This is a genomic window from Amycolatopsis sp. NPDC003861 (genome assembly GCF_053605405.1).
On sequence record NZ_JBSGJD010000044.1, the window covers coordinates 1 to 46074 of the forward strand.

General features: G+C 69.4%; 34 protein-coding genes and 4 pseudogenes. 21 read left to right on the forward strand and 17 right to left on the reverse strand.

Going from position 1 to position 46074, the window contains the following annotated elements; all coding sequences use genetic code 11:
- Positions 1–88 precede the first annotated feature (88 nt).
- From ACWEVN_RS14125 to ACWEVN_RS14135, 3 genes are read right to left on the reverse strand one after another with little or no spacing between them, the layout of a single operon-like run.
- A complete protein-coding gene (locus tag ACWEVN_RS14125) occupies positions 89–721 on the reverse strand; it encodes a dTDP-4-dehydrorhamnose 3,5-epimerase family protein (protein WP_449684752.1) in 633 nt (210 codons plus the stop codon).
- A 28-nt stretch (positions 722–749) separates the two neighbouring features.
- Complete coding sequence (locus ACWEVN_RS14130; protein ID WP_449684753.1) at positions 750–1859, reverse strand: DegT/DnrJ/EryC1/StrS family aminotransferase; 1110 nt, start codon at positions 1857–1859, stop codon at positions 750–752.
- 36 nt (positions 1860–1895) lie between these two features.
- Entirely contained in the window at positions 1896–3044 is a 1149-nt protein-coding gene (locus ACWEVN_RS14135; protein ID WP_449684754.1) for a DegT/DnrJ/EryC1/StrS family aminotransferase, read from the reverse strand.
- Between the two features lie 281 nt (positions 3045–3325).
- On the opposite strand from ACWEVN_RS14135, the gene ACWEVN_RS14140 reads away from it, so the two are divergent.
- From ACWEVN_RS14140 to ACWEVN_RS14180, 9 genes and pseudogenes are all read left to right on the forward strand, one after another.
- Positions 3326–4981, forward strand: coding sequence for an MFS transporter (locus tag ACWEVN_RS14140; protein WP_452051483.1), 1656 nt, complete (start codon positions 3326–3328; stop codon positions 4979–4981).
- Positions 4978–5724, forward strand: coding sequence for a class I SAM-dependent methyltransferase (locus ACWEVN_RS14145; protein WP_452051484.1), 747 nt, complete (start codon positions 4978–4980; stop codon positions 5722–5724). The genes ACWEVN_RS14140 and ACWEVN_RS14145 overlap by 4 nt, the downstream gene beginning before the upstream one ends.
- Positions 5721–6563: an alpha/beta fold hydrolase gene (locus ACWEVN_RS14150; protein ID WP_452051485.1), complete on the forward strand. Its 843-nt coding sequence runs from the start codon at positions 5721–5723 to the stop codon at positions 6561–6563. Before ACWEVN_RS14145 ends, ACWEVN_RS14150 begins: the two co-directional genes overlap by 4 nt.
- Before the next feature lie 11 nt (positions 6564–6574).
- A complete protein-coding gene (locus ACWEVN_RS14155; RefSeq protein ID WP_452051486.1) occupies positions 6575–7939 on the forward strand; it encodes a nucleotide disphospho-sugar-binding domain-containing protein in 1365 nt (454 codons plus the stop codon).
- A gap of 469 nt (positions 7940–8408) precedes the next feature.
- Positions 8409–10163 (forward strand): amino acid adenylation domain-containing protein, encoded by a 1755-nt coding sequence (locus ACWEVN_RS14160; protein ID WP_449684758.1) that lies wholly within the window; start codon positions 8409–8411, stop codon positions 10161–10163.
- 22 nt (positions 10164–10185) lie between these two features.
- Positions 10186–10398 (forward strand): MbtH family protein, encoded by a 213-nt coding sequence (locus ACWEVN_RS14165; protein ID WP_449684759.1) that lies wholly within the window; start codon positions 10186–10188, stop codon positions 10396–10398.
- Positions 10398–11453 carry a 4-hydroxyphenylpyruvate dioxygenase gene (gene hppD, locus ACWEVN_RS14170; RefSeq protein WP_452051487.1) on the forward strand — a complete coding sequence of 352 codons (1056 nt, stop codon included), beginning with the start codon at positions 10398–10400 and terminating at the stop codon, positions 11451–11453. Before ACWEVN_RS14165 ends, hppD begins: the two co-directional genes overlap by 1 nt.
- A gap of 202 nt (positions 11454–11655) precedes the next feature.
- Positions 11656–13047 (forward strand): condensation domain-containing protein, encoded by a 1392-nt coding sequence (locus tag ACWEVN_RS14175; RefSeq protein ID WP_452051488.1) that lies wholly within the window; start codon positions 11656–11658, stop codon positions 13045–13047.
- Positions 13048–13119: 72 nt separating this feature from the next.
- Positions 13120–13484: pseudogene (locus ACWEVN_RS14180) on the forward strand (IS5/IS1182 family transposase); the annotation flags it as partial.
- Between the two features lie 384 nt (positions 13485–13868).
- On the opposite strand, the gene ACWEVN_RS14185 reads toward ACWEVN_RS14180, so the two are convergent.
- From ACWEVN_RS14185 to ACWEVN_RS14220, 8 genes and pseudogenes are all read right to left on the reverse strand, one after another.
- Complete coding sequence (locus ACWEVN_RS14185; RefSeq protein WP_452051489.1) at positions 13869–14555, reverse strand: O-methyltransferase; 687 nt, start codon at positions 14553–14555, stop codon at positions 13869–13871.
- Between the two features lie 38 nt (positions 14556–14593).
- Positions 14594–15286 (reverse strand): acyl-CoA dehydrogenase family protein, encoded by a 693-nt coding sequence (locus tag ACWEVN_RS14190; protein ID WP_452051504.1) that lies wholly within the window; start codon positions 15284–15286, stop codon positions 14594–14596.
- 198 nt (positions 15287–15484) lie between these two features.
- Positions 15485–15859, reverse strand: a pseudogene (locus ACWEVN_RS14195) (acyl-CoA dehydrogenase family protein); the annotation flags it as partial.
- A gap of 7 nt (positions 15860–15866) precedes the next feature.
- A complete protein-coding gene (locus tag ACWEVN_RS14200) occupies positions 15867–17411 on the reverse strand; it encodes a 4-hydroxyphenylacetate 3-hydroxylase family protein (protein WP_449684764.1) in 1545 nt (514 codons plus the stop codon).
- 17 nt (positions 17412–17428) lie between these two features.
- Positions 17429–17551: a hypothetical protein gene (locus ACWEVN_RS14205; protein ID WP_449684765.1), complete on the reverse strand. Its 123-nt coding sequence runs from the start codon at positions 17549–17551 to the stop codon at positions 17429–17431.
- Positions 17552–17735: 184 nt separating this feature from the next.
- Positions 17736–18191, reverse strand: coding sequence for an SgcJ/EcaC family oxidoreductase (locus tag ACWEVN_RS14210; RefSeq protein WP_449684766.1), 456 nt, complete (start codon positions 18189–18191; stop codon positions 17736–17738).
- A gap of 51 nt (positions 18192–18242) precedes the next feature.
- Positions 18243–18716 (reverse strand): SgcJ/EcaC family oxidoreductase, encoded by a 474-nt coding sequence (locus ACWEVN_RS14215; RefSeq protein ID WP_410610134.1) that lies wholly within the window; start codon positions 18714–18716, stop codon positions 18243–18245.
- Positions 18700–19257 carry a thiamine pyrophosphate-binding protein gene (locus tag ACWEVN_RS14220; protein WP_452051490.1) on the reverse strand — a complete coding sequence of 186 codons (558 nt, stop codon included), beginning with the start codon at positions 19255–19257 and terminating at the stop codon, positions 18700–18702. The genes ACWEVN_RS14215 and ACWEVN_RS14220 overlap by 17 nt, the downstream gene beginning before the upstream one ends.
- Positions 19258–19807: 550 nt before the next feature.
- On the opposite strand from ACWEVN_RS14220, the pseudogene ACWEVN_RS14225 reads away from it, so the two are divergent.
- From ACWEVN_RS14225 to ACWEVN_RS14260, 8 genes and pseudogenes are all read left to right on the forward strand, one after another.
- Positions 19808–19952, forward strand: a pseudogene (locus ACWEVN_RS14225) (beta-ketoacyl synthase N-terminal-like domain-containing protein); the annotation flags it as partial.
- Between the two features lie 230 nt (positions 19953–20182).
- The gene (locus tag ACWEVN_RS14230) at positions 20183–20380 is read left to right on the forward strand and encodes a DUF6222 family protein (RefSeq protein ID WP_452051491.1); all 198 of its coding nucleotides are present in this window, start codon (positions 20183–20185) and stop codon (positions 20378–20380) included.
- Between the two features lie 276 nt (positions 20381–20656).
- Entirely contained in the window at positions 20657–22525 is a 1869-nt protein-coding gene (locus ACWEVN_RS14235; RefSeq protein ID WP_452051492.1) for an amino acid adenylation domain-containing protein, read from the forward strand.
- Positions 22526–22554: 29 nt separating this feature from the next.
- Positions 22555–29988: an amino acid adenylation domain-containing protein gene (locus ACWEVN_RS14240; protein ID WP_452051493.1), complete on the forward strand. Its 7434-nt coding sequence runs from the start codon at positions 22555–22557 to the stop codon at positions 29986–29988.
- A complete protein-coding gene (locus ACWEVN_RS14245; RefSeq protein WP_452051494.1) occupies positions 29972–31228 on the forward strand; it encodes an MFS transporter in 1257 nt (418 codons plus the stop codon). The genes ACWEVN_RS14240 and ACWEVN_RS14245 overlap by 17 nt, the downstream gene beginning before the upstream one ends.
- Complete coding sequence (locus ACWEVN_RS14250) at positions 31225–32181, forward strand: threonine ammonia-lyase (RefSeq protein ID WP_452051495.1); 957 nt, start codon at positions 31225–31227, stop codon at positions 32179–32181. The genes ACWEVN_RS14245 and ACWEVN_RS14250 overlap by 4 nt, the downstream gene beginning before the upstream one ends.
- A gap of 1 nt (position 32182) precedes the next feature.
- Complete coding sequence (locus ACWEVN_RS14255; protein WP_452051496.1) at positions 32183–38323, forward strand: amino acid adenylation domain-containing protein; 6141 nt, start codon at positions 32183–32185, stop codon at positions 38321–38323.
- A complete protein-coding gene (locus tag ACWEVN_RS14260) occupies positions 38320–38547 on the forward strand; it encodes an MbtH family protein (RefSeq protein ID WP_449684773.1) in 228 nt (75 codons plus the stop codon). The genes ACWEVN_RS14255 and ACWEVN_RS14260 overlap by 4 nt, the downstream gene beginning before the upstream one ends.
- 30 nt (positions 38548–38577) lie before the next feature.
- On the opposite strand, the gene ACWEVN_RS14265 is transcribed toward ACWEVN_RS14260, so the two are convergent.
- Together ACWEVN_RS14265 and ACWEVN_RS14270 are read right to left on the reverse strand one after the other, a co-directional pair.
- Positions 38578–39018 carry a transposase gene (locus ACWEVN_RS14265; RefSeq protein ID WP_452051497.1) on the reverse strand — a complete coding sequence of 147 codons (441 nt, stop codon included), beginning with the start codon at positions 39016–39018 and terminating at the stop codon, positions 38578–38580.
- On the reverse strand, positions 39008–39142 hold the full coding sequence (locus ACWEVN_RS14270) for a hypothetical protein (protein ID WP_452051498.1): 135 nt from the start codon (positions 39140–39142) through the stop codon (positions 39008–39010). Before ACWEVN_RS14270 ends, ACWEVN_RS14265 begins: the two co-directional genes overlap by 11 nt.
- Before the next feature lie 269 nt (positions 39143–39411).
- Between ACWEVN_RS14270 and ACWEVN_RS14275 the strand changes: the two genes are divergently transcribed.
- The 3 genes from ACWEVN_RS14275 to vanX are packed head-to-tail and all read left to right on the forward strand — an operon-like array spanning position 39412 to position 42000.
- Positions 39412–40392, forward strand: a complete 981-nt coding sequence (locus ACWEVN_RS14275; protein ID WP_452051499.1) for a D-isomer specific 2-hydroxyacid dehydrogenase family protein — start codon at positions 39412–39414, stop codon at positions 40390–40392.
- On the forward strand, positions 40379–41395 hold the full coding sequence (vanA, locus tag ACWEVN_RS14280) for a D-alanine--(R)-lactate ligase (RefSeq protein ID WP_452051500.1): 1017 nt from the start codon (positions 40379–40381) through the stop codon (positions 41393–41395). The genes ACWEVN_RS14275 and vanA overlap by 14 nt, the downstream gene beginning before the upstream one ends.
- A complete protein-coding gene (gene vanX, locus ACWEVN_RS14285; RefSeq protein WP_452051501.1) occupies positions 41392–42000 on the forward strand; it encodes a D-Ala-D-Ala dipeptidase VanX in 609 nt (202 codons plus the stop codon). The genes vanA and vanX overlap by 4 nt, the downstream gene beginning before the upstream one ends.
- On the opposite strand, the gene ACWEVN_RS14290 is transcribed toward vanX, so the two are convergent.
- Entirely contained in the window at positions 41976–43052 is a 1077-nt protein-coding gene (locus ACWEVN_RS14290) for a sensor histidine kinase (RefSeq protein WP_449684779.1), read from the reverse strand. The two genes, vanX and ACWEVN_RS14290, sit on opposite strands and share 25 nt — an antisense overlap.
- A 10-nt stretch (positions 43053–43062) precedes the next feature.
- Positions 43063–43740 carry a response regulator transcription factor gene (locus ACWEVN_RS14295; protein WP_449684780.1) on the reverse strand — a complete coding sequence of 226 codons (678 nt, stop codon included), beginning with the start codon at positions 43738–43740 and terminating at the stop codon, positions 43063–43065.
- 88 nt (positions 43741–43828) lie between these two features.
- Here ACWEVN_RS14295 and ACWEVN_RS14300 point away from each other — a divergent pair, with 88 nt between their 5' ends.
- On the forward strand, positions 43829–44302 hold the full coding sequence (locus tag ACWEVN_RS14300) for a M15 family metallopeptidase (RefSeq protein ID WP_452051502.1): 474 nt from the start codon (positions 43829–43831) through the stop codon (positions 44300–44302).
- Between the two features lie 130 nt (positions 44303–44432).
- Here ACWEVN_RS14300 and ACWEVN_RS14305 read toward each other — a convergent pair whose 3' ends face one another.
- Complete coding sequence (locus ACWEVN_RS14305; protein WP_452051503.1) at positions 44433–45779, reverse strand: restriction system modified-DNA reader domain-containing protein; 1347 nt, start codon at positions 45777–45779, stop codon at positions 44433–44435.
- Positions 45773–46074, reverse strand: a pseudogene (locus ACWEVN_RS14310) (hypothetical protein); the annotation flags it as partial. The gene ACWEVN_RS14305 and the pseudogene ACWEVN_RS14310, both read right to left, overlap by 7 nt.

Here is a 46074-nt window from a genome sequence, read left to right on the forward strand (position 1 = left end):
CGCGTACCGGCGGATCAACGCCAACGCCTCGATCACCGGCCGGTGATCGAGGCGTTGGCGCTGCGGGCGGGCCGTGAGCCGCTGAGGCTCACCGGGATGTGAGAGCCTCGCCTTCGCCCTGTCGCCGCAGCTCGGCGTCGAGCTGGACGCACTGGTCGTACTCGGGCAACAGTCCCTGCCGGGCGGCGTCCTCGAGCGAGATGGCGGCCCGGTCCCGGGGCGAGAGGATCATCTCCAGCCCGTCCGGGATCGGCAGCGCCAATCGAGGGTCCAGCGCCGAGACTGCGAGTTCGTTCTCGGCGACGTAACTGCCATTCAGCATGTAGGACATCACCGTATCGTCCTCGAGGGCGATGAAGGCGTGTCCGACCCCCACCGGGAAGTACACCGACCGGAACGATTCCTGGTTCATCTCGACGCACTCCCACCGTCCGTAGGTCGGTGAGCCCACGCGCAGGTCGACGACGATGTCCAGGGCCCTACCGTGGGCGCAGCTCACATACTTCGCGACTCCGGGCGGCGTTCGGGTGTAGTGGACCCCGCGGAGCGCCCCGCGCCGGGACCGGCTCTGGTTGGCCTGTCGCACGGGAAACGTGCCCTGGCCCCGCGCCTGGGCGAGTGCGGGTCCCTGGAACGGTGCCACGAAGAGCCCCCGCTCGTCGGGGTACGCCGAGGGCGTGAACTCGAGCGCACCCTCGACAGCCAGTTCTCGGATCTCCACGTGTCTACTCCTCTTTCGTCGAGCCGTCTCAGATTCTTCCCAGCACGTCACGAAGAGCTTCGACGGTGTGGTCCTGATCGTCGCGCCGCAGCGAAGCGAACATCGGCAGGGAAAAGATTTCGCCCGCGAGTTTCTCCGTTACCGGTAGCGAGCCCTCTCGGTACCCGAGATAGGCGAACCCCGTCATCAGGTGAACCGGCCATCGGTAGCTGACGTTCAGCTGAACACCATGCTCCTGCATCGCCTCGATGATCGAATCGCGTGCCGGGTGCCTCACCACGTAGACGTAGTAGACGTGCTCGTTTCCCTGCACGGTCGACGGCAGCTTCAGCGCGGTATCGCCGAGATCGCGCCCGTAGCGCGCTGCGACCGCGCGTCGTTGGTCGATGTAGCGATCCAGCCGGGTGAGCTTCTTCCGCAAGATCTCGGCGTGCACTTCGTCGAGCCGACTGTTGTGCGCCGGCGTCGCGACGGTGTGGTAGTCGGACTCCATGCCGTAGAAGCGCAAGCGGCGCAGTGCACGGTCGGTTTCCTCGTTCCGCGTCAGCACCGCACCGCCGTCGCCGTACGCACCGAGGACCTTGGTCGGGTAGAACGAGAAGCTGGAGGCATCCCCCCAAGTACCGGCAAGATGTCCGTGCTGGCGGGCGCCGTGGGCCTGGGCGCAGTCCTCGACCACGGCCAGCCCGTGCTCACGGGCGATCGCGCCCACAGCGGCCATGTCGACGCACTGTCCGTAGAGATGGACCGGGACGATCGCCTTGGTCCGAGCCGTGATCGCAGCACTGATGAGGGTCGTGTCCATCAGGAAGTCGTCCTCGCGGACGTCGACGAAGACCGGTGTCGCACCTGTCGACACGATTGCGACAACGGTGGGAGCCGCGGTATTGGACACGGTGATGACTTCGTCTCCGGGACCGATGCCCAACGCCTCCAGCGCAAGCTTGATGGCGTTCGTGCCGTTGTCGACGCCTACGCAGTGCGCGACGCTATGGTAATCGGCGAACTCCTGCTCGAACATGTGCACGCTCTTGCCGAGGACGAGCTTTCCGGAGCTGAAGACCGTGTCGACACACTCGAGTATCTCCTCGCGCTCCTGCTGGTACTCGTCGAGATAGCCCCATACGTGGACCGTCATCGTCAACTCCATTTCTGCTTTCGGTCGCGGGGCGTCTTATCGCGAGTTCGCGGAGGCCGACGACACCGCATTGCGGAACTCCGCGGCAATGCGTTCCACGTCAGCGTCGGTCAGCGCCTGGTGCAGGGGCAGGCAGAGCGTCTGGTCGACAGCGCGCTCGGCGCGGGGCAGGCTCGCCGACGATCCGTAAGCCCGGACACGGTGCAGTGCCGGGTAGCGGAAGGTGGTGTAGATGCCGCGGTCGAGGAGCATTTTCGCCACCCGGTCGCGCACCTCGGTCTCCATCTGGACCCAATACAAGTAATAGGACGACCGGTGGTCGGCGGGGAGCGGCGGGGGAATGCGAACACCGGCCAGGTCGACGAGTTCGCGGTCGTAGAATTCGGCGACCGCCCTGCGGCGCTTGACGAATGCCTCCACCTTGGGGAGCTGCACCAGCCCCATCGCCGCCTGCATGTCATTCATGACCGTGCGGCCGGAGAACGACGAGACCTCGAACTCCCACCAGCGCGAGTCGACCAGGGGTGCTTGCGACAGCCCGCTGAACTGTTCCAGCCCCAGGTACGCCAGCTTCCTGGCGCGCTCGACCATCTCGGGGTCGCGGGCATACAGCATGCCACCGTCGCCGGTGACCAGAATCTTCATGCTGTCGAAGCTCCACAGCCCGATATCGCCCACGGTTCCACACGCCTGCTCGCCGGCGCGCGACGCGACCGAGCAGGCCGAATCCTCGATGAGCAGGATGCCGCGCTCCCGGCACAGACGGGCGATCTCGACGACATTGCCCGGGTAGCCTCCGTAATGCAGGAGGACCACTGCCCGGGTCCGCGGGGTCAGTGCGGCCTCGACGTCGTCCACGGTCGGGTTCAGAGTCCGCTCGTCGACATCGCAGAAGACAGGACGCGCACCCGTCGCGGCCACCGCATTGCCCGCGGCGACGTAGCTGACGGTCGGCAGCACTGCCTCACAGTCCGGGCCGAGGTCGGCGAGCTTCGCAGCGATGAACAGGCCTGCCGTGCACGAACTGATCGAGGTCACCTGTTCGGCGTCGACATCGAGGTGCCCAGCGAACGCCTGCTCGAAAGCATCCGCCCGAGGACCCTTGCCCAACCAGGCCGAGTCGAAGACCTCTGCGAGCGCGGCAAGTTCGTCCTCGCCCACTGTCGGCTGGAAGATTCTGATCACCGAGGCCTCCTGTACTCCGACGTCTCCAGCCGGTGGCTGGTTCTTTTCGTCTGTGATAATGAGTATGCAGATCACCGTTGCCGGTGACCAGGCTGCCGTGCACTCGCCGACTATGAGAATCTCACGAAACCGGTGGGATAGGTCCAGGTTCGGTTCATGGAATTCTCCGTTTCGCCGTCCGATGGACCGTGATACTCTTTTTGATAAATATTTGAGGGAACGGCCTTTCGGCGTGGCGCGATGCGAATCGACCAATGTCCGACACTATCGGAGGAGTACTCGTGGCCGAAGTAACCCCAAGCGAGCACGGGAAACGAGCGACAATCGGGCTCGTCATCCTGGCGCTGCCGACGCTGATGATGGCCATGGATCTCAGCATTCTGTACGTGGCGGTGCCGGCTCTGTCGGTAGATCTCGGTGCAAACTCGACGGAGCAGTTGTGGGCTCTGGACATCTACGGTTTCGTGGTCGCCGCACTCCTGATCACCATGGGGAATCTCGGTGATCGCATCGGACGCCGGCGCCTGCTTCTGATCGGGGCGGGCGCGTTCGCCGTGGTGTCGGCGGTGGCCGCGTACTCGCCGAGCATCGAGGTGCTGATCGCGGCGCGTGGTGTCCTCGGCATCGCCGGAGCGACTCTCATGCCTTCGACGCTGGCGCTCCTCAACAGCCTGTTCACCGACAAGCGGCGCCATGCCATGGCCATCGGCGCCTACATGAGCTGCTTCATGGGCGGTATCGCGCTCGGCCCGGTCGTCGGCGGCGTGCTGCTCGAGCACTTCTGGTGGGGCTCGACGCTCCTCCTCCCAGTACCTGTGATGGTCCTCCTGGTGGTGGCCGCTCCTTTCCTGCTGCCCGAGGCGCGGGGCGGCGAGATCCGCGGCCGCATTGACCTGCTCAGCGTCGTACTCTCGCTCGTCGCGATCCTCCCGTTCGTCTACGGCGTGAAGGAGATCGCCAAGAACGGCCTCACGGGCGTCGCCGTCGTTGCCCTCGTCGTCGGGGTACTCGCGGGCGTGATATTCGTGCGGCGGCAGAGTCGTCTCGCCGAGCCGCTCCTCGACGTCTCGCTGTTCCGCAACCGGGTCTTCGCCTCGGCAGCGACCCTCATGTTGCTGATGGGGATCATGTCCGGGTACGCCTTCCTCGTCGCGCTGTACCTCCAATCGGTGGCCGGTTACTCCCCGCTCTCGACGGGCTTGTGGCTGATCGCCCCCACGTTCGCGGGCATGGTCGGGTCCATGCTGGCCCCGGCGTTCACGCGCCGCATCCCGCCGGGCAAAGTGATCGTTGCGGGCATGATCATCTCGGTGCTCGGGCTCGTCGCGGTGACCCAGGTCGGCCCGGAGAGCGGCGTGGCCCTGCTCATGTCCGGGTTCGTGGTGGCGTCGCTGGGGTCCGGTCCGGCGGGCGCACTGGGAGCCGGGCTCATCATGACTTCGGCTCCGCCGGAGAAGGCGGGCTCGGCGGCCGCTGTCTCGGAGACCAGTGGTGACTTCGGTGTCTCCCTCGGCATTGCCTTGACAGGCAGCATCGCCGCGGCCATTTATCGCAGCGCCTTCAGTGACCCGGTTCCGGGCGTCGACGCCGCGACCGCACGGGAGAGCGTCGCCGGCGCGATGTCGGTGGCCCAGGGTACTCCAGGGCCGGCCGGCGAGGAGCTGGCGCGCAAGGCGGCCGAAGCATTCACCGATGGGCTCAACGTGGCCGCCGCCTTCGGGGTTGTAGTCGCGCTCGTTCTCGCAGTCTTCGCGGGCATCTCGCTGCGCCACGTCCCAGCCCACGGGGACGGCAAGGACGGGGCCGAGGACGCCGGCACCGCCTCGCCCACGGACACGGATGCGTCGACCGACGACCGCGGCACTGTTCGCGACCTCGTGGACGAGCAGGGCATCGACGGCGCCGAAGACACCGAGCACTCGCGGACGAGCCGATGACGTACGGAGCCGATTTCGTCGACATCTACGAGACGGTCTACAAGGCCCGTGGCAAGGACTGGGTGCGTGAGGCCGAGGCGGTCGTCGCGCTCGTGCGCGAGCGGTATCCGCACGCCGGATCGTTGCTCGACGTGGCCTGCGGGACAGGAGCCCACCTGGAGACGTTCGCAGAGCTGGTGGGCGACGTCGAGGGGGTCGAGCTCTCGGAGCCGATGTTGCGGCGCGCATGGGACCGCTTCCCGTCCCAGGTGCACCGCGGCGACATGCGCAACTTCCGGCTGCCGCGCCGATTCGACGCCGTCACCTGCCTGTTCCATGCCATTGGGTACGTCGAGAGCCGCGAGGAACTCCATGCGGCGATCCAGGCGATGGCCGAACACTTGGTTCCCGGCGGCGTGCTCGTCGTCGAGCCCTGGTGGTTCCCCGAAAATTTCCTTGACGGGTACCTCGCCGCCGACTCGGCGCATGTCGAGGGGAGTGCCATCGCTCGGGTATCGCACACCTCGAGTCAAGGTCGTCACTCGCGGCTCGAGACCCGGTACCTCATCGCCCGCGCCGAAGGGATCCGGGAGGTCACCCAGGTCCACGAACTCATGCTCTTCACCCAGGATGAGTACCTGCAGGCCTTCGAGGAAGCCGGCTGCCCTGCAACGTACTCCGCCGAAGGCATCAACGGGCGGGGCATCTTCGTCGCAGTCAAGGGTTCCAGCACCGAAACCCGAGGCGAGGGGGAGCCGTCATGAGCACCTTCGGTACAGTGCGCTCCCCGGACGGGACGCGGATCGCGTACGAGCGCTTCGGCAGTGGTCCCGCCGTGGTCCTCGTGTGTGGGGCGATGGACGACGGCACCGAGAACGCTCCGCTCGGTCTCGAACTCGCGTCGCGGTTCACCGTCTACAACTACGCGCGGCGCGGCCGGGGCGACAGCGGGGACGTCGCACCGTACGCCGTTCGCCGCGAGATCGAGGACTTGGCCGCGGTGATCGACGAAGCCGGCGGGTCGCCCCATGTCTTCGGGGCGTGCTCGGGTGGGGCGCTGGCGTTGGAGGCAGCGGCGGCTGGTGTCGCGATGAACAGGCTGGTCGTCTACGACTTGCCCTACGACATGGGTGCGGACGCGGAGGTTCAGCACCGTAAGTACATACAGCGCGTACGCGCCCTGCTCGACGAGGGCCGGCGGTCCGAGGCGTTCGAGCTCTCGATGCGCGCTTGGGGCTCGCCGGAGGAGTCGGTGCGGCGAGCAAGGAAGCATCCGAAGTGGTCACACCTGATCAGTCTGGCTCATACGCTGCCTTACGACGCCGCCTGCATGGGGACCACCAATCAGCCACCGGCCGAGCGGTTCTCGCGGATCCGCGTGCCCACGCTCGTGCTCAACGGCAGTGCGTCGCAGGACCACCCGACAATGAGCGAGCTCCGACCGAACTTCTTCGGTGAGGCGGCCGACGCCGTCGTCGCCTGTGTCCCCTCGGCACAGCGCGGCGTCGTCGCCGAAGGACCGCACGTCATCGACGCCGAGAGGCTGAAGGGCCCGGTCGGCGACTTCCTGCTCGACGAGTCCCCTGCCCGCACAACTGTGTGAATGGAGAAGCCATGCGTGTCATGATCACGTGCTTTCCGGCGCCCGCTCACTTCTGGCCGCTCGTACCCTACGCGTGGGCGTTGCAGAGCGCGGGTCACGACGTGCGGGTGGTGGCGCCGTCCGGGTTCCCCTCCCCCTCCGGCATCATATCCACGGACTTCGCGCAGCGCGTCACCGAGTCCGGCATCGTCGCCGTACCCTGTGGGCCGCAGACACCGCTGGCGGTACACGATTGCGACGACCCGGGCTGGGCCGACGTGCTCCCGAACCCGGACGAGACCGAGCGATACGTGCGGGCGTTGTCCGTGCACGAGCGCGTCGAGCGTGACATGTGGGACGTCTTCTACCACTACGCGATCCTCGCCATCCGGAACTACCAACCGCCGCGGCCGCGCGAGGACATCGACGACATCGTCGCTTTCGCGAAAAACTGGCGCCCGGATCTCGTGCTGTGGGAGCCGTGGTTCCCCTGCGGCGCGGTCGCGGCCAAGGCGAGCGGAGCGGCCCATGTCCGTACCCTCATCTCTCCCGACTACACAGCGTGGGCCCACGAGCGGTTCGTGAGCAGGGGACTGCCGAGCATGCTGACGGAGGCGATGCAACCGCTGGCCGACCACCACGGCGTGACGGTCGACGACGAGCTGTTGATGGGGCAGGCGACGCTCGATCCGATCCCCGCGGGCATGCGGCTACCCACCCGGACTCCCACCGTTCCCGTCCGGTACCTGCCCTACAGCGGCGGGAGCGTGTCCGAGCGCTGGTTGCGGGACGAACCGACGCGACCGCGAGTGGCGATCAGTCTCGGGGTCTCCGCCCGGGCCGTCGACAAGGGCGACAGCACGGGCCGGATCCCGGCGCTGCTCGAGGCGGTGGACGGGCTGGACGTCGAGGTGATCGCAACCCTCAACAAGGACCAGCTCGCCGACCAGGTCGGGACGCTGCCGGACAACGTTCGCGCCATGGACTACGTCCCCTTGTCACAACTGCTGCCGACCTGCTCCGCGCTGGTCAACCACGGGAGCTTCGGGACCGTCATCGCTGGTCTCGCCAATGCCGTACCGCAGATAGTGTGCGACACCGACGAGCCGACGAGGCACTTCGGCCGCGCGACCCCGGACGGCATCGAGTGGGATCGAACGTCGCCCAAACAGGGCTACTCGACCCTCACATCGAACTACCTGGCCGACCGGGGTGCGGGGGGCCGGCTCGACCACCAGAAGCAGTCGATCTCCGAGATCCGCTCGATGCTGCGTCGCGTCGTCGAGGACCCCAAAGTGCGCGACGCCGCGCTCCGGCTTCGGGAGGAGGAGTGGGCGTCGACACCGACTCCCGCACAACTCGTGCCGTGGCTCGAGAAACTCGCCCAAGAACGCTGATGGTGGATCTCGACTCCCGGGAGTGATGCGCCCCGGGTTCTGTGCAGGCTCTGCTCTCAACGAGGATGCAGAGCATGCCGGCGCCGAAGAAGTACGGCGACGAGCTCGCGGTGGTCGTCGACTACGTCGACGGCCACCGCGAGCGGGTTGTCGGGGGAAGCTCGGGGCGGCCAGGAATCGCGCGCCAGAACCCGAACCGACAAGCCCTCGATCCTCGAGTCCCGCCGGATCGCCGCGAACAAATCGACCTTGCTCCGTTGCACGTTGCGCCTCCACGGTCAACCGCGACGGCATCCTCCTCCGATGACCTTTCAAACCACGCTGGGCGTGCTGGTCTGGTCGCAATATCGAAGACGCAGCCTTCGTTGGCGGCTGGAAGACTCAGAGGGTAGGGCAGGCCGGAGCGGCATGGACTTGTGCAGACCGGCAGTCCTGCCGCGCCGGGGAATATTCCGATGGGAGCTTCGAGATGGCCTCTACACTGCCAGAGACCTTTCTGAATCAGGTTCGCCGGCGGCCCGAAGCGGTTGCCGTGCGGTCAGCCGACGGGTTTCTGACCTTCGATGAACTGAACCGCCGGGCCAATCGCTTGGCGAACCTTCTGATCGAGCGTGGAGTGGAAGCGGAGCAGCCCGTAGCGGTATGTTCCGGCCGGTCGTTCGACCTGGTCGTTGCGACACTCGCGGTGATCAAGGCGGGCGCCACGTATGTGCCCCTGGCCACGACGATGCCGCCGGAGCGACTGCGGTCGATCAGCGACCAGCTCAAGGTGCGGATGGTCATCACCGACGGTTCGACGCCCGCGGCCACGCTGTCCAGCTTCGGCGAGGTGATCCCGGTCAGTGACGCTGAACAAACGCAAGAGTCCGAGCCGGTGGTTTCGGTAGCTGAGGACCAGCTTGCCTACGTTCTCTTCACTTCAGGATCGGGTGGCGCGCCCAAAGGTGTCGGAGTTTCTCACCGCAGTGTGATCGGGCTCATCGAAGACCAGACCTGGAACGATCCAGTGTTCAGTCGGATTCTCATGATCGCGCCGTATGCATTCGGAATGTCCACGTTTGAATTGTGGGCACCGTTATTGCGCGGTGGAGAAATTGTGCTGGCGCACCCGGGCGAATTCGACATCGATGCGCTGCGCGATGATCTCAGGCGGGGCGGCGCGACCGCAGTTCACTTGACATCGGGGCTCTTCAGGCTCGTTGCCGAGGAGGATCCTACCTGCCTTTCATCCGTGCGTGAAGTCATGACCGGTGGTGACGTCGTCTCGCCGGAGGCGGTGCGTCGGATCCTTTCCGCAAATCCGGATATCCGGGTCAGGGTGATGTACGGACAGACTGAGACCACTCTGTTCGCCACCCAGCTGCCGTTGACGCAGCACGCGCAGGTCGGTGCTTTCGTCCCGCTCGGTCAGGCTCTCGATGACAAGCGACTTCACGTGCTCGACGAGAGCTTGAACCGAGTAGCCGAAGGTGGGGTCGGCGAACTGTACGTTGCGGGCGGCTGCCTGGCGCGGGGGTATGTCGAGCGCCCGGATCTCACTGCGGAGCGGTTTGTCGCGGACCCGTTCGGCGCTCCAGGCGAGCGGATGTTTCGTACCGGTGATCTGGTCCGGCAGACCGCCGGCGGCTCGCTCGAGTTTCTCGGGCGGGCTGACCAGCAGATCAAGATCCGTGGCTTCCGGGTGGAGCTGGGAGAGGTCGAGGCCGCACTTCGAACGCATCCGGCCGTGGCGGATGCGGTGGTCGTCGGCACCGCGAGCGACGAGGATCAGCGGTTGGCCGCCTACGTCGTCCCCGGTGCGGGCGGCGTCGACTTCGGCGAGCTGCGCACCCACCTGGCCAGAGCTCTGCCCGATTACATGGTGCCCGCCGCGTTCGCCGCCATCGACGCGATACCGGTCACCGTCAACGGGAAGGTGGCTCGAGATGCTCTCCCCGAGCCGGAGTTCGACCGGGCCCAGCAACATCGTGCGCCGCTCAGCCCACGTCAGGAAACGCTGTGCGCCATCTTCGGCAAGACCTTGAATGTCGACCAAGTCGGCCTCGACGACAGTTTCTTCGATCTGGGCGGTCAATCGCTCCAGGCGGCGCGACTCGTGTTGCGCATCGAGGCTGAGCTGGGCGTGAAGCTCAGCGTAGTGGAGATCTTCGATGTCCCCACCGTCGCGCTCATTGACCAGCACATCACCGCGCTTCACGGCGACCAGGTCGCCAGGGCGAGCTAACAGGACAGGAAGGATTCCGAATATGTCGAATCCGTTCGACCGCGAGGACGGCCAGTTCGTCGTGCTGGTCAACGAAGCCGGTCAACACTCCCTCTGGCCCGAGTTCGTGGCGGCGCCCGCGGGCTGGCGGGTGGCCCTCGCTGCGACAGATCGCACGTCCTGTCTGCGTTACGTCGCGACGAACTGGACCGACCTCCGCCCACGTGGTGCCGGCCGCAACCAGGGTGTGGCGTGATGGCGGTCGAGCAGAACTCCGTCTACGCGGGCATGAGGGTCGACCACGTTCGGTTCTTCGTCGAGGATTCCGCATCAGCGGCGGACCTGTGGACCCGAGGCTATGCCTTGCCGGAGTTCCAGCGGATCGAAGACGGCCGAAGCCGCACCGTCGGAGTTGGGCGCGATGACATCCGGTTGCTGCTCACCGAGCCGCGTGTCCCTGACCATCAGGCCGCCATCTACCTCTCCCGACACGGAGACGGAGTCGCCGACATCGGGCTCGGCGTGGCCGACGCTCGGACTGCGTTCCACGAAGCGGTAAGTCGCGGCGCTGTACCGCTACACGGGCCGACCGAAGATGACGGGGTAGTGACGGCGAGCATCTTGGCCTTTGCGGATGTCGCCCATACCTTCGTGCAGCGCGCCGCGAGCGGACCGCTTCCCCCGGCCGGTTCGCCTTCCGCGCGTGACATCGGCGCTGCTGCTATCGACCACTTCGCTGTCTGCCTGCCGGGCGGGCAGCTCGATTCCACCGTGGCGTTCTACGAAGAGGTACTCGACTTCCGCGTCGTGTACGAGGAAAAGATATTCGTCGGTAGGCAATCCATGAATTCCAAGGTTGTGCAAAGTACCTCCGGCGCCGTCACCTTCACTCTGATCGAGCCGGACTTGGCCAAGTCGCCAGGCCAGATAGACGCCTTCCTGCGTGACCACGCCGGTGCGGGGATCCAGCATGTGGCGCTCCGGGTGCCGGACATCGTGCGGGCGGTCGACCAGGTCCAGGCGGCTGGTGTTCAGTTCCTTTCGACGCCCGGACGGTACTACGACCGTTTGGATGAACGGATCGAGCTGGAAAGGCATTCGGTAGAAGATCTGCGCGTACGTGGCATTCTGGCTGATGAGGACCATGACGGGCAGCTGTTCCAGATCTTCGCCAAGTCGGTCACCCCGCGCAATACCTTCTTCGTCGAGCTGATCGAACGCCTTGGCGCGACAACCTTCGGGAGCGGAAACATCAAGGCGCTCTATGAGGCGGTCGAGCAAAGCCAAGGTGCAGTCGAGGACGCAGCATGACCGATGACACGTTTCCGCCAGCGCCGCGCCATCGGCGTTGAGGTCCTCGCACCTCCCCATCAGCGGTCAAGTCTTCGGGGGGCGCCGGGCGGCCAATCCTCCTGGGCCATCAGCGGCAGAGGCAGGAAAGTCATACCCGGCACCCCTGGGTGCCGCGAACCCCACGACCGGCCTGAAACACCTGGCAAGAAGGTAAGAAACCATGACGACCATGGACACTTCGACCGGCGCCGGCGAGCGGTGGCCGCTGTCAGCGAATCAAGAGTTCCTGTGTGCCCTCGATCAGGGCGACGCCGAGGGGCCGTTCGGTCCTCGTCACCATATCGTCCACGGGTGGCGCATCCATGGACAGGTCGACGTGCAGGCGTTGCAGCGCGCGCTCGATGACATCGTCGCGCGCCACGATGCGTTGCGCTCTGTGATCATCCGCGATCCGGAAGCGCGGTGCCAGGTCGTCCATCAGCCGACTCCCGCGGAACTGACCGTTCGGGATCTTCCAGGGATCGAGCCGGAAGAGCGGGGACGCCGAATCGACGCCTTGCTTGTCGAGGAGGAGACGGCCGACTTCGACGCATCCTCGATACCGAAAATTCGCGCGGTCCTCAACCGGTTCGACGACCACGACGCCCTGCTCGTGCTCGTCGTGCACCACGCGGCCGCGGACGGGTGGTCCGTGCAGGTCATCTTCCGCGATCTCGCGGCCCGATATGCGACCCGGACCGGACACGAGGGCCATGAGCTCGCAGAGCCGCAGCAGTATCGCGACTTCACGACGTGGCAGCTTGCGAGATTGGGCGGTGCCGCCGAGAATTCGTCGCGTCGTTACTGGCAGGACAAGCTGCGCGGTGGGGAAACCCTGACCATGCCTGCGGACCGGCCGCGATCGATGGGCTTGCCGCAGACAACAGCCATGTACCGGTTCGAAGTGGACGCTGAGCTGATGGCCGGCGTGTCCGCGCTGGCCAGGGAAGTGCGTGGGTCCTCCTTCATGGTGCTCCTCGCCGCCTTCACGATCGCGGTCAACCGGCTGTCCGGAGCCACGGACATCTCCACCCCGACATTGACGCCTGGCCGTGGTTATGGCCTTTACGACGAGGCAGTCGGTCTATTCTTCAACTTTGTACCGATCCGCGTGGATGTCACGGAATGCGCCAAGTATCGGGACGTGCTGCAGCTCACTCGAAACACCTGTCTGGAGGCATACGTCCACGACATTCCGGCGATCCCGGGCGAAGCGCCCGAGTTCATGCGACCGATGTCGGTGGACAATGAGGTTCCGATCATCTTCCAGGTCTTTCCCTTTCCCTTCCCTGTCGACGGCACCCGGGTGGGAGACCTGGAGTACAGCGAGATCCGGCGGCGGTTCGGCTCACAATCACGCACATCGGATATCCCGGACGGCGTATTGTGGACACTCACCATCGACACGACGGGCGAGCTTATCGGTAACATCGCGTACAAGGACGGGCTCGTTGACCGAAGCAGTATCGCACAGTGGGTGAGCCGATTCCGTGCTGAACTGAAGAACTTGGTGACCGGGCCCGACGACGTGGTGCTGCTTCTGCGAAGTGCGTCGCGTAATTTGGTTGAGTGATTGGTGTAGCGGTGACGAGCCATGCCAGCAGGATCTAGCCCCCAGCCTCTCTAAGAGCGTGTCTTAGAGAGGCTGGGGGTGCTGGTGGAGCCGTTGGTTCCGGAGTTCCGGGCTCGCCGGCGGGGTGGCGGGACGGCGCCGTTGCCGGCTCGTGCGGTGTTCACCGCGATCGTGTACGTGTTGACCCAGTGGGTTGATGCGGCATCGGTGCGTGCGAAGAGGGGAATCGCCGACCGGGCCGAGTCCGGTCGACCGCGGCAAGCCCGGTTCGAAGGCGATCCCCGCGATCCGATCCCGCCGTGGCCCACGTCGCCGCAAGTCGGGCAAGCTCCACGCGGACAAGGCCTACGACCATGCTGAGCTACGCGCCTGGGTCCGCCGGCGCGGCATCCGAGGTCCGGATCGCCCGCAAGGGCATCGAGACCAGCGAGAAAGTCATGGCTGAGCTCGGGATCGAGGGCATCAGCCCCGCGCACGTTCGAAGGTCCGCACCACGGTGACCGACCCGGCGGCGTCGTTCCCGCCGGACCTGGTGGCCCGTCGTTTCGACCAAGGGCGGCTGGACGCATTCCCGCCGCGTGCCCGGGCAGCTCGCTGCCCGGGCGGACTCGAGAGGAACTCCGGCATCGGCCGTGGCCTTGCCGGGGCAGACCCTGGCGAGACAGACCAAGGACCCCGCACGTCACCAGCTCACGGACGAGCGGGAAGACTATTTTCCCGGCAGGCTACCCTGCGCCAGAACCCACAGCCCGCGCCGGGCTTGTCGCCGACGGAACCCGGCCCGGACTGTGTGCCTGACCGAATTCAACTACTACTGTCGACTACGCTGCGGCGCGCGAGTAGTTGTCTCGCTTATACGCCAGGGTCACGCCATCGAAGACCGGCAGCATGCTCAGGTCGACCCGGTCGTCGTCGCATAGTGCGGCGTTCAGCGCGCGGAGTGAGTCCGTCTCCTGGTCACTGATGTCGGGGTGCGCCACCTTGCCTGACCAGAGCACGTTGTCCAGCACAAGCAGTCCGCCCGGCCGGAGTAGTTCAAGGCATCGTTCGAAGTAGTCGGCGTAGCTTTCCTTGTTGCAGTCGATGAACGCGAAGTCCACAGTGCCGGCGGCACCGTCGGCCAGCAGTGCGTCCAAGGTCTCGACGGCGGGACGGATTTCCACCTGGATACGGTCGGCGACCCCGGCCCGTTCCCAGAAAGGGCGGCCGATCTCGGGCCACTCCGCGTTGACGTCGCACGTGATGACGCGCCCATGTGCAGGGACGGCGCGGGCCATGGCCAGCGTGCCGTACCCGGTGAACGTCCCGACCTCGACGACGGTGGTGGCCCCCGTCAGCCGGACGAGGAAGCCGAGCAACTGCGCCTCCTCTGGTGGAGTCAACATGCCGTGCTCGAACGAGAGCCGCACGGTGGCCGCCCGCAGCTCGCGCGCGATGTCGTCTTCGCGAAGGGAAACATCCCGCACGTACTTCTGGATTTTATAGTCCAGTACCAAATTGCGGAGCACCCGGTTCCTCCTGATCTCGGCGATGGCGTGTGGTGAGTTCAGCTCGCGATGCCCAGTTCCAGTTGAGCGAGTTCACGGGGGGCGATGGTGGCCAGATAGATGTGCACTCCGGCATGCGTATGCAGGGTCGACATATCCCGCCAGATCCGCTCGAGCCGTTCGCCCGCACGTACGGCGCTGGTCCCGGCGGTGGGATACAGAATGTCGGATACCGTGGTCCAGGCCATCCGTACGACCTCGCGGCTGATGATCGACATCCGGAGCTCCACCTCACGGGTGACATTCCCCTGCTCGGCCGTCTCATGCCATTGCCGCAGCACGTCCGTCATCGCCGCCCGTGCCGCCGCGATGCGTCCAGCCGCTTCGCCGTAACGGAGCTGAAAATCCGGGTCCTCGGCACGCGGTCCGAACGGCGGATACGTGACCGGACGTTCCCGCGTCAGCTCGGCGTAGACATCCAGCGCCGCGGTGGCCATGCCCACGGCCAGCGCGCCGAGCTGAAAGGTGAACGGGGCCACCACGCTGCCGCCGTACAAGGTGTTGCGATGCAACCGAAGCCCCGGCGTTCCCCCGACGACGGAGATCATTCCCATATGCGTACCAGGCAGCGCGTAGTACGCCGGGATATGCGCCTTCTCGACTTTGACGCTGTGCGAGCCACTGCCTTTCAGGCCAAGCTGGGAACCCCAGTCGTCCAGCCGCCGCCACTGGTCCCTCGGCACGATGAACATCAGCTGCTCGGGCGGTTCTCCGTCCGCTCCCGCGACGAAGGTCTGGCCGACGAAATGAGTGGCGTAGGGCGAGCCGGAGGCATAGCGGAACACGCCGTCCACGATCCAGCCGCCGTCTTCGGCAGGCTCGGCGAACCCGGCCGGCCCGATGACTCCCGGGCAGATGAAGTCACCGCCCGCGAACAGCTCATTCTGCGCTTCTTCGCCATAAACAGCAGCAATCAGATGGGCGTGGGACGCCCCAAAGGTGTACATCCACGCCGTCGACGCGCACCCCCGCGCGAGCCTTTCAACCACCTGCATGTGAGTGTCGATACCGAATTCGTAACCGCCGTATCGCCGCGGCACCATTAGCCGGTAGAAGCCGGATTTAAGCAGCAGTTCATGCGTGTCGAGCGCATAGAATCCGCGGGCCTCCGTCTCCTCCTGTCGGTCGACGAGCGTCTCGGCGATCCGTTCGGCGCGGGCCAAGACTTCGTGCTCGGTCAGGCCCGGCTCTGGCGGAAGCGGATAGTCCTTCGCCGAGGTATCCATGGCGGCAGTCATGTGCTGACCCTCCTTCCATCGAAACATGATCACGTCAGCCAAGCAGGGCGCGGCTTGCCGCGCCGATGTCGGGGAACGAGGCGAGGTCCGGCACCTGCCAGCCGTTCAGGTCATATTCGGCAAGGCAGCGGTCGACGAACGCACGATAGCCGTCGAGCTTGCCGTCGCCGAGTTGTCCGCGAAGTAGTTCGGTCCTGGTGTTTTCGTGGTTACCGGTATAGTTGCGCTCGTAGAGTTCGTGCCTGCCGCCGAATTCGGTGCCGACCGTGTCCCAGAGCAGTTTCATCACCTTTACCCGCTCGACGGCATCGACCCCGTTCGATCCGCGCAGGTACTTGTCAAGGTACGGCCGGATGTCATCGTTGTGGAAGTCCTGCGCGCTGGAGTTGAGGTAGATCAGTCCGCTCGCGACATCTTGCAACACGATCTCCCTGATCCTCGCGTAGCCGATCTGGGAGAACCAGCGGTAAGCCATGGCGTAGTCCGGGTTGGGCAGGACAGCGCCACCCCGCCACGGCACCGGGTTCCGCGCTGCGGCGTCGGACAGCCCCCAGAACAGATTGCGCCAAGCGAGCACTTCCCCTAGTCGCGTCTGTACCCCGCGGAACTCGGAGACCCCGGTGATGTCCAGCGCCTTGGCCAGCAGGCCGGCGATGAACTCCAGTTTGACCGCGAGCCGCGTACAACCGTGGAACATGGCGCGCTCGTTGAACCCGGAATACCCGGTGAACATGCCGACCTTGGCCGTATCCCCATAGATGAACACGTTTTCCCACGGGATCAGCACCTTGTCCAGCACCAGCACGCTGTCGTTCTCGTCCAGCCGCGAGGACAGCGGGTAGTCGAACGGGCTGCCGGTCAGCGCGGCCGAGGCGGCGTACGACTGGCGACAGATCAGTTTTTGGCCAGGGGCGTTCATCGGCACGGTGGCGACAATGGCGAACTTGCGGTCTTTGATGGGCAACCCGGTGTGGGCGATGAAGTTGTAATGCGTGAGCGCGGAGTTCGTCGCGACGACCTTCGCTCCGCTCACCACCAGACCGCTGTCGGTCTCCCGCTCGACGTGCACGAACACATCGGCGACCTCGTCCGGCGGCCGGTTCCGGTCCACCGGCGGATGTACGAAGGCGTGGTTCCAGTACAGGACCTTCTGCTGTGACTCCCGGTACCAGCGCTTCGCATTGTCGGTGAACGGCTTGTAGAAGTCGGCGTTCGCGCCGAGCGTGCCGAGGAACGACGCCTTGTAGTCCGGACCACGGCCCATCCAGCCGTAGCTCAGCCGTGACCACGCGGCGATGGCCTGTTGGTCGGCGATCAGATCGTCCGCGCTGTGCGGCGTGGTGAAAAACCGGTGCGTGTAGCCGCCGGGGCCGCCGGCGTCGGTTTCGGTGGTCAGCACGTCCCGATGCTCCGGGTCGTGCAGTGCGTCGTAGAGCCGGGCCGTCATGCGCGCCGAGTTGCGGAACGCGGGATGTTCGGTGACGTCCTTGACCCGGTCGCCATAGAGGTAGATCTCGCGGCCGTCGCGGAGACTTTCAAGATATTCGGCGCCGTTCAGCGGCCGGGTCTGTTCGGTCATCGCGTTCTCTTTACCTCTCAGGCCGCGGTGCTCTGCGTGGCGTCGATAGGTGCCGAGGGACCGGCCATCCGCTCGTCCGACCCGGCGCACGTCCGCTCGACCTGAGCGGAGAACAGGTCCCGAATGGAATCGGCTGACATCGCATCTCCTGTGCCTGATGGGTTCTGACGTGCGGCCTCGGTTCCGGCCGGACATGGCGGCGCGGTCCTGGCCGACACCACGGCTGGGCCGCTTTGCTCGCGGTGACGCCACGTGACGCCACCGACCGCCACTTTCGTGGGAATGTCTCCTCAATCTCGATCGAGGTCGAGGAGACACCCGCTCCTAGCTGTTGACAGGGCTCGTCTGCCTCGACATGACCCGCCAGTCGCCGTCCTTCTTGACGAGCACCCACAGCGAGCGAGCCAGGTCTTCCGGTTCGATGTCGTCTTGGCCCTTCTTGACGACACCTCCCTCGGTGACCGCGATCGCCACCGAGTCGGTCAGCAGGCGGACCTCCTTCGGCTCGTCGGTCAGCCGGGTTCCCTGGAAACCACCGGCGAAGGCGTCGGCCAGGTACGCGCGGATGTCCTCACGGCTGCTCAGCTGGGCATCGCCCACGAGCATGCTGCCGTTGTCGACGAACAGGTCGGCGATGGCGTCGGCGTCGTTCGCGTCCCACCCGGCCCGTACGCGCAGCTGCGCGGTCACCACGGCACCCTCGACCCCATTGGGGTAGGGGCCGTAGTGCGACGCCCACTTCTTCGCACCCTCGACGAGGGCTTCGGCGTTGCTGCTCATTGGTTCGTCCTCCAAGCGAGTCTTGTCAGGTGTTTTGCTGGTCGCGGCGGATTACCAGCGCAGAGTCGCGCCGCCGCCACGCGGGCTGTTCTGGTAGGCGGCGAGCTGCCACTGGCCGTCCCGCTTCACGACGACCCAGCTCGACAGCACCGCCAGTTCCGGCGCGATCTCGGTCTCCCCGGGCGCGAGAATCCCGCCGTGCGTCCGGAACACGGCGACGTCGTCGGTGACGAACCGGAAATCGACCGGTCGTCCCGTCACGCCCGTTCCCTTGAACGGACCGGAATAAGCGGCCGCCATGAAAGCCTGGATCTCTTCGCGGCCGCGCTTGTAGACGTCGCCGGGAAGCAGCATCACACCCTCTTCGGTGAACACCTTCGCGACGTCGGTCGCGTCGTTGCGCGACCACGCCTCGATCAGCCGCAGCGGCACGCCAAGGGCTTCCTTCTGCTTCTCGCCGGTGAACTCGCCGTAGTAGGCGTCCAGGGCGTCGCTGGTCGCCTCGGCCTCATGAATCGCGGTCATTGAACGTCCTCTCGAAATCAGGACACGCACTTCCAGTAATGGCCTGTCGATTATGGTTGCCGGTCACGGGCCCGGCCGTCTCCTCGCTTGCCGATCCGCGTCCGCCCGCAGCTCCGCCAGGTCGCCGACGGTACGTACCGTGGCGACCTGGCCCCGAACGCGGCGGCCACCCCGGCGAAATCCGTGCCGGGGGACTCGATCGTCCGGGGATCGGCCCCGGCGCCCCGTCGCGGGCACCGATCGCGTCGGCGGATCCGGCCGTGTTCATGTCGAACGGGCGTGGGCCGCCGGTCGGCGCATCGCCGCAGATGACGATCACGGAGCTGCGATGTTTCACCGCCTCGCTCAACGTCGTGGCGGTGTTGGGAAGACCGGCTCCATGCGTGGTGGCGCAGACCGCGGTCTCGCCGGTGGCCCGGTAGCAGGCGTCGGCCATCGCCCCGCCTTCGTGCCGGGCGGCCACGTAGTCGACGCCGTGCCGGATCAGGCCGGCGCCGCCACGGGCGAGCTCCCTCACCAGAACGGACACCAGGTCCGCCATGTCCCGCGTCCCATCGTCGATGAATGGTCTATGTGGGACCACGTTCGCAGCACCCGCGGAACCGGTGCATCTCCCTGGCTGCTTCCCGCAGGGCGATCGGCACGAGAAGCGCACGGTCGGAGACGCTCTGGCGAGAACCGTGCTGTGACGCTTGACCACGTGAATGGGCCACTGACCGGGCGACGAGTACGTCGAGAGCTGCCGTGACGGCAGGAGAGCCACCTCTACGGCGACCGGTGAGGGACGTGACGACCCATCCTGGTGCTGGACGAGGTGTGCCCAATCCGGACTACGGGATGGCCTACCGCATGGTTGTACGGCCAGCTCGATTGCTGCCCGCGACAACAGCGATTCTCGCACGATTCCTGCGCAGCCACGGCCGGGGCATTATCAGAGAAATCGTGCGTCGCCAATAGGCCGTGCGTTTCGGACGATATGGAAGGTAGTCCATGACCAGCTTCGACGTTCCGCGCATTCTTGCGAACGCCAGGACGGTGGCCGTATGTCGTGGCGGACGGGATGCGCGAACGGCGGGAATGTGGTGGTCCTGATGGGTGCCGAGCGGGTCGCGATCGTCGGGGGTCGGGCTGTGTTATCCGGACGCCGACTCGCCGGGTGAGCTGTGGGAGAACGTGCTGGCGGGGCGCCGGGCTTTCCGGCGGTTGCCGGACGAACGGATGAACAGCCAGGAGCACCAGGACGGCTGGGCCGTGCTGTCCGCCGGCGGGACGAAGATCGCGACCTGGGCGACGATGGTGCACGACCGGCCCGCCCCGTTCGCGGTTTCCGTGCTCGCCGGGGACCAGCAGGAGGTGGCGCGGCACTTCGCCGACTCGCGGCGGCCGGGCCCAGTTCGACGCCATCGAGTGGGTGCGCGGCCCGCGTGCCGGTACCCCGCTGGTCGCCGGTGCCCTGCCTGGTTGGAATGCGAGCTGGTCAAGGTGTACGGCGGGGCGACCACTCGATCTTCGTCGGCGAGGTGCTCGAAGCCACTCGCGGCGTGGCTGATGGCCGGCTCGGCCGGGGCATCGTGTGGAGCGACCTCGTCGCCGAAATGGAACGCGAGTGGGCGCGGCGAGGCCGCGAGAACCACGACGTCCGGGCGAACCGGAGGGCCGCCTGATGAGTTCCGACCCGGCCGAGCACTCGCGGCCGCTCAGGCAGCGGCACGGCCCGCTGCGCGCGGAGATCGTCGCGGAAAAACGGAAGGCGGTCGAGCGAAAATCGGCATACCACTTCCATTCTATCGACAATCCAGCGACACACTATGGTGGGCGCGTATATTCCGATCGGCCGAACTGATAAACCGATAATGCCGAAGGTGGGGGCGTTTGTCGTGACACGGAAGCCTTTGGGACAGTTGGCCAATTTCTCGTTGTTGTCGGCGGACGACAACGACATGATTGCAGAATCGAACGATACGGCCACGGAATTCGCCGATTCCGAGCGGTTGCTGCACGAATTGTTCCACCGCGCCGCGTTGCGGCACTCCGAAGAGCCGGCGGTCATCCACCCGGGCGGGCAGCTGACCTACCGGCAGCTCGGCGACCGGGTGAACAGGCTCGCCGCCCGGCTGCTCGCGACGGGTGTGCGGCCCGGTGACGCCGTCGCGATCGTCATGGACAAGGGGTGGGAGCAGGTCGTCGCCGCGCTCGCGGTGCCCGCGGCGGGCGGGTTCTTCGTGCCGGTGGATCCGCGGGTGCCGCGGGATCGCTTGCACCACTTGCTCGACCACGCGGGCGCCGCCGTCGTGGTGACCCAGCCCTGTCTGGTCGAAGGGGTGGACTGGCCGGACGGCGCCGTCGTGCTGGACGTCCCGGACACCGAGCCGGGTACGCGGGAGCCGGTGAGCACGCCGGACCGGGGCCCGGACGACCTCGCCTACGTGATCTACACCTCCGGGTCGACCGGTGCACCCAAGGGCGTGATGATCAACCACCGCGGTGCGGTGAACACCTGCCTGGACATCAACGAGCGGTTCGGCGTCACCGCCGGGGACCGCGTGCTCGCCTTGTCGGCGCTGACGTTCGACCTCGCCGTGTACGACGTGTTCGGCGTGCTGGCCGCGGGCGCGACGATCGTGGTCCCGGCGCCCTCCCCGGCACCGGATCCGGACTACTGGGCGGAGTTGACCCACCGGACCGGGGTGACCGTGTGGAACTCCGTGCCCGCGCTGATGGAACTCGCGGTCGCCGCGGCACGGCCAGGGGCATTGGCGAGTCTTCGCCTCGTCATGCTGAGCGGGGACTGGATCCGCGTCGGGCTCCCGGCCGACATCGCACGCGCTTGCCCGGACGCCAAGGTCATCAGCCTCGGCGGTGCCACGGAGGCGTCGATCTGGTCGATCCTCCACGAGATCGGCGACGTCGACCCCGCATGGACGAGCATTCCTTACGGGCGGCCGATGGCGAACCAGACCTTCCACATACTCGACAAGGCGATGTCCCCCTGTCCGATCGGTGTGCCCGGTGATCTCCACATCGGCGGGGTCGGCGTGGCGATGGGCTACTGGAATGCCCCGGAGCTGACCGCGGCGAGCTTTGTCGACCATCCGGAGACCGGCGCTCGGATCTACCGCACCGGTGACCTCGGGCGGTACTTGCCGGACGGGACGATCGAGTTCCTCGGCCGGGACGACTTCCAGGTGAAGATCCAGGGTTTCCGAATCGAGCTCGGCGAGGTCGAGGCCGCGCTGCGGCAGTGCACGGGGGTGGCGGACGCGGTCGCGGCGGCCGAGGTCGGCGACGGTGGTGCGCGGCTGGTGGCCTTCGTCCGGGGCGCCGACGGGCTGGATCCCGAGCAGCTGCGTGCGGATCTGGGGCGGACGCTGCCCGCGTACATGGTCCCGTCGAGTGTCGCCGTCGTCGGCAGCTGGCCGCTGACGGGGAACGGGAAGGTGGACCGGGCCGCCCTGGTGCGCGGGCACCTCCCGGTCGCGGAGGGCGGTGGGGAGCCGCGGGACGCACTCGACGAGCTGCTGGCCGAGCTGTGGGCCGACACGCTCGACCGGGACGCGGTCGGCACCCGCGACAGCTTCTTCACGCTCGGTGGCCAGTCACTGCTCGCCGCCCGGCTCGTGATGGCCATCAACGCGGTTCTCGACCTCGAGGTGCCGGTCCGGGCGCTGTTCGAGGCGCCCACGGTCGTCGCCTTCCGGGACTGGCTCGAGGTCAAGCCGGAGGTCGACGCAGACGCGCTGCTCGGCACCGCGGAGGCGTTGCTCGCCGACGGGTACGAGATGGACGACGACGAGAGCGCGGCTCGATGACCGCCTCGCCCAGGAGGCGTCCCGCCGCCGTGCGTGCAGCCCTGCGCAAGGCCGCCGCCGGGACCGGCGTCTACCCCGACGAGCAGCGTCTCGTGCCGTCCGCCGGCCAGGAACGGCTGTGGTTCCTCGACCAGCTGTCCCCTGGCAGCCCGGCCTACAACGTGCCGCTCGCGTTCCGGCTGAGCGGCCCGCTCGACGTCGCCGCAATGGGCCAGGCCCTCGCCGCGGTCGTCGCGCGGCACGACTCACTCCGCTCGAACATCGTCGCCGCGGATGGCACGCCGGTGCTCACGATCACCCCGGACCACCGGGTCGTCATCGCCGTCGACGACATCGGCAGCGACGCCGCCGGCGAGCAAGCCTGGCTCGGCAGGCACATCCGGGCGCCGTTCGACCTGGGCCGCGACCCGCTCGTGCGCGCCCGGCTCGCCAGGTTCGGCGCGGATCACCACCTGCTGCTGGTGGTGATCCACCACGCCGTGTGCGACGGATGGTCCCAGGACGTCCTGGTTCGCGAACTGTCCACTGCGTACGATCAGCTTGTCCGAACTGGACAGACGAACCTGCCGCCGGCGCCGGCACAGTACCCGGACTTCGCCGCGTGGCAGCGGGAGCGGCTCGCCGAGCGCAGCGCGGCCGAGCTGGCTCACTGGCGCGAGCACCTCGCGGGTGCGCCGGAGTCGCTCGAGCTGCCGACCGACTTCCCGCGCCCGTCCGCCGCCACCCTGCGCGGAGACGACCTGCCGGTCATCGTGTCCCCGGAGACCTCGCGCAAGCTGCGGGCCCTCGCCCGGGCCGAGGGCACGACGCTGTTCCCGGTGCTGCTCGCCGCGTTCCAGACGCTGCTCGCCCGCTACACCGGCAGCCGCGACGTGGTCGCGGGCACGCCCATGGCGGGCCGGGTCCGAGGTGGCACCGAGGATGTGATCGGGTTCTTCGTCAACACGGTGCCCTTGCGGGTCGACGTCGGCGACGCGTCAGTACGGGAGCTGGTGACCCGCTGCCGGGAAGCGACGCTCACCGCCTACGAACACCAGGAACTGCCCCTCGAACTGCTCGCCGACCGCGTGCGCGGCACCGGGCACGACACCCTCGTCCGCGCGCTCGTCCAGCTCGACGACGCACCACGCGTGCTCGCGGCGGGTGGCGCGGAGTGGACGCCGGTGGCGGTCACCAACGGCGCCGCCCGCTTCGACCTCGACTTCATGGCGGTCGACGGCGGGGAACTGACCGGGCAGCTGCGCTACGCCCGTGACCTGTTCACCCGGGCGACCGCGGAGCGCATGGCGGGTCACCTCGGTCTGGTGCTCGCGGCGTTCGCCGAGGACCCCGACCAGCAGGCGCTGCATATTCCACTGTGGACGGACGAGGAGCGGGCGCTGGTCCGCGCCGCCAACGACACCTCGGTGCCAGCCCCAAGCGCGTGCCTGCACGAGCTGGTCTCCGCGCAGGTGGCGAGAACTCCGGACCTGATCGCCGTCGCCGACGAGCACACCGAGCTGACCTTCCGCGAGCTCGACCGGCGGGCCAACCGGCTCGCTCACCGGTTGCGCGAGCTCGGTGCCGGACCGGACATCCTGGTCGGGGTCTGCCTCCCGCGATCGACGGAGCTCGTCGTGGCCCTGCTCGCGGTCCTCAAGGCAGGTGCGGGCTACCTGCCGCTCGAACCCGACCTCCCGCCGGTACGGCTCGCACGCATGGTCGCGGATGCGCGCCCGGTCGCGGTCGTGACCGAGACCGAAGCGACCCGCGCACTGCGGAGCACCGACCTGCCCCCGGTCGTCCTCCTCGACCGCGACGACCTCACGGACCTCCCGGACGGAGCACCCGGCACCGGCGTGACCCCGGATGCCACCGCATACGTGATCTACACCTCCGGCTCGACCGGGTCGCCGAAGGGAGTCGCGATCCCGCACCGGGCCGTGGTGAACCACCACCTCTGGCTCGCCGGCGAGCTGGGCCTCGACCGCGCCGACGTCGTCCTGCAGAAGACACCGTTCGGGTTCGACGTCTCCGTCTGGGAGCTGTTCCTGCCGCTGATGACGGGAGCGCGCATGGTGCTGGCCCGTCCCGGAGGGCACCGCGACCCGCGCTACCTCGCCGAGCTGATCGACGACGCGGGCGTGACCGCGGCGCACTTCGTGCCGTCGATGCTGCGGACCTTCGTCGACGCCACCGGAGTCCCCGCCGGCACGAGCCTGCGCGTGCTCATCTGCAGCGGTGAGGCGCTACCCGGTGACCTGCGCGACCGGGTGCTCGCCGAGTTCGACGGCTCCCTGCTCAACCTGTACGGCCCGACCGAGACCACGATCCACAGTGCCGGCGCCTGGGCGTCCACAACGGACCGTGGCGCGGTCGCGTCGATCGGCCGTCCGATGTGGAACACCACGGCGCACGTGTTCGATCCCGACGGCAGGCCGGCGGGGTTCGGGCTGCCGGGCGAGCTGTACCACGGCGGGACCGCGGTCGGCCGGGGTTACCTGCACAAGCCGGGGCTGACCGCGGAGCGATTCGTGCCCGATCCCACCGTGTTCGGAGGCCGGCGCTACGCGACCGGCGACGTGGTCCGCTGGCGGCCGGACGGCACGCTCGAGTTCCTCGGCCGCACCGACCACCAGGTCAAGGTCAACGGGCAGCGGATCGAACCGGCCGAGATCGCGGCCGCCCTCGCCGCGCACCCGGCGGTGGGCGAGGTCGCGGTGCGCCCGGTCGCCGACCGGGCGGGCACCACCACACTCGCCGCGTACCTCACCGTCGCCGGTCCGGCGCCCGGACCGGCGGAGCTGCGTGCCCACCTCCGAGAACACCTGCCGGCAGGCTGGGTGCCGCAGCACTTCGTCGTGCTGGACGCACTGCCGCGCACAGCCAACGGCAAGCTCGACCGGGACGCGCTCCCCGCACCTGAACCGGCACCGGCGAGCAGCACGCCCCTCCGGACCGATGGCGAGCGTGCGCTGGCCGGAATCTGGGCCGAGGTGCTCGGCAGGGCGGACATCGGCGCCGACGCCCGCTTCTTCGACCTCGGCGGCCACTCACTCCAGTTGATCCAGATGGTGGCGCGGCTCGAGCGCGCGACCGGGGTGCGGGTTCCGGTGCAGATCGCGTTCGAGGCGGCCACGCTCGCCGACCTCGCCCAGTACGTCGAGGCGCAGGCCGGTGGCGAGAGCACGCCGCCGGTCCGCGTGTCGCGTCGGAGCGGCACCGACGCGCTGTCATACGGCCAGGAACGGCTGTGGTTCCTCGACCGGCTGGTGCCCGGCTCCCCGGCCTACAACGTGCAGCTGGTGCTCGCGCTGCCCGAACTACTGGACGTGCCCGCACTGCGGGCGGCACTCACCGAGGTCGTGCGCCGCCACGAGATCCTCCGCACCGTCTACGACGACACCGGCAGCGGCCCGGCCGGCCGGTCGCTGCCCGCCGAGCCGGTGCCACTTCCGGAGGTGGACCTGACGGCGCACGCGGACCAGGACGGCGCGGTCCGGGCCGCGGCCGACACCCAGGCACGGCTCCCGTTCGATCTCGCCACCGGACCGTTGCTGCGGGCCGAGTTGCTGCTGCGGGCCGGTCGGCCGGTGCTGGTGCTGACGATGCACCACATCGTCACCGACGGCTGGTCGCTCGGGCTGCTCGTCGACGAGCTGGCCGGGCTGTACCACGGGCGCACGCTCGCCGAGCCCGCGCTCCAGTACGCCGACTACGCCGCGTGGCAGCGGGACCGGATGGCGGGCGAGCGGCTGGACCGCGAGCTCGACCACTGGCGGTCCGTACTGGACGGGGCACCCGCGATCCTCGACCTGCCGGGCACCGGCGTCCGGCCACCCGTGCCGACCTACCGCGGCGGCATCCGGCGGTTCACGCTCGACGCCGGCCTCACCTCGGCGGTGCGTGCGGTGGCCATGGCGCACGGCGCGACGCCGTTCATGGTGCTGCTGACCGGGTTCACGCTGCTGCTCGCCCGGTTCGGCGGCAAGGACGACCTCGTGGTCGGCACGCCGGTGGCCGGGCGTGCGACCTCGGAACTGGAGGACGTGCCCGGCTTCTTCGTCAACACCGTCGCGCTGCGCGCCGATCTGTCCGGCGCCACGACCTTCGCGGACGCGCTGACGGTCGTGCTGGACGCGGCAGTCGCCGCCTACGAGCACCAGGACGTGCCGTTCGAGAAGGTCGTCGAGGCGGCGGCGCCGCACCGGGACCTCGCCCACCAGCCGTTCCACCAGGTCATGTTCGAGCTGCACACGCCCCGCCCGGCCGGCGAGACGTGGGCCGAGGTGTTGCCGGTCGGCGTGTCCAACGACACGGTCAAGAACGACCTGACCCTGGTCGCCACCGACTCGGGCGACCGGTTCGACTGCGGCCTCCGGTTCGCCACCGACGTGTTCGCCGGTGCGGAGGCGGACGTCCTCGTCGAGGGATGGCGCACCATCCTGGCCGCCATGGTCGCCGACCCGTCCGCACCGCACGCCGACGTGTCGCTGCTGACCGCGGCGGGACAGGCCCTGCTCGACCGCGCGGGCGACACCGCCACACCGGTCCCCGACACCGGAGTGGCCGCGCTGGTCGCCGCGCGGGCGGCGCTGCACCCGGACGCGGACGCGGTGGTGTGCGGGGACGAGGTCGTGACGTACCGGGATCTGGACCGCCGGGCCGCCCGGCTGGCGGGCCGGCTCACGGCATTGGGCGCCGGACCCGAACGGCTCATCGCGGTGCGGCTGCCGCGCGGCGTCGACCTCGTCGTCGCCCTCCTCGCCGTCTGGCGCACCGGAGCGGGCTTCGTCGCAGTGGATCCGGAGCTGCCGCCCCGGCGGGCCGCGGACGTGCTCGCCGACGCACGGCCCGACCTCGAGCTCACCGAACTGCCCCCGCTCGAGGACGGGCCCGAGCCGCCGCCGCGGCTCGTCCACCCGGACGGCCGCGCGTACGTCGTCTACACCTCCGGTACGACCGGCACCCCGAAGGGCATCTCCGGCACCCACCGCGGAGTCGCCAACTACCTGGCCGATCTGAGCCGGGCCGGTCTCGTCACCGCTGCCGACACGGTGACGGCGTTGACCACCGTGTCCTTCGACGCGTCGCTGCGCGACCTGCTGCTCCCGCTCGCCGTCGGCGCACGCGTCGTCCTCGTGCCGGGCGGTGCGGCCGATCTCGACGCGGTTGCCGGCGCCATCGCCGAGACGACGGTCGTGCCCGCCGTCGTGCCGTCGCTGCTGCGCATGCTCACCACACGCGGGAGGCAGTGGCCGGATCTGCGGACCGTGCTGGTCTCCGGTGAGCCGCTGCACCCCGAGGACGTGGCCGCGGTGGCGGCCGTCGCGCCGAATGCGGCCGTCTACAACATGTACGGGCCCAGCGAAACGACCATGACCACCACCCGCCACCGCGTCCGGCCCGGCGCGACCGACCGGATCCCGGTGGGCACGGCGATCGGCAACACCCGGGTCGAGGTGCTCGACGAACGGTTGCGCCCGGTGGGGATCGGCATGCCGGGCCGCGTCTTCATCGGTGGCGCGGGCCTCGCACGCGGCTACCACCGGCAGCCGGGGCGCACCGCCGAGCGGTTCGTTCCCCACCCCACCAGGGCCGGGGAACGGTTGTACGACACCGGTGACCGCGCCCGGTACCTGCCTGACGGGACTCTGCAGTACCTCGGGCGCACCGACCACCAGCTCAAGGTCAACGGGGTGCGCATCGACCCGAGCGAGATCGAGGCAGCGCTGTGCGCGCACCCCGCGATCGCCGAGGCCGCGGTGCACGCACCCGGCGGCAGGCTGGTGGCGTGCGTGGTGCCGGCGGGCACTTTGCCCACGCCCCAGCGTATCCGCGCCGATCTGGCCGACCGGCTGCCCACCACCCACCTCCCGGCCGGTTTCGTCCCGCTCGACCGGCTCCCGCGCACCACGACCGGGAAGATCCGCCGCGATGCGCTCCCCGGACCCGCGGCGGAGGCGGTGACCGACCAGCACCCGCGCGACGGTGTCGAGGAGCTGATAGCCCGCGTTTGGCGCGACGTCCTCGACGTGCCGGAAGTCGGGGTGCACCAGGACTTCTTCACCCTCGGCGGACATTCGCTGCTCGCCGCACGGACCGTCGCCGGGCTACGGGAGTCGCTGGGCGTGCTGCTGCCCGTGCGTGCGTTGTTCGAGAGCCCGACTGTCGCGGAGCTCGCGACGCGGGTCCGTGACGCGGAAGCCGACCCGCTGCCCGAACTCGTGCCGGCTTCGGGCGAGCCGGTGCTGACCGCCGCGCAGCGTCGGCTGTGGTCCCTGGAACGGAGTTCCGGGCGGTATGCGTGCTACAACGTGCCGATCGTCCGGCGGCTGCGCGGCGAGCTCGACCAGGACGCGCTGGCGACGGCCCTCACCGGGCTCGTCGCACGGCACGACGCGCTGCGGACGGTCTTCCCCGCGCACGGCCCGCAGCTCCGGCCGCCCGCGCCGGTGCCGCTCGAGGTGGTCGACGTGGCTCCCGCCGACCTGGCAGGTGCGGTCGCGGCGCGGACCGGGCGGCCGTTCGACCTGGCGGCCGGGCCATTGCTGCGTGCGACGCTGCTGCGGCAGGGCCCGCGGGACCACGTCCTGTGCGTGGTCATCCATCACCTCGTCGCCGACGGGTGGTCGGTCGGCCTGGTTCTCCGCGACCTCACCGCGCTGTACCAGTCCACTGTGGAGCTTCCGTCGGTCGCGCGGTACGCGGACTTCGCCGCGTGGCAGCGGACATATCTCACCCACGAGTTCGTCGCGGCCGAACTCGACCACTGGCGTCGCGAACTCGCCGGGGCCGGCGCGCTGTTCGAGCTGCCACCGGACTACCCGCGGCTCACCGGGCCCGCCCGGCCGGCCCGTGGCAGGGTGACCCGCACCCTCACCGCCGCGCAGAGCGCCCGGGTCCACGAGCTGTGCCGCCGGCTGCGGGCGACACCGTTCATGGTGCTCATGGCGGCGTTCCAGGCCGCGCTCGGCACCCGGTTCGGCCGGGACGACTTCACGGTCGCGGTGCCCATGGCCAATCGCGACCGCCCGGAGCTCGACGCGATCGTGGGGTACGTCGCGAACATGGTGGTGCTGCGGGCCGATCTGACCGGCCGGCCGGACTTCGCCACGCTGGTCGACCGCACGCGGGGCCGGGTGCTCGACGCCCATTCCCACCGCCACCTGCCGTTGGAACTCCTGCTCGACGAGCTGGCGCCCGACCAGGCCGCGAGCCACGCGCCGCTCGCGCAGGCGCTGTTCAACATGCAGGACTTCCCGCACCGCGCCGTCGAGGTTGCCGGACTGGAGATCGAGCACACCGGCCTGAACGAGGTCTGGGCCCGCTACCCGATCACGCTGTTCGCGCACGACCGGCCGGGAGGTGTGTTCCTCGACCTGATCTACGACCAGGAGCTGTTCGACCCGGGCCGGGCCGGGTCGCTCCTGGACACGATGGTGACAGCGACCGAGGCGGATGGCGATGACCTTGCTGCGTAACGGCCCGTTCGTGCGCCTGTGGACGGGACAGACGATCTCCGAGTTCGGCTATCACCTCTCGCTGGTGGCGTTGCCACTGGTCGCGGTGATCCAGCTCGACGCGACGGCCACCGAGATGGGGCTGTTCGTCGGCATCGGCATGGCACCCATGGCGTTCGCATGGCCGTTCTTCGGGGTGCTCGCCGACCGGGTCGACCGCCGCCGGATGCTGGTCGCGACCTACACCGGCCGCGCGGTGCTGCTCGGTTCGCTGCCGGTCGCGGCGCTACTCGGCCTGCTCTCCATGCCGTGGCTGATCGTCGGGTACTTCCTGGTCAGCACGCTGCACGTGGCGTTCAGTGTGGTGTCGCCCTCGCTGCTGCCCGCGCTGGTGAGCGGGCGCGAGCTGGTGGACGCCAACAGCAAGCTGGAACTCACCCGTTCCGCCGCGATGATCGTCGGTCCGTCGATCGCCGGGTTCCTGGTGGAGTTGCTCGGCGCCGCCAACACCGTCGCCATCGACGCGGTCTGCTACCTCGCGGCAGCCGGGTTGATCGTCACCCTCGCCGTGCCGAAGCGGGCGGGGGCGGCGGAAACGACCGCGGCGCCCTCGGCGGCCTCGGTCTGGCGGGACATCCGCGAAGGCCTGTCGACCGTGTTCGGCGACCGGCTGCTGCGCCCGATGGCGATCTCGTCCGGGATCATGAACGCCTTCTTCTACATCCGCACCCCGATCCTCGCCCTGTTCGTGCTGGAGGACCTCGGTTTCTCGGCCGGGAGCCTCGGGCTGATCCTGGCCGCGGCCGGGCCGGGGGCGCTGGTCGGCTCGTTCGTCGTGCGCAAGGTCAACGACCGAGCCGGCCTCGGCACCACGGTGACCTGGGCGGCGTTCGTCGCGGGCGGGCCGGTGCTGATCGTCCCGCTGGTGCCGGACAACAGCTGGTGGAGCCTGGGGTTGCTGATCCTGTCGACCTTCACGGTGAGCGCGGGGGTGCAGACCTACAGCATCAGCCTGGTCAGCGCGCGGCAGATCATGACACCCGACCACCTGCTGGGGCGGGTGAACGCGACGTTCCGCTGGGTCGCCTGGGCGGCCACCCCGGTCACCGCGGTGGTGAGCGGGCTGCTCGCGGAGCTGTTCGGGCTGCGCGGGGCGATCGCGGTCGCGGGCGCCGGACTCCTGCTCCCCGCCCTGTTCCTGGCGTTCTCACCAGTCCGCGGCACCCGGATCGTCCCAGGCCTGGCGGGACAGCCGTCATGACGCTCGCCCGCGACGAAATGATGCCGCTGGCGGAGTACCTGGGCGCCCACCGCACGGCCATCGAGGAGGCGGCCCGGCGGCTGCGGTTCCGCATCCGGCACACGCCGCTGCACGCGCTGCCCTGCGGGACCCGGCTCAAGCTCGAGTCGATGCAGGTGTCGGGGTCGTTCAAGATGCGCGGTGCGTACAACGCGCTGTTGCGGCTGCCCGGTCACCCCGCGGGTGTGGTCGCCCCCAGCTCCGGCAACCACGCCAGGGCGGTGGCCACCGCCGGGCGGGCGCTGGGCATCGCGGTGACGGTCGTGGCACCGGAGAACGTGCTGCCCACGAAGCTCGCTGCCGTCCGCGACCTCGGCGCCGAGGTGATCACCCACGGCGTCACCTTCGGCAACCGCGACGGGCTGGCCCGCGCGATCGCCGCCGAACGCGGCTGGCCGTTCGTGCACTCTTCCGACGACTGGGACGTCATCCATGGTCAGGCCACAGTCGCCGAGGAGATCATGGCCGCGGTCCGGGATCTCGCGACCGTCGTGGTGCCGGTCGGCGGTGGCGGCCTGCTCGGCGGTACCGCTCTCGCGGTCAAATCCCGCGCCCCGCACGTCGCGGTCATCGGGGTGGAGCCGGAACGGGCCGCGGACGCCGCGGCCAGCCTGCGCACCGGCCGGCTGCACCGGCTCCACGGCGAGGCCGACACCATCGCCGACGGGGCCCGGGTGGCGAGCCTCGGCGAACGGCCGTTCGAGGTCGTTGTCGGCAGGGGGCTGGTCGACGACATCGTCACCGTCTCCGAGGACAGCATCCGCACCGCGTGGCACGCCATGGCAGACGTGCCGGCCGAACCGACCGCGGCGCTGCCGCTCGCTGCGCTGCTCGACAGAGCGGTTCCCGCCGGCACCGGCACGGTGCTGGTCATCAGCGGCGGCAACGTCAAACGCCCCGCATCGGAGACGTGAGATGGACCTTCGCCCGACCCCGGATCTCATCGAGGAGCAGTGCCACCGTGCACCGGACGCGACGGCGGTGACGTTCGAAGGCACCCACCTCACCTTTAGCGAGCTCGATGACCGGGCCGCGCGGTTCGCGGCCCGGCTGCGCGAGCTCGGCGTCGGCGCGGAGACGGTGGTCGGCGTGTGCCTGCCGCGCGGCATCGACCTGATCGTCACGCTCGTCGCGATCTGGCAGGCGGGTGGGGCGTATGTGCCGCTCGACCCGGACTACCCGCGCGAGCGGCTGCGGTACATGGTCGCCGACGCCACCCCGGCGGTGCTGGTCACCGACACCACCGGCCGGGCGGGAGCGCTGCTCGACGACAACGAGCACCGGCCCGAGCTGGTGTGCCTCGACCGGGACCGCGGCACGGTCCTGGCCGGAGCCCGGATCGACCTGCGCGTCCGTACCGCGCCGGACAACCTCGCTTACGTCATCTACACGTCGGGCTCGACCGGGCGGCCGAAGGCCACGATGCTCGACCACCGGTCGGTGGCCAACTACCTTGCGTGGACCAGGGATCTGCTGCCGGTCGGCGCCGGCGATGCCGTGCTGCTGCGCACCGCGATCAGCTTCGACCCGTCCGTGTGGGAGCTGTTCCTCCCGTTGACCACCGGCGCCCGGCTCGTCGTGCCGAAGCAGGACGGGCACCGCGAGCCCGACTACCTGTCCGCGTTGATCGCCAGGGAACGAGTCACGGTCGCGCAGTTCGTGCCGTCGCTGCTGCACCTGTTCCTCGACGAGGCCGACCCGGCCTCGTGCGCGAGCCTGCGCTGGCTGGTGGCGGGCGGCGAGGCGCTGCCCGCCGCCCTGGCCGACCGGGTGGCGGCGGCCCTCGACGTCGAGTTCTACAACCTCTACGGGCCGACCGAGACCACGATCTCCTCGACGTTCGCCCGGTGCCGGGGCGGCGAGTCACCCGTGCCGATCGGGGTCGCTGTGCCCGGCAACACGCTGCACGTGCTCGACGAGCACCTGCGCCCGGTCCCGCCCGGCACACCGGGTGAGCTGCACATCGGGGGCGTCGCGGTGGGCCGGGGCTACTTCCGCAGACCTGGCCTGACCGCAGCCCGGTTCGTGCCCGATCCGACCGTGCCCGGCGGACGCCTGTACCGGACCGGTGACCTGGTCCGCGAGCGTCCGGACGGGCAGCTCGACTACCTCGGGAGGCTGGACAACCAGATCAAGGTCAACGGAGTCCGGGTCGAGGCGGGCGAGATCGAGGCGGTGCTCACCGGCCACCCGGGGGTCGCGGCCGCCGTGGTCCACCAGCGCGACGGACGGCTCGTCGCCTACGTGGTGCCCGGTCCCGGCACGCCGGGACCGGGCGCGCGGGAGCTGCGCGAGCACCTCGCGGACTCGCTGCCCGCCATGGTCGTGCCGCGGTACTACGTGACGTTGCCGCGTTTTCCGCTCAACCCCGCGGGAAAGGTCGACCGAGCCGCGCTCCCCGCGCCCGGCCCGGAGCGGGCCGAGGACCACGTCGCGCCGTCGAACGACCTCGAACGGCGGCTCGCCGGGATCTGGTCGGCGGTATTGGGTGCCGACGGGGTCGGCGTGACCGACCACTTCCTCGACGTCGGCGGGCACTCGCTCGCGGGGATCCGGGTCGTCACCAGGATCGCGCGGCAGCTGGGCGTCCGGCTCACGTTCGCCGACCTGGTGCGTGCCGGCACGGTCGCGGGTCTCGCCGACCTGATCTCCACCCGGGGGCGGGACGCGGCGGACGAACCGCGGCCGCTGCCGCGTGACGGACGGCCGCTGCCGCTGTCGTTCGCGCAGGAGCAGCTGTGGTTCGTCGAGCAGGTGGGAGACCAGGCAGGCACCTACAACCTGGCACTGGCCCTGCACCTGTCCGGGCCTCTCGACGTCGACGTGCTGCGCGAGGCAGTCACCGGGTTGCTCGCCCGCCACGAGACGCTGCGAACGACCTTCCACGCCGAGAACGGTGTGCCGTACGCCCGGGTGCACCCGCCCGGGGCGGCGAGGATGGCGGTCGACGATGTCGCACCGGACGAGGTGGCCGCCGCGCTGGCCGAGGAGACCGCGCGGCCGTTCGACCTGGCGACGTACCCGCTGGTGCGGGCCCGGGTCTTGCGGGTCGGCGCGGACGAGCACGTTCTGGTCGTCGTGGTGCACCACATCGTCGCCGACGGGATGTCGTTGGACGTGCTCGCTCGCGACCTCGGCTCGATCTACGCGGGTGCGGAACTGCCCGTGCCCGCCATGCAGTACGCCGACTTCGCCGCCTGGCAACGAGAGCGGCTCACCGGCGTTCGCCTCGACGCCGGGCTCTCGTACTGGAAATCCACTTTGGATGGTGCGGAGCTCGTGCTCGACCTGCCGAGTGACCTGGTGCGCCCGGCGGTGCAGGACTTCCACGGCGGCCGGGTCTCGTTCACCGTCGACGGCATCCTGTGTGCCCGGCTGCGCGAGCTCGCCAGGGCCGGGCAGGCCACGTTGTTCATGGTGCTGCTGGCCGGCTACCAGGCACTGCTCGCCCGGTACACCGGCCGGGACGACGTGCTGGTCGGTTCCCCCGTCTCCGGGCGGGACCACGTCGACTTCGAGCCGCTGGCCGGGCTGTTCGTCAACACGGTCGTGTTTCGCACCTCGGTGTCCGGCGACCCGAGTTTCCGGCAGCTGCTCGATCGGGTGGCGGAGACCGCGCTCGGCGCCTACGCGCACCAGGACGTGCCGTTCGAGCGTCTCGTCGAGGCGCTGGCGCCGGACCGCGACCTCACCCGGCATCCCATCGTGCAGGCGCAGTTCGTCGTGGAGAGCGATCCAGCGGCCGCCTTCGCCGTGCCCGGCCTTGCCGCGCGCTCGGTGCCGGTCCCGGTGGGCGGGGTCAAGTGTGACTTGCGGCTCGCGGTGACCGAGCACGCCGGCGGCCTGACCGGGACGCTCGAGTTCGACAGAGACGTCGTCGACCAGGCCTGGGCGGAGACGTTCGTGGCGCACTGGCTGCGGCTGCTCGACCTCGTCGCCGCCGAACCGGACCGCCCGGTGATGCGCGTGCCGCTCACCCCGGCACCGGTCCCGCGACGGGTCACCCCCGCGGTGGCCGACCCGTGGGAGCCGGTGGCCCGGCAGATCGCTGCCCGGCCGGACCGGGTCGCGGTGCGTGCCGCCGGGACCGACGTCACGTACGCCGAGCTCGGCGCCCGCGTCGACCGCCTCGCCACCCGGCTCGTGGGGGCCGGTGCGGGACCGGAGACGCTCGTCGCCGTCCACCTCGGCCGGGACGCGGACCTGGTCGTCGCCCTGATGGCGGTGTGGCGGGCCGGGGCGGGGTTCGTGCCGCTCGACCCGGAGCACCCGCCTGCTCGGCTGGCCGGAATCCTCGACGACACCCGCCCCGGCGTGTTGCTGACGAAGAAACCTCTGCCGGGGTTCGCGGGCCCGGTGGTCCAGGCAAGCGACCGGCCGGTCGACCGGATCGCGGAGTTCCCCCGGGCCGAGCCGGACAGCCTGGCCTACGTCGTGCACACCTCCGGCTCGACCGGGGCGGCCAAGGGGATCGCGGGCACGCGCCGCGGCGTGGCGAACTATCTCGCGGATATGCGGCGGCGCGAGTACGCGGGCCCTGGTGACACCGTGGCGGCGATGACGACCGTCTCGTTCGACGCGAGCCTGCGCGACCTCGTGTTCCCGCTGACGGTCGGCGCGCGGATCGCGCTGCTGACCGACGGGGTGGCCGATCTGGACACGGCCGTCGACGTGCTCGCAGCCGAACCGGTGAGCGTGGTCGCGTCCGTCGTCCCGTCGGTCCTGCGGGTGCTCACCGGCCACCTCGTCCGGCGCAGGGTCACGCTGCCGGCGCTGCGCACCGTCCTGGTCAGCGGCGAGCCGCTGCACGCGGGTGACGTACTCGACCTCGCCGTGGTCGCGCCCTCGGCGCGCGTGGTCAACATGTACGGCCCCAGCGAGACGACGATGACGACCACCGCACACGAGGTCCGGGCGCCCGCGGTGCACCGCCACGTGCCCGTCGGCCGGCCGATCGACGGCACGTGGGTCGAGTTGCTCGACGACGAGATGATCCCGGTGGGCACCGGCCTGCCCGGCCACGTCTACGTCGGTGGCGCCGGCCTGGCCCGCGGCTACCACGGCAACCCGACGCTGACCGCGGACCGGTTCGTGCCCCACCCGACGCTGCCGGGGCAACGCCTCTACCGCACCGGCGACCGGGCCAGGCACCTGCCCGACGGCACCCTGCAGTACCTCGGGCGGTCCGACGACCAGCTCAAGGTCAACGGCGTCCGCTTCGACCCGGCTGACGTGGAGGCGGCGCTGCGGGCGCACCCGACCGTCGGCCGGGCGGCCGTCGCGGTGCACGGGGTGCTGGTGGCGTACGTGGTCGCGGACCCCGCCGTGGCGGCGGTCGCGGAACCGGTCGTGCTGCGCGCGTTCCTCGCCGAGTCGCTGCCGCACGCGCTCGTGCCGTCGGCATACGTGCCGCTGACCGAGCTGCCCACGACACCGACGGGGAAGCTCGCCCGGCGCGCGCTGCCGGCCCCACCGGAGCCCGCGATGGCAGGCGGGCGGGCGCCGGAAACGGAGGCGGAACGGGTCCTGGCGGCCGTCTGGGCGCAGGTGCTCGACGTGCCGGCACCGGCGGCGGACGCCAACTACTTCGCGCTCGGCGGCGACTCGATCCGCGCCATCCAGATCGTCGCGCGGGCGGCGAGCGCCGGGCTGCACCTGACCCCGCGGCAGTTCTTCGCCCACCAGACGATCGCCGAGCTCGCCGCGGTCGCCACACCGGTCGAGGCGCCGGTCGTCATACCGCCGGACTGGGCCGCCCGGCGTGCGGCGATCCTGCGCCGCGACCCGGCCGCGGCGGACGCGTACCCGCTGGCACCGACCCAGGAAGGCATGCTCTTCCACGTACTCGCCGAACCGGGCAGCGGTCTGTACGTCAGCCAGACGGTGTGGCCGCAGGAGGGGCTCGACCCGGACACGTGCACCGCGGCGTGGGCGGAGCTGGCGCGCCGCCACCCGGTGCTGCGCACCCGTTTCGTGCTCGACGACCGGCAAGAACCGTGGCAGGTGGTGGACCGGCACGCCACACCGGCCGCCGACGTCGTCCTCGGCACCGCCTGGCCGCCGGACACCCACCGCAAACGGCTCGAGGAGCTGTTGCTGACCGACCGCATCCGGGGCTTCGACCCGTTCGAGGCGCCGCTGGTCCGGCTGACCATGGTCGACCTCGCAGACGGGGACTGGGTGGTGGCGTTGACCAGCCATCACCTCGTGCTGGACGGCTGGAGCCTCGTCGCGCTGGTCGACGAGTACCTCGCCGTGTACGACGCGCTCCGCGCCGGCGCACCGCCACCGCACGACCCGGCGCCGTCCTGGTCGGCGCACATCGCGTGGCTCCGTGCGCAGGACCACGAGCGGGCCCGCCCGTTCTGGCAGCGGTCCCTGGCGGGCTTCCGCGAGCCGACCCCACTGCCGTCGCGCGCGTCCGGCGGGTCGGGGCACGCGCAGTGCGAGCGCCTGCTCGACCTCGGTGACCGGCTGACCGGGTTCACGAGGACACACCGGGTCACCGCGAACACGGTGCTGCAGGCGGCGTGGGGTCTGGTCTTGTCCCGGTACGCGGGCACCCCGGACGTCGTCTTCGGCGTGACGCGCAGCGGCCGGTCAACGGAACCGGACAACACCCGCATGCTCGGGATGTTCATCAACACGCTGCCGGTGCGGGTCACCATCCCGGCGGACGGGGACCTGGTGACGTGGCTGCAGGACAACCAGCGCCACCAGGCGGAGCTGCCGTCGGACCACACACCGCTGGTGCGGGTGCACGGCTGGAGCGAGGTGCCGGGCAATGTGCCGCTGTTCGAGACCATCCTGGTGGTCGAGAACTATCCGGTGCGCAAGTCGGTCCGCGAACGACTCGCGCCGGCGGGCGCCACCGCGGTATCCGCGAAGACGTGGACGAACTACCCGTTCACCCTGGTGGTCACACCGGGCGACCGGATGCGCCTCGAAGCCGTGTTCGACCGAGGGCGGTACGACGACCGCTTCGTGGCGCACGTGCTCGCCAACTTCGAAGCCGTGCTGGACAACATCATCACCGACACCGAGGAGCCGCAGTGACGTACCGGGTGGTCGTCAACGACGAGGAGCAGTACTCGATCTGGCCGGCGGACCGCGAAGGCCCGCCCGGCTGGACCGCGACCGGGTTCACCGGCACGAAGGAGGAGTGCCTGTCCCACATCGACGAGGTATGGACCGACATGCGCCCGGCAAGCCTCCGTCGCGCCATGTCTGCTTCGGACGGACCGGTCACGGGACAACGTGTCTCGAAGCACCCGGGCTAGTGCTCTGTCCAGATAGGTTCGCCGGGTCGGTCAGGCGGCGGTGGTGAGGGGTTGTCCGCCCCAGCGGATGCCCTTCTCACTGCGGATGCGTGCGCGTCCACGACGTTGCGCGGAGAGCACATCGGGGTGCCGGGCGTTGGCGTTGCGCCAGCGCAGGTAGTCGTGCAGCCTGCGGGCCAGCACCGGGTCATTGGGATGGTCGGAACCGGCGATGACAAAGGCGCGTAGCGGCCCGAAGTGCGCCTCGATGGGGTTGGCCCAGGACGAGTAGGTCGGGGTAAAGCAGAGTTCGACCTTGTTACGTGCCGCCCAGGTGCGAATCGCGTTGCCGCGGTGGGCGGAGAGGTTGTCCAGGATGATGTAGATCGGTGCCCCGTCCGGACGCGCGGCGCGGATTGATTTGAGTGCGGCCAGGGTGTGCGCGGCGGACTTCTTCCTGCGCACGACGCCCCAGAGGGTGTCATCGCCCACGGACCCGCTCCGGGAACTTGCTGGTGACGTGCTCGATCCTGGCCAGCTTCGCGTCCCGGTCCGGGTCGTTGGACTCCTTCCAGGTCTTGGTGCGCTGGAAACTGATTTCGTGCCATCCACCCACCCTGGCCGCAAGCCGATCACCAGCCCCAAACGCCGACCGGCGTGTCACCAAACCGGCCAACGTTCATGGACAGAGCACTAGCTGGACAGCGGGGTGTAGTCGCCGAGTTGCCGGGCACGGCTGGGGCGATCCCGCTTGACCGGCGGCGGCGGCCCAGCGGCGGCAGGCCATGATCTCCCCTCGGGGGTACTTACCAGACGGTAACTTATCTTCGGTGTATCCAAAAGCGCATACGTGCCGGCAACGCCGTCTTCCCTTGACTGGTCGGCATGAGCGAACCGGCACTCGGGATGACGATCTATGGGTGTGCACCCGATGAGGCCCTGCTGTTCCGGGAGCTGGCGCCGCGCTTCGGGGTGACGCCGACCATCACGGACGCTGCCCTGTGCGAGGCCAACGTCGGGCTCGCCGCCGGCCGCCGGTGCGTCAGCGTCGGCCACAAGTCGCCGGTCGACGACCGGACTCTTCGTGCGCTCAGCCGGATCGGCGTCTCCTACCTCTCCACGAGGAGCATCGGCTACGACCACGTCGATGTCGGGTACGCGCACAGCGTCGGCATTTCCGTGGGGAACGTCGCCTATTCGCCGGACAGCGTGGCCGACTACACGCTCATGCTCATGCTCATGCTGTCGCGGGACGCCCGGTCCGTCATCCGGCGGGCCGGCGAGCACGACTACCGGTTGAACGACGTGCGGGGAAAGGAACTGCGCGATCTGACCGTCGGGGTGATCGGGACCGGACGGATCGGCGCCGCGGTCGTCCGGCGGCTGCGCGGGTTCGGCGCCCGGGTGGTGGCGTACGACAGCCGGCCGCACGCGGACGTCGACTACCTGCCGCTCGAAGAACTGCTGCGGTCGAGCGACATCGTCACCCTCCACACGCCACTCGACGCCGGTACGCGTCACCTCCTGGACCGGGGGCGGCTCGAGCTGATGAAGCCCGGTGCGTTCGTCGTCAACACCGGGCGAGGGCCGCTTCTCGATACCGGAGCCCTCGTCGAGGCGCTGGAAACCGGCCGGCTGGGCGGGGCCGCACTCGATGTCCTCGAAGGAGAAGAAGGCGTCTTCTACGCCGACTGGCGGGGGCGGCCCGTCGAGAGCGACCTGCTGGTGCGGCTGCAGAAACTGCCGAACGTGCTCGTCAGCCCGCACACCGCCTATTACACGGACCACGCGCTGCGCGACACCGTCGAAAACTCCATCGTCAACTGCCTGAAATTCGAAAGCGGGGAACGGCATGGCCAAGGTTAGGCTCGGGATCATCTTCGGGGGCGGTTCCGAAGAACACCCCGTCTCGGTCAAGTCCGCGCAAGAGGTCGCGAAACACCTCGACACCGGGAAGTACGCACCGAGCTGGGTCGGGATCACGAAGACCGGGGCCTGGAAGCTCTGTGACGGACCGGAAGCGGGCTGGGAAGACGGGCGGACCGTCGTTCTGTCGCCGGACCGGAGCGTTCCCGGGCTGCTCGTCCTGGAAGACGGGAAGTACGAGACGATCGAGCTGGACGTGGTGCTGCCCGTGCTGCACGGCAAGCTCGGCGAGGACGGGGCGATCCAGGGTCTGCTGGAACTCTCCGGCCTTCCCTACGCCGGCTGCGACGTCCAGAGTTCGGCTCTGTGCATGGACAAATCACTCGCCTACGTCGTCGCCCGGAGCGCGGGCATCGCCACGCCGAACTTCCGGACCGTTCAGGCGGGCGAGGACGTCGACGGGCTCACCTATCCCGTTTTCGTGAAGCCGGCCCGTTCCGGCTCCTCCTTCGGCGTCAGCAAGGTGTCCGGTGCGGACGAGCTGGCGGCGGCCATCGCGACCGCGGCGCAGTACGACTCGAAGGTGCTGATCGAGGAGGCCGTGGCCGGCAGCGAGGTCGGGTGCGCGATCCTGGGCCGCGGCTCGGAGCTCTTCGCCGCGGAGGTGGATCGGATCGCCCTTTCCCACGGCTTTTTCCGGATCCACCAGGAGGACGCACCCGAAAGCGGCTCCGAGAACTCGACGCCCGTCGTGCCCGCCGACATCCCGGCGGAAACCCGCGCCCGCGTCCAGGAGACGGCGAAAGCCATCTACCGCGCGTTGGGCTGCGGGGGACTGGCCCGGGTGGACATGTTCCTCACCGACGACGGCACGGTGGTCCTCAACGAGGTCAACACCTTGCCCGGCCTGACGTCCTACAGCCGTTACCCGCGGATGATGGCCGCCGCCGGGGTGCCGCTCCCGGACCTGATCGACCGGATCGTCGCCGGGACCGCCCGATGAACGACGACTTCGCCTTCGTGGACGAGGTGGTACCCGGCATCCGCTGGGACGCCAAGTACGCCACCTGGGACAACTTCACCGGCAAGCCGGTGGACGGCTACCTGGTCAACCGGATCGTCGGCACGAAGACCTTGTGCGCTGCCCTCGGCGAAGCGCAGGAGAAGGCCGCGTCCTTCGGTTTCGGCCTGGTGCTGTGGGACGGCTACCGCCCGCAACGCGCCGTCGACCGCTTCCTGCGCTGGGTGGACGAACCCGAGGACGGCCGCACGAAGCTGTGGCACTACCCGAACATCGACCGGCGCGCGATGTTCGCCAAGGGGTACGTGGCCGCCAAGTCGGGGCACAGCCGGGGCAGCACCGTGGATCTGACGCTCTACCACCTCGACACCGGCGAGCTCGCGTCCATGGGCGGTGGCCACGACCTGATGGACGCGATCTCGCACCACGACGCCCGGGGGATCCCGCAGGCCGAAGCCGCGAACCGCGCCTGCCTGCGGTCCATCATGGAGGGTTGCGGGTTTGCCGCGTACGAGCGCGAATGGTGGCACTACGGCCTGAAGGACGAGCCCTACCTGGACACCTATTTCGACTTCCCCGTCGCGTGATCGGGCAGCCGGACGGTGACGCGGAGGCCGCCCGCCGGTCGCGGGACCAGCGTGAGCGTTCCGTCGTGGGCCTGGGTGATGCTCTTGACGATGGCCAGGCCGAGGCCGACGCCCGCCTGGTCGGTGCGGATGCGCTCGGTGCCGCGCTGGAAGGGCTCGGCGAGGGTGGCCACCAGGGGCCGCGGGAGGTGGTCGCCGGTGTTTTCCACGGTGAGCACCACCGTCCCCGGCTCGGCGCCGGTCGTGACCCACACCGCGCCGCGCTCGGGCAGGTTGTGGACGATCGCGTTGTGCACCAGGTTCGTCGTCAGCTGCAGCAGGAGCGCCGGTGAGCCGAGGGCGGGCGCGGCGTCGCCGGACGTCTCGATGGTGACGCCCCGCTTCTCGGCGAGGGGCAGGAGCGTTTCGGCGGCTTCCTCCGCGACCAGGGACAGGTCGACGCGGTCGCGGCTGAAGGCCCGCTGCTCGGCGCGGCTGAGCAGCAGCAGGGCCTCGGTGAGCTCGATCGCCCGGGTGTTGACGACGCGAAGGCGTTCGTCGAGCTCGTCGGTGGTGCGTTCGGGGTCGTTGCGGGCGACGTCGAGCAGGCTCTGTGTGATCGCCAGCGGCGTGCGCAGCTCGTGGGAGGCGTTGGCGGCGAACCGGCGTTGCTCGGCGACGTGCGTCTCGAGCCGCGCGAGCATGGTGTCGAAGGCGTCGGCGAGCTCGCGGAACTCGTCGGCGCGGCCGGGCAGCCGGATGCGGTGGGAGAGCGAGCCGGTGGCGGCGACGCGCGTGGCGTCGGTGATGCGGGTCAGCGGGTCGAGCATCCGGCCGGCCAGGACCCAGCCGCCCAGCAGCCCGAACACCAGCAGGAAGACGATCACGACGGCCATGAACGGGACGAACGCGCGCACCAGGCGTGCGCGGTTGATCCAGAAGTTGCCCTCGGTGATGATCCAGCCGTTGGGCAGGAAGTACAGGTAGAAGGCCAGCACGGCACCCAGGAGCAGGAGGCCGGCCAGCATGACGAACCCGGCGTAGCTGAGGGTGAGCTTCAGGCGGGCGCTCAACCCCGGTTCCCTAGCCACGGTCCTCGTCGCCGGTGTCGATGCGGTAGCCGACGCCGGGCACGGTCGCGATGATCCCGGGTTCGCCGAGCCGCTTGCGCAGCACGGACACCGTGATGCGCACGGCGTTGGTGAACGGGTCGGCGTTCTCGTCCCAGGCCCGCTCCAGCAGCTCTTCGGCGCTGATCACCCCGCCCCCGGCGGCGACGAGCACTTCGAGCACGGCGAACTGCTTGCGCGTCAGGGCCACGTACCGGCCGTCGCGGTAGACCTCGCGGCGGAACGGGTCCAGGCGCAGGCCGGCGATTTCGTGTACCGGCGGCCGGTTGTGCGCGCGCCGGCGGTCGAGGGCGCGGAGCCGGAGCACGAGTTCGCGGAGCTCGAACGGCTTCGTGAGGTAGTCGTCGGCGCCGAGGCCGAAGCCGGTGGCCTTGTCGTCGAGCCGGTCGGCGGCGGTGAGCATGAGGATCGGCAGGCCGCTGCCGGAGGCGACGATGTGCCGGGCGACCTCGTCGCCGGACGGGCCGGGGATGTCGCGGTCGAGGACGGCGATGTCGTAGGTGTTGACGCTCAGCAGCTCCAACGCGGTGTCGCCGTCGCCGGCGGTGTCCGCCGCGATGGCCTCCAGCCGGAGGCCGTCGCGGATGGCGTCGGCCAGGTAGGGCTCGTCCTCGACGATCAAGACACGCACCCCGCCGATGCTACGAGCGGGTGCCTATCGGGCGCATATCGGAAAGCGCGTACGTACCGGCAACACCCCGCGGCCTTGACTGACGGCCATGACCTCCAGCCAGCGCACGTCCCTCGGCCGGGGACACGGCGCCGTCCCGGACGGCCTGCCGGTCTTCGACGACTCCCCGGCCGTGGCGAACCTCGAACCCGGCCTGCTCGACGCCCTCCGCCGGGCCGCGGTGGCCGCCGCGGCCGACGGCGTGTCGTTCGTCGTCAACGGCGGCTGGCGTTCCTGGGCGTACCAGGAACAGCTACGGCGTCAGGGGATCGCGAAGCACGGCTCGGAAGCGGCCGCGGCCCGCTGGGTGACGACCCCGGACCGGTCGGCCCACGTGCGGGGCCAGGCCGTCGATGTCGGGCCGCCCGCGGCTCGGAAGTGGCTGGCCGAACACGGTGCGCGGTACGGGCTGTGCCAGATCTACCGCAACGAGCCGTGGCACTACGAGCTGCGGCCCGAAGCCGTCGAACACGGGTGCCCGCCGATGTACGCCGATCCGTCGGAGGATCCGCGGATGCGGTAGCCGCCGGAGGAGGAGAGTGCTCCGATGGTTTCCGAGCTCGACCGGGCGAGGCTGCTGCCCGAGGCGACCGCCGTGCTCGAGGAGGACGCGCCGTACCACCCACTGGGCTTTCCGGCCGGTGGGAGGCGTCCTAGGCGCGGGTGCGGTAGCGGTGCAGCAGGCTGTTGAAGTGCCGCAGCTTCTCGACGGTGTCTTCGGAGATCGGGTCCGGGTGGAAGTGCATGACGCTGTTGCGGATCTGCCGGATCTCGTTCAGGCGGGCGATGAACGCCGGCCGGTCCAGGGGCCAGCCGATGCGGTTCCAGGCGTCCTTGTTCTCCAGGATGCGCTGGTAGTCGCCGAAGGTCAGGTGGTCGAAGCTGTCGACCGGGCGGCCGCACAGGGGCCGGACGGCCGGGAGGTCCAGTTCGCACCGGATGATCCAGCGGAGCGTCTGGTCCAGCTCGCCCAGCTGGAAGAACGGCGTGGCCATCTCGCCGTAGCGCCGGGCGACGTCGGAGGTCGTGACGATGCCCTGCACGGCCCGGCTCTCGTCGGTGACCAGCACGAACTCCTGCTGCTGCAGGGTGGGCAGGACGTCGAACAGGTCGCGGTCGTAGGCGACGACTTCGGCGTGGACGATCGCGTCCGCGAGCCTCGCCCCGGGCTTGCTGTGCATGGCCTGCACGATCGAGCGCCACGTCACGGCTCCGCGGGGGTTGCGCGGGCCGCTCAGCACGGCCAGCTGCGAGAAGTCGTTGAGGAGCATCGTGGTGATGGCTTCATCGAGCGAGCTGTTGGGCCCGACGAACGCCAGGCCTTCGACCGGCTTCAGGTTGCCCACCGTCAGGCGGACGTCCAGGTCGCCGCCGCCTTCGTCGTCTTCGGTGGCCGGCAGGACGTCGGGAGCCGCCGGTTCTTCGGGCTCCTCCGGTGGCGTCGTCAGGGTGACGACGGTGTCGAGGGTGACCGCGCGGAAGCCGGGGGACGTCACCAATCCGTGGTTGGCCAGGCCCGCTTCGATCCGGCCGATCTGGTCGCCGCGGTCGGTCACGCCCCACAGCTTCAGCAGCTCGCGGACCGTGATGCGCTCGGGATCGCCTTGGTCGGCACGGGTGCGAGCCTGCCGCAACCGCTCGTGGACGCGCTGGTCCCCGTTCTGCCGGTCGGTGGCCGAGATCGCCTGGTCGAGGAAGTCCTGGCGCACCGAATCCAGCAGGCGCTGCTCGGCCACCACCACCCAGGCCCGCCACCCGTCGACCGCGCGCATCCCGGCGGCCACCATCGCCGCGCGGGAGGGCGAGCGGAACTCCTCGCCGTCGGGCTCGAGCCGGATCTTGCCGGTGGCGGTGACGGTCGCGTCGAAGGTCGCGCCGACGCGCTTGCGCTCGAACTTGAGCTTCGTCCCGGGCGCCAGCAGGCCGGCTTCCAGCAGGTCCGGCACGGTGACGCGGCGGCCGTCGATCAGGTGCATCGAGCGGCCGTCGGCGGTCACCACTTCCGCAGCCCGGCGAACTTGCGCCGGGCGCCGATGGCCTGCTTGAGGATCCGGCGTTTCAGTTCCTTCTGGCTCAGGCGGTCCACCCGGGTGAGCTGCAGCTCGGTGGCGACGGCGAGCAGGCTGTCCCGGTCGAGGCGCTGGGCGTCGAGGTAGGCGGCGCCCTGCTCCTCGGTTTCGGTTTCGCGCAGGTGGGCGGCGACGGCGGCCGCGTCGACGCCCGGTCGCGCGGTCGCCGCCGGAGGAGTGCGGACCGGCCGCAGATCGCAAGAGCGTCGAGTATGGAAAGAGAGTT

Coding starts and splice junctions, on each gene's coding strand:
- ACWEVN_RS14250 (WP_452051495.1), top strand. CDS start 31,225: ATGACGCTCGCCCGCGACGAAATGATGCCGCTGGCGGAGTACCTGGGC.
- ACWEVN_RS14160 (WP_449684758.1), top strand. CDS start 8,409: ATGGCCTCTACACTGCCAGAGACCTTTCTGAATCAGGTTCGCCGGCGG.
- ACWEVN_RS14165 (WP_449684759.1), top strand. CDS start 10,186: ATGTCGAATCCGTTCGACCGCGAGGACGGCCAGTTCGTCGTGCTGGTC.
- ACWEVN_RS14200 (WP_449684764.1), bottom strand. CDS start 17,411: ATGACCGAACAGACCCGGCCGCTGAACGGCGCCGAATATCTTGAAAGT.
- ACWEVN_RS14175 (WP_452051488.1), top strand. CDS start 11,656: ATGACGACCATGGACACTTCGACCGGCGCCGGCGAGCGGTGGCCGCTG.
- ACWEVN_RS14245 (WP_452051494.1), top strand. CDS start 29,972: ATGACCTTGCTGCGTAACGGCCCGTTCGTGCGCCTGTGGACGGGACAG.
- vanA (WP_452051500.1), top strand. CDS start 40,379: ATGGCCAAGGTTAGGCTCGGGATCATCTTCGGGGGCGGTTCCGAAGAA.
- ACWEVN_RS14155 (WP_452051486.1), top strand. CDS start 6,575: ATGCGTGTCATGATCACGTGCTTTCCGGCGCCCGCTCACTTCTGGCCG.
- ACWEVN_RS14215 (WP_410610134.1), bottom strand. CDS start 18,716: ATGACCGCGATTCATGAGGCCGAGGCGACCAGCGACGCCCTGGACGCC.
- ACWEVN_RS14235 (WP_452051492.1), top strand. CDS start 20,657: ATGATTGCAGAATCGAACGATACGGCCACGGAATTCGCCGATTCCGAG.
- ACWEVN_RS14130 (WP_449684753.1), bottom strand. CDS start 1,859: ATGACGGTCCACGTATGGGGCTATCTCGACGAGTACCAGCAGGAGCGC.
- ACWEVN_RS14255 (WP_452051496.1), top strand. CDS start 32,183: ATGGACCTTCGCCCGACCCCGGATCTCATCGAGGAGCAGTGCCACCGT.
- ACWEVN_RS14190 (WP_452051504.1), bottom strand. CDS start 15,286: ATGTTCATCGTGCCGAGGGACCAGTGGCGGCGGCTGGACGACTGGGGT.
- hppD (WP_452051487.1), top strand. CDS start 10,398: ATGGCGGTCGAGCAGAACTCCGTCTACGCGGGCATGAGGGTCGACCAC.
- ACWEVN_RS14230 (WP_452051491.1), top strand. CDS start 20,183: ATGCGAGCTGGTCAAGGTGTACGGCGGGGCGACCACTCGATCTTCGTC.
- ACWEVN_RS14150 (WP_452051485.1), top strand. CDS start 5,721: ATGAGCACCTTCGGTACAGTGCGCTCCCCGGACGGGACGCGGATCGCG.
- ACWEVN_RS14220 (WP_452051490.1), bottom strand. CDS start 19,257: ATGGCGGACCTGGTGTCCGTTCTGGTGAGGGAGCTCGCCCGTGGCGGC.
- ACWEVN_RS14210 (WP_449684766.1), bottom strand. CDS start 18,191: ATGAGCAGCAACGCCGAAGCCCTCGTCGAGGGTGCGAAGAAGTGGGCG.
- ACWEVN_RS14275 (WP_452051499.1), top strand. CDS start 39,412: ATGAGCGAACCGGCACTCGGGATGACGATCTATGGGTGTGCACCCGAT.
- ACWEVN_RS14145 (WP_452051484.1), top strand. CDS start 4,978: ATGACGTACGGAGCCGATTTCGTCGACATCTACGAGACGGTCTACAAG.
- ACWEVN_RS14205 (WP_449684765.1), bottom strand. CDS start 17,551: ATGTCAGCCGATTCCATTCGGGACCTGTTCTCCGCTCAGGTCGAGCGG.
- vanX (WP_452051501.1), top strand. CDS start 41,392: ATGAACGACGACTTCGCCTTCGTGGACGAGGTGGTACCCGGCATCCGC.
- ACWEVN_RS14300 (WP_452051502.1), top strand. CDS start 43,829: ATGACCTCCAGCCAGCGCACGTCCCTCGGCCGGGGACACGGCGCCGTC.